Here is a 57462-nt window from a genome sequence, read left to right as displayed (position 1 = left end):
GATCAGCCAGTCCAGGCGGAAGCCTTCCCAGCCCCAGTCACGCAGGAGTTTGTCCAGGCCCATGCCCGGGTTGAGCAGCCATTTCCAGGCCGTACCGGTCACGATCATCGAGAGCGCCATCGGGTACAGGTAAATGGTGCGGATAAAGCCTTCGCGACGGATTTTCTGGTCGAGAAAGATCGCCAGCGTCACGCCAATCACCAGGGTGATGCCGATAAACATGCCGCCAAAAACAGCCAGGTTCTTGCTCGCTACCCACCAGCGGTCGTTGTCGAACAACCGCGCGTATTGCGCAAGGCCTGCCCATTTGTAGCTTGGCAGGAACGTGGACGTGGTGAACGACAGAACGAACGTCCACAGGATGTAGCCGTAGAAGCCCACCAGAACGATGAACATGCTGGGCGCCAGCACCAGTTTAGGGAGCCAGCGCTGCAGTGCATCGAACGGCGAGGCCTTGCTGAACACAGCAACAGAACTCATGGGAAAATCCAGTACAGGGAAAAGGACTACAGAAGCATGCCTTGTGAGGGGTCAGGGGGTTTCCCCTCACAAGGACCAGCCGTGCTAACCGTTACTTGGCGGACTTGATCGCAGCGCCCAGTTTCTTGGCGGTGTCGGCCGGGTCGGCTTTCGGGTCGTTGATGTAGTTGGTCACGACATCAAAGAACGCACCTTGTACCGCCAGCGTGGTGGCCATGTTGTGCGCCATGCTTGGCTGCAGGCCGCCAGTCTGGGCGTCGGCAAGGAAGTCCTTGGCCGCGGTCTGGGCGCAGGAGTCGAAGCCGAGCTTGTCCATTTCATGGAGCATGTCGTTTCGAACCGGGATCGAGCCTTTGTTGATGCTGAAGACTTTCTGGAAGTTTTCACCCAACACGACTTTGGCGATGTCCTGCTGGCCCGCCTGAGTGCCCTTGTCTTTGACCTTGAACACCGCCAGGGAGTCGATGTTGTAGGTGAAGGCTTTGTCGGTGCCCGGGAAGGCTACGCACTCGTAGTCTTTGCCGGCGACTTTCTTGGCCGCGGTCCATTCGGACTTGGCCCAGTCACCCATGATCTGCATACCGGCCTTGCCATTGATGACCTTGCCGGCTTCGAGGTTCCAGTCCTGGCCTTTGCCGTCGACGTCCATATAGGTCGCGACTTTCTTCAGCTCGGTCAGCGCCTTGACCATTTGCGGGCCGGTCAGCGCGTCATTATCCAGGTCGACCAGGGCTTTCTTGTAGCCATCGGCACCCATCACCGACAGGACGACGGCTTCAAATACGGTGCTGTCCTGCCAAGGCTGGCCACCGTGGGCAAGCGGAATAAAGCCCGCGGCCTTGAGCTTGTCGCCCGCTGCGTAGAATTCTTCGAGGGTGGTCGGGTTCTTGGTGATACCGGCTTTCTTGAAGACTTCCGGGTTGATCCACAGCCAGTTCACGCGGTGGATGTTGACCGGTACGGCAACGTAGTTACCTTCGTACTTCACGGTATCGGAGACTTTCTTGTCGAGCAGGGAGTCCCACTTTTCTTCTTTGGCGACGTCTTTGAGCACGTCGGTGTCGAGCAAGCCGGTGGACGCCCATTCCTGGATGTCCGGGCCTTTGATCTGGGCAACGCCTGGCGGGTTGCCGGCCACTGCGCGGCTTTTCAGCACAGTCATGGCAGTGGCGCCACCGCCACCTGCGACGGCACCGTCTTTCCAGGTGAAGCCGTCTTTCTCAACTTGGGCCTTCAGGACATCTACTGCCGCTTTCTCACCGCCAGAGGTCCACCAATGCACAACTTCAACCGTCCCTTTCGAGTCGGCGGCAAATGCACTGAGGGGAAACAACGAGGCAATGGAAATAGCAACGGCGAGGCGATTAATCGCGTTCATCTGAGTACCTTTTCTTGTTGTTATGCATGCAAGTCTAGAGCTTGCGCTGCACGGAGTTTAAACATGGATTTTTAAGGCGCAGGTAACAAAGGGACGCACAAATGTCACCAACTGGTGACATTCATGCCAGCTCCGATCGCACTGGCCATGCTTGGCGCCAAGGGTAGCGCAGGCAGCAATACCGCTTGCCAGGCATGGTACAGGTCCGGTTTGCCACCCCAGATCTTGCTGCTGGGCTGGTTATGCGAGCTGAGTTCGTGGTGCCAACTGCCGTGTATTCGGTCGATAAAGTGAGTTTCGCAAAACTCCCAAAAACACCGATACCAGGTCTCGTAATGCCGTTCGCCCGTGCGTTTGAGCAACGCCTGGGCAGCGGCGCTGGCTTCGGCGTGAGTCCAATGCAGGCGCTCGCGCACCACCGGGCGCTGGCTCCAATCGAGGGTGTACACGATGCCGGGAGCGCCATCCACAGCCCAGGCGTATTCACAGGCGCTGGCGAACAAGCCCTTGGCGTCGTTCAACAGCCACTCTGGCGTTGCCAGGCCGGCCTGCTGGCGCGCCGCTTCCAGATGCAGCACCAACCGCGCCCACTCAAAGCCGTGGCCCGGGGTGATGCCGTAGGGACGAAAGCCGTCGGCGGGGTTGTCCTCGTTGTAACCGAGCAAGGGTTTCCATTGCGCGTCAAAATGCTCGATCACCATGAACCGGTTGCCGGCGGCGTGCGTGTGGATGACGCGTTCGACGATGCGCAACGCGCGGTCCAGCCAGCGCGTGTCGCAGGTCACATCAGCCAGGGCCAGGAAAGCTTCGGTGGCGTGCATGTTGCTGTTGGCGCCGCGATAAGCCTCGACCGCGCTCCAGTCCTGGGCAAAGGACTCGAGCATCACGCCCTCCTCCTCGCTCCAGAAAAACTGGTCGATGATGTGCACGGCGTCATTCAACAGGCTCTGTGCACCGGGAGCACCGGCCACCACCGCAGAACTCGCGGCCAAGGCCACGAAAGCGTGCAGGTACGCGGCCTTGCCACGGTTGCCATCGACGGCGTTGGGGGTCGCGAACCAACCGCCATGCTCGCTATCGCACAACGGGCCACTGAGGGCCGCAACGCCGTGCGCGACCAGCTCGGCGTAACCGGGCAAGCCCATGGCGTGGGCCATGGCGAAGCTGTGGGTCATGCGGGCGGTGTTCATGGTTTCGGCGTGGGCGTCGGCCGGCAATTGGCCTTTGTCGTCCAGGTTGCCGAAGCCGTCCGGCAAGCGGGAGGCTTTGGCGAATGACAGCAGGCGCTGGCCTTCATTGGCGAGCCAAGCGTGATGGGCAGGTGCGTTCAGCCAACTGCTGGCAGGCAGTGGTTGCGTAGTCATGGGTAGCCCTTTTTATTTTTTGTGGGATGACCGGAGTCTAAACAAGGGCGAGGTAGGGGCAAGTAACGAAGGGGATGGGAAATGTCACCACCTGGTGACATTTCCCGCGCAGTGCTTACTGACCGAGCGGCGTAATGGCTGCCGGTGCATTCAGGCGCTGATTCAGGTTCTGCACCTGGCTCTGCAACGTGGTGATGTTGCGCGTGGTCTGGATACGGAACACGTCGAACTCTTTATTGGTCGGCGCATCGCTATTGGCAGACGGGTTGTCCTGCGCGCTCTTGAGGACTACAAGGTCCTGCTCCAGGCGCGCAATGGCTGCGCTCGGATTGCCCTGTTTCTTCAGCGCAGCCACGTCGGCGGACAACTCCTTGACGTCGCCTTGTGCCGCCTTGAGGCCAGCCACGGCGTCCGTCAGGGCCTGCACCTGGCCCTGTAGCTTGGCGTTCGCACTCGACAGTTCGGCGGTGCTGGCGCTCATTTGCGCCAGGCGCTGATCCAGTGCGGTCGCCTGGCCGGCGACGCCGACTTGTTGCTTGCCTTGCTCCAGCAACTGGGTCTCCAACTGCTTGATCTGCAGTTTGAGCGCTTCGCTGCCGTTGTTCACGTTGGCTTCGCTGGCCACGACCTTGCCGGAAATGTCCTGCAGGCGCCCTGCCGCTTCTTCGCTGATACGCGCAAAGCTTTCCTGGGTGGCAACCAACTGCTGCCCCATCAGGGAAATTTGCTGGAAGCTCCACCAGGCAAGGCCCGCGAAGGCGATCAGCAGTGCGCCGACCAATGCCCACAGTGGGCCGGTGCTGGCGCTCTTGACCTTGACCACCGGCGTATTGCGCGAGCGCACGGACGTGGCGGGAGACGGCTCGAAATCATCGTCGTCCCCAAGATCGGCCCGCAGGCTGGGAACATTGTCGAAATCGTCTTTAGCATCGTTACGCATGAATCAACCCTGAATCGGTGAGATGGCGACCTGAAAAGCCGAGCGACGTGAGTATAAACCGCGTTCGCGCCGCACTGATCGACCCGGAACCGCGAATTCGGTTCCCGATGTGTTGCCGGTTGTGAGCTTACTTAAGCCCGGGATCCTGCGCTTTCCACCAACTGCAAAACTCGTCGAGGGCAGCCCACAGACTGACCTTGGGCTCATAGTCGAGATAATGCCTCGCGCGGCTGATATCGAGGGTGAAATCTTTGTTCATCACTTGCATGCCCAGGCGCGACAAGGCCGGCTCCGGACGCCCCGGCCACATCGCACAGAATGCCTCGTTCAACGCGGCCACGCTGTAGGACAGGCCGTAGGACCGATAACGGGTAACCTGGGGCATGTCCATTTGGCGCATCACGTAGTTCACCACATCCCACACTGGCACCGGCTTGCCGTTGCTGATGTTGTAGGCCTTGCCCAGCGCCGAGCCGGTCGCCAGCAAACTGCTGAGTAACGCCTCATTGAGGTTATGCACACTGGTGAAGTCGACCTTGTTCAGGCCGTCGCCGACGATGGCCAGGCGGTTCTTGCGCTGCATTTTCAGCAACCGCGGGAAGATGCTCATGTCTCCGGCCCCGGTAACAAAACGCGGGCGCAGGGCCAGCACTTCAAGGCCGAATTCCTGGGCACCGAACACCTTCTGTTCCGCCAGGTATTTGGTGGCGGCGTAAGGATGTTTGAAGCGCTTGGGCACCTGTTCTTCGGTCAGCCCCAGGTGGTCGCGCCCGTCAAAGTAGATCGACGGCGACGACAGGTGCACCAGGCGCCCGACGCGCTGCTTAAGGCAGGCCTCGACGACGTTTTCGGTGACCAGCACGTTGCCCTGATGGAAGTCCTGATACTTGCCCCACAACCCGACGGCACCGGCGCAATGCACTACGGCTTCGACATCACGGCACAGTTCGCGCACCAGGTCGGCATCATTCAAATCACCCTGGATAAACTCCGCGCCGCGCCGTACCAGGTGTTCTACACCTTCGGCGCGTCGCCCGTTGACCCGCACGTCCAGGCCCTGCTCCAGGGCGAAACGCGCAAAGCGCCCGCCGATGAAGCCGCTTGCGCCGGTGACCAGAATCTTCATGTATTACTCCGTGTTCTTTCGTTTTTTCATCGCTGTTGCCTTGACGCCCGCCATCACTCCAACGGCACCAACCACTGGCCACACGCCTGGGCCAGATGGTCGGTCAACAGGCCCAACAATTGCCCGCCACTGCGCCAATGATGCCAGTACAGCGGCACATCGATGGGCTTATCTGGCAATAACTCCACCAATACGCCGGTTTGCAGTTGGTCGCGCACCTGTAATTCGGGCACGAGGCCCCAGCCCAGGCCGGCTTCGGTCAAACGAATAAAGCCTTCAGACGATGGGCATAAATGGTGCTCGAAACCGCCATCCACACCCAGAGAAGCCAAGTAACGGTGCTGCAGGAAATCATCCGGGCCGAACACCAACGCCGGCGTTCGGGCCAATTGATCGGCACGCACACCCTGCGGAAAATGCCGGGCAATAAAGGCCGGGCTGGCCAGCGCCCGATATCGCATGGCACCGAGCAACAGGCTACGCGCGCCGGCCACCGGGCGCTCGCTGGCGCAGATACAAGCGGCCACTTCCCCGGCGCGCATGCGTTTGAGGCCGACGGTCTGGTCTTCCACCACCAGGTCGAGCAACAAATGCTGCTCGGCGCAAAAGCCGCTGACGGCCTCGGCCCACCAGGTGGCGAGGCTGTCGGCATTCAAGGCGATGCGCAGGCGCTCGGGCATGCCCTCCTCGTCCAGCGCCGGCACCTGGCTTTGCAGGTCGCGCTCGAGCAAGCGTACTTGTTGCACATGGTTGAGCAGGCGCCGACCAATATCGGTGGGTGTCGGCGGAGTGGCCCGCACCAGCACCGGTTGGCCGATGCGCGCCTCGAGCAACTTGATGCGCTGGGAAATCGCCGACTGCGACAGGCCCAGCACCTGGGCACCTCGTTCGAAGCCGGCTTGTTCCACCACTGCGGCCAGGGCAGAAAGCAATTTATAGTCGAACATCAGTTTCTCTAATGAGCGATCAGCAATATTTGTTTTTCTTATACAGCGTAGCCCGAGAGAATGACCAGCATGGCTTCTCTCTTTATTAAGGATCTTTCACATGGCTGGCGAAACCGCCCTGGCAACCCTGCTGCGCAGCATGAGCCCGCAGCTCAATGACGGCGACTATGTGTTCTGCACCCTGCCCGACCACCGCATTCCGGCAGGTTGCGAGGTGGTTGGCAGCTTTCGCGAGCACGAAGGCCTGACGCTGATTCTGGAGCGTCAGCAGGCGGAGCAGGCCGGTCTGGCGTTCGAGTACGTTGCCGCATGGATCACTTTGAATGTGCATTCCGCCCTTGAAGCCGTAGGCCTGACGGCGGCGTTCGCCAGTGCATTGGGCAACGCCGGTATCAGTTGCAACGTAATTGCCGGCTATTACCACGACCACCTGTTTGTCGGCCGTGCCGATGCTGAGCGAGCCATGGACGTCTTGCGCCAACTGGCAGCGGACGCGGAGTAAATCCTATGTGGCAAAGCTATGTGAACGGACTGCTGGTGGCTTTGGGCCTGATCATGGCGATCGGCACCCAGAACGCCTTCGTACTGGCGCAAAGTCTGCGCCGTGAACATCACCTGCCGGTCGCGGCATTGTGCATCGTGTGCGATGCGATTCTGGTGGCTGCCGGGGTATTTGGCCTGGCGACGGTACTGGCGCAAAACCCGCTGTTGCTGGCGATTGCCCGCTGGGGCGGTGCGGCGTTCCTGTTGTGGTACGGCACCTTGGCGTTGCGTCGGGCGTTTTCCAGGCAAAGCCTGGGACAAGGGCAGCACCTCAAGGTGCGTTCATTGCGCGCCGTACTGCTCAGCGCCTTGGCGGTGACACTGCTCAACCCCCATGTCTATCTGGACACCGTGTTGTTGATCGGCTCGCTGGGCGCTCAACAAACCGAACCCGGCGCTTACGTGGCAGGCGCCGCCAGCGCTTCGTTCCTGTGGTTTGCCACGCTGGCACTCGGCGCGGCGTGGTTGGCGCCCTGGCTGGCACGCCCCGCGACATGGCGCCTGCTGGACCTTTTAGTGGCGGTGATGATGTTCAGCGTGGCCTATCAACTGATCAGTGCTTGATGAATATTCCAAAACGCTCTGGAACCTCTATCCCACACAGTTGTTGCGTGGTTTTGCCGCACCCCCGGTGCTATGATCCGGACCCTGCGCCGCAAAGAGTACAAACTCCCCGGCGCTTGTTTGGCCGCCCGTGATCGGCCTTGCGCTCACCGCAACTGACCTGATTAGGAGAATCATCATGGCTTTCGAATTGCCGCCGCTGCCCTACGCACACGATGCCCTGCAGCCGCACATCTCCAAGGAAACCCTGGAGTATCACCACGACAAGCACCACAACACCTATGTCGTGAACCTGAACAACCTGGTGCCAGGCACCGAGTTCGAAGGCAAGACCCTGGAAGAGATCGTCAAGTCTTCTTCGGGCGGCATCTTCAACAACGCCGCTCAGGTCTGGAACCACACTTTCTACTGGAACTGCCTGGCGCCAAACGCCGGCGGTCAACCTACCGGCGCACTGGCTGAGGCGATCAACGCTGCATTCGGTTCGTTCGACAAGTTCAAAGAAGAATTCACCAAGACTTCCGTCGGCACCTTCGGTTCCGGTTGGGGCTGGCTGGTGAAAAAAGCTGACGGTTCCCTGGCCCTGGCCAGCACCATCGGCGCCGGCAACCCGCTGACCAGCGGCGATACCCCGCTGCTGACCTGCGACGTCTGGGAACACGCTTACTACATCGACTACCGCAACGTGCGTCCAAAGTATGTGGAAGCGTTCTGGAACCTGGTCAACTGGAAGTTCGTGGCTGAGCAGTTCGAAGGCAAGACCTTCACTGCCTAAGTAGCACTTGCAGTAGAAAGAGCCCGGCGATTGCCGGGCTTTTTTTATGGGAAATTTCCGGTAACCGCTGAGGACACATGGAACTGCCCAGCAGGCTTCGCCACTCAGGTGTCGAGAGGCTTGTTGCCTCTTTTCCATCCACCTCGGAGATTTCAGCATGATCGAATTAGCAGCATTGGGTGCCATGGCCCCCGTCGCCGCAGTAGCCCTGCCACTGGCCGCAAAAGCCGCAGAGGCCGGTATTAAGGCCGCAAGCGACGTAGCGAGTAAAACAGTGGAATTTGCCAAGGAAGCAGTAAATCAGGGCTCGCAGATAACGTTTTAAGCAGTAAGCCCCCATCGGTCCCAGAGCGGCGGACACCAATCCGTCGCCCTTCCAACAACGCCCGCCAACGCCCTCGCCCCCTTCGCCATCAATGTCCCTTTGACTGCCATCACGAGATTGCCAATACTCATGGCATATTGAGGCCACCCGCATGGAACAAGGAATGACCCTTTGAAGCTGGAACTCAAAAACAGCTTGTCGGTGAAGTTGCTACGGGTTGTGCTGCTGTCGGCATTGATTGTGGGCGTTGCGTTGAGCGTGGCGCAGATCGTGTTTGATGCCTACAAGACGCGCCAGGCCGTGGCCGGTGATGCCCAGCGCATCCTCGACATGTTTCGCGACCCGTCTACCCAGGCCGTCTATAGCCTGGATCGCGAAATGGGCATGCAGGTGATCGAAGGCCTGTTTCAGGACGACGCCGTGCGCATGGCGTCCATCGGCCATCCCAACGAAACCATGCTCGCAGAAAAAAGCCGCGCGTTGCAGCAATCGCCCACCCGCTGGTTGACCGACCTGATACTTGGCCAGGAACGTACATTTACCACGGCGCTGGTCGGCAAGGGCCCCTACAGCGAATATTACGGCGACCTGAGCATTACCCTGGACACCGCCACCTACGGCAAAAGCTTTATTGTCAGCTCGGTGATCATTTTTATTTCCGGCGTGCTGCGCGCCCTGGCCATGGGCCTGGTGCTGTACCTGGTCTACCACTGGCTGCTGACCAAACCGTTGTCGCGGATTATCGAGCACTTGACCTCGATCAACCCGGACCGGCCCAGCGAACACAAAATCCCCCAGATCAAAGGTCACGAACGCAACGAACTGGGGCTGTGGATCAACACGGCCAACCAGTTGCTCGAATCCATCGAACGCAATACCCACCTGCGCCATGAGGCTGAATCCAGCCTGCTGCGCATGGCCCAGTACGACTTTCTCACCGGCCTGCCCAATCGTCAGAAGTTGCAGGAGCAATTGGACAAGATCCTGATCGACGCCGGGCGCCGGCAACGTCGTGTGGCAGTGTTATGCGTAGGGTTGGACGACTTCAAAAGCGTCAATGAACAGTTCACTTACCAGGCCGGCGACAAGTTATTGCTGGCCTTGGCCGACCGTCTGCGCGCTCACAGCGGTCGTCTCGGCGCCCTCGCCCGCCTCGGCGGCGACCAGTTCGCCCTGGTGCAGGCCGATATCGAACAGCCCTACGAAGCGGCCGAACTGGCACAAAGCATCCTGGACGACCTGGAAGCGGAATTCGCCCTCGATCAGGATCACATTCGCCTGCGCGCCACCATTGGCATCACCTTGTTCCCGGAAGACGGCGACAGCACCGAAAAGCTGCTGCAAAAAGCCGAACAAACCATGACCCTGGCCAAGAGCCGCTCCCGCAACCGCTATCAGTTCTACATCGCCAGCGTCGACAGTGAAATGCGCCGACGCCGCGAATTGGAAAAAGACCTGCGCGATGCCCTTAGCCGTGACCAGTTCCACCTGGTGTATCAGCCGCAAATCAGCTACCGCGACCACCGCGTGGTCGGTGTGGAAGCGCTGATTCGCTGGCAGCACCCGGAACATGGCCTGGTGCCGCCGGACTTGTTTATCCCGCTGGCGGAACAGAACGGCACCATTATCCCTATTGGCGAATGGGTGCTGGATCAGGCCTGCCGACAGTTGCGCGAATGGCATGACCTGGGCTTTACCGGGTTGCGCATGGCGGTCAACCTGTCCACCGTGCAGTTGCACCACACCGAGTTGCCGCGGGTGGTCAACAACCTGATGCAGATCTACCGCTTGCCACCACGCAGCCTGGAGCTGGAAGTGACCGAGACCGGCCTGATGGAAGACATCAGCACCGCCGCCCAGCACTTGCTCAGCCTGCGTCGTTCCGGGGCGCTGATCGCCATTGATGACTTCGGTACCGGCTACTCATCCCTGAGCTACCTGAAAAGCCTGCCTCTGGACAAGATCAAGATCGACAAGAGCTTCGTTCAGGACCTGCTGGATGATGACGACGACGCAACTATCGTGCGCGCCATCATCCAACTGGGCAAAAGCCTGGGCATGCAAGTGATTGCCGAAGGCGTGGAAACTGCCGAGCAGGAGGCTTACATCATTTCCGAGGGCTGCCATGAGGGCCAGGGTTACCACTACAGCAAACCGCTGCAGGCACGCGAGTTAGCGGCTTATTTGAAACAGTCCGAACGCGACAACGCGGCGATTCTCTGACCTGACAAAACGATACTAAATATTTCCCTCGTATAAACCTTTACACAAAATGCAAATCTTTCGCATTATGTCGCAGTTTTTGCGCTCCCCCGCGCGCCCTATCAACAACCGAAGCAGGATGTTCGCCATGATTCGTATGCCCCTGGCCACCGCCAGTCTGCTGGCCATTGCCATTTCTCTCGCCGGTTGCGGCGAAGGTAAAGACAAGGCCGCCGCGCCGACCCCGGCTGCCAGCACCACCGCTCCAGCGGCTGCCACGCCTGCAGGCCAGGTCGACGAAGCTGCCGCCAAGGCCGTGGTCGCGCATTACGCTGACATGGTGTTCGCGGTGTACAGCGACGCGGAATCGACGGCGAAAACCCTGCAAACCGCAATCGACACCTTCCTCGCCAACCCGAACGACCAAACCCTGAAAGCGGCCCGTACCGCCTGGATCGCCGCTCGCGTGCCGTACCTGCAGAGCGAAGTGTTCCGTTTCGGTAACACCATCATCGACGACTGGGAAGGCCAGGTGAACGCCTGGCCCCTGGACGAAGGCCTGATCGACTACGTCGACAAATCCTACGAGCACGCGCTGGGCAACCCCGGTGCCAACGCCAACATCATCGCCAACAACGAGATCCAGGTCGGCGAAGACAAGGTCGACGTCAAGGAAATCACCCCGGAAAAACTCGCCAGCCTCAATGAGCTGGGCGGTTCCGAAGCCAACGTCGCCACCGGCTACCACGCCATTGAATTCCTGCTCTGGGGCCAGGACCTCAACGGCACCGGCCCTGGCGCGGGCAACCGCCCGGCGTCGGACTACATGACCGGCGACGGCGCAACCGGCGGTCACAACGAGCGCCGTCGCACCTACCTGCGTGCCGTGACTCAGTTGCTAGTCAGCGACCTGGAAGAAATGGTCGGCAACTGGAAGCCCAACGTCGAAGACAACTACCGCGCCACCCTGGAGGCAGAACCTGCCACCGACGGCCTGCGCAAAATGTTGTTCGGCATGGGCAGCCTGTCCCTGGGCGAGCTGGCCGGTGAGCGCATGAAGGTGTCCCTGGAAGCCAACTCGCCGGAAGACGAGCAGGATTGCTTCAGCGATAACACCCACAACTCGCACTTCTACGACGCCAAGGGCATTCGCAACGTCTACCTGGGCGAGTACACCCGCACCGACGGCACCAAGATGACCGGCGCCAGCCTGTCGTCCCTGGTGGCCAAGGCTGACCCGGCGGCCGACGCGGCGCTGAAGGCTGACCTTGCGGCCACTGAAGCGAAGATTCAGGTCATGGTGGACCACGCCAACAACGGCGAGCATTACGACCAGCTGATTGCTGCGGGTAACGATGCAGGCAACCAGATCGTGCGTGACGCGATTGCGGCCTTGGTCAAGCAGACCGGGGCGATTGAAACAGCTGCGGGCAAGCTGGGCATCAGCGACTTGAACCCGGATAACGCTGATCACGAGTTCTGATCAGTGCTGGATTAAATGAGGCGGCCTTCGGGTCGCCTTTTTTGTGCCTGCCTTCCAGGCCTCGTCAAACGCCACAGAGCTTGTGTGGGAGCGGGCTTGCTCGCGAATACGGCGTGTCAGCCAATTGATTTCTCACTGAACCACCGCCTTCGCGAGCAAGCCCGCTCCCACATTTTACCGCGTCGCCTTTGAGCCCTCGGTTTACGCAGGTAGAATGGCGCCTTTAACCGTCACTCCGAGCAAATTTCATGGCGTTGCCGACCCTACGTATCATCGGTTTCATCCTCGGCATCTTCCTGATCACACTCGCGATCGCCATGGTCGTCCCGATGGCCACCCTGGTGATATTCGAACGCACCAGCGACCTGCCCTCATTCCTCTGGGCCAGCCTGATTACCTTCCTCGCCGGCCTGGCCCTGGTCCTCCCCGGCCGCCCCGAGCACATACACCTGCGCCCCCGGGACATGTACCTGCTGACCGTCAGCAGTTGGCTGGTGGTATGCATCTTCGCCGCGCTGCCGTTTTTGCTGACCCAGCACATCAGCTACACCGACTCGTTCTTTGAAAGCATGTCGGGCATCACCGCCACCGGCTCCACCGTGTTGAGCGGGCTGGACAGCATGTCTCCCGGCATTCTGATATGGCGCTCGCTGCTGCACTGGCTTGGCGGCATCGGCTTTATCGGCATGGCGGTGGCGATCCTGCCGCTGCTGCGCATTGGTGGCATGCGCCTGTTCCAGACCGAATCCTCGGACCGCTCGGAAAAGGTCATGCCACGCTCGCACATGGTGGCGCGGCTGATTGTGGCGGCGTATGTGGGCATCACCATCCTCGGCAGCCTCGCATTCTGGTGGGCCGGGATGGGCCTGTTCGATGCGATCAACCACGCGATGTCAGCAATTTCCACCGGTGGTTTTTCCACCTCCGATGAATCCCTGGCCCACTGGAAACAACCGGCGGTGCACTGGGTAGCGGTGGTTGTGATGATCCTCGGCAGCTTACCGTTCACCTTGTATGTCGCGACATTGCGCGGCAATCGCCGAGCGCTGATCAAGGATCAGCAGGTGCAAGGCTTGCTCGGGCTGTTGGTCGTGACCTGGCTGGTACTCGGTACCTGGTACTGGTGGACCACCGATTTGCATTGGCTCGACGCGCTGCGCCATGTAGCGGTTAACGTTACCTCAGTGGTCACCACCACCGGCTTCGCGCTGGGGGACTACAGCATCTGGGGCAACTTCTCACTGATGTTGTTCTTCTACTTGGGCTTTGTCGGCGGCTGCTCGGGCTCTACGGCAGGCGGTATCAAGATCTTCCGTTTCCAGGTCGCTTATATCCTGCTCAAGGCCAACTTGAACCAGTTGATTCATCCGCGTGCCGTGATCAAGCAGAAGTACAACGGCCACCGTCTCGACGAAGAGATCGTGCGGTCGATTCTGACTTTCTCGTTTTTCTTCGCCATCACCATTTGTGCAATCGCACTGGCCCTTTCGCTGCTGGGGCTGGACTGGATGACCGCGTTGACCGGCGCCGCCAGTACCGTATCGGGTGTAGGCCCGGGCCTGGGCGAAACCATCGGCCCGGCCGGTAACTTCGCCAGCCTGCCGGATGCAGCCAAGTGGATCTTGTCGCTCGGCATGCTGCTGGGGCGACTGGAGATTATTACAGTCTTTGTTCTGTGCATTCCGGCGTTTTGGCGCCACTGACAGTCGGCGCTCGCAGCAGGCGCGTACGGTATTCGCCGGGCGTGGCGTCGAACCAACGGCGAAAGGCGCGGAAGAAATTGCTCGGGTCGGCAAAGCCCAACAGGTAGGCAATTTCCAGCAAGGTCATACTCGGCTGCGCGAGGTATTGCTCGGCGAGTTCGCGGCGCGTGTCGTCGAGCAACGTCTGGAAACTGGTGCCCTCTTCCTGCAAACGCCGCTGCAAGGTGCGCTGGGACAGGTGCAAGGTCTGGGCGACCACTTCGCGCTTGGGTTCGCCCTGGGGTAGCAGGCGGCACAACACCTGGCGCGCCTTGTGGGTCACGCGGCTCTCGGAAAACCGTGCCAGGTATTCACCGGCAAACCGATCGTGCAACAGCGCCATGGCCTCGTTGGCCGTGGGCAGCGGTTCATCCATGTCAGCCTGCTCGAAAATCAGCGCGTCATAGGGCGCATTGAACTCCAGGGGGGCGTGGAAGGCTTGCTTATAGGGCGCGAGGTCTGCCGGTTGCTCACCTTGTAACATCACCTTGCGTGGTTGCAGGGTGCGGCCGGTCAACCAGCCGCACAGCGCCAGTGCACTGGCCAGCGAGGCTTCGGCACTTTGTCGGGTGGGCGGGAGGTGATCGCCGTGCACCGTCAGAATCAGCGCATAGCCTTCAGGTAACAGTCGGAAACTCAGGTCGGCGCTTTCGGCAATGATCCGCTGATAGCGCACCAGGCGCATAAAGCCTTCGGCCAGGGTGTTGCTGGACATCAAGGCATAACCGGCTACATGAAACGACGCCGGGCGCACCACCTTGCCCATGTTCAGGCCAATCGCCGGGTTGCCCGACAGCTCCACCGCGCGTTGCCAGAGGCGAGTCATGGAGTCCTGGGGGAAACGTGCATCGGGGTCACTGAGGGCGGCGTAGTCCAGGCCGAGTTGCTTGAACAAGACGCGGCAATCCAGCCCGTCCATTTCCAACGCCTTGACTATCCCCAGCGCCCAGCTTGCAGAAGTTGTTCGTTCGCTCATGGCGTCTTCTTAAAAAAGCAGGCTTAAACGGCAGCCAGGAAGCCAAGGATACTAAAGTGGCATCTATTGTCACTGGCTGTTACCAGTGCTCACTCTAGACTCAAATAAGCTCCCCGCCGAACATCTGTTGGGCGGCACACCACCCAAGGGCCGGCCACCGTGGAAAACCTCAAACAATTCAATAGCTTCGCCGAGTTCTACCCTTATTACCTGAGCGAACATGGCAACAGCACCTGCCGGCGCCTGCATTTTATCGGCACTACCCTGGTGATCGGCATTCTGGCGTATGCCATCGGCCGCGGCTCATTGGGCCTGCTGCTGGCGTTGCCAATCGCGGGTTACAGCTTTGCCTGGGTCGGCCACTTCTTCTTTGAAAAGAACCGCCCGGCCACGTTTCAACACCCGTTCTACAGCTTGCTGGGCGATTTTGTGATGTACCGCGACATGATTGTGGGCAAGGTGCCTTTCTAACCGCTAAAGGTGCCTTTCTTGAGGAAGGTGCCGTTTCAGGGTGTGACCTCTTGTCACTTGTGTAAAAGCATGAAAATTCGTACATAAGCTGACATAAAATTCTTTTTGTCATTTTCAGTGCTGTATCCTGCCAAGGCTTTTTGAGAGCGCGGAATCACCTGCGATTGAAAAAACAGATCTTGCGAGGAGCGACGACGATGCACGAGATACCTAATCTCCCCTTCCCAAGCCTGCACCCAACTGAGCAGCCAACACCGCAGCAGGCCAGCAACAAACAGCCTGAGGCCAAAGAAGCAAAACCAGTCGACAGCAAAAGCCAGGACTGACGCCGTACCAGACCGTGTGGAAAGCGCCCCTTCAAGCGCTTTCCACACTGCCTGAATGATGAGATACCCGCCATGACCGATGACTCCCCCAACACCCCTTCCGATACCCCGGATGCTGCTGTTCTTGACGCTGCCTTGCAGATGATCGAAGTCTGGAACCGCCTCAGCGCCGACAAACAAGCCCTGCTGCTCAAGCGCTTCGGCACCCAGGAAAATGCCTTGGCCGCCCTGGTGACCACGCAAATGCTGGCGCCCGCCAAATCCTGATGGTTGTGATCTGAAGTTTTTGACGTTTTGCCGCCCTGCCCGGCCCCAGCGCCGGTATCATTAGCAGCCTATCTTTTACCTGCTGCGACAGTGGACCTCTCCCATGCCAGATACCCAGCGCCCCATGGCGGTCACGCTGCAAGTCGTTTCCATCGTGCTGTTCACCTTTATTGGCTACCTGAACATCGGCATTCCCCTGGCCGTTTTGCCGGGCTATGTCCATAGCCAACTGGGCTATGGCGCAGTGATCGCCGGGCTGGTGATCAGCGTGCAATACCTGGCCACGCTGCTGAGCCGTCCGTACGCCGGCAAAATCATCGACAACCTGGGCAGCAAGCGCGCAGTGCTGATCGGCTTGGTCGGTTGCGGCCTGAGTGGCGTGTTCATGTTGCTGGCGGCGTGGTTTTCCAGCTTGCCGGCCTTCAGCCTGGTCAGCCTGCTGATCGGGCGACTGGTACTCGGCAGCGCGGAAAGCCTGGTGGGCTCGGGCGCCATCGGCTGGGGGATCGGCCGCGTCGGCGCCGCCAATACGGCCAAGGTTATCTCGTGGAACGGCATCGCCAGTTATGGCGCGCTGGCCGTCGGCGCACCGCTGGGGGTGCTGCTGGTCAGTCACTTCGGGCTGTGGAGCATGGGCGTGAGCATCATCCTGCTGGCGGTCGTCGGCGTGCTGCTGGCCTGGAACAAGGAAGCGGCGCCCATCGTGGCCGGCGTACGCCTGCCGTTCATGAACGTGCTGGGCCGGGTGCTGCCCCACGGCTGCGCGTTGGCGCTGGGCTCGATCGGCTTTGGCACCATCGCCACGTTTATCACCCTGTATTACACCACCCAACATTGGGACAACGCGGTGTGGGCACTGAGCCTGTTCGGCGCCAGTTTTATCGGTGCACGCCTGCTGTTCGGCAATTTGATCAACCGTATCGGCGGCTTTCGCGTGGCGATTGCCTGCCTGTCGGTGGAAATCTTCGGCCTACTGCTGCTGTGGCTCGCGCCGGACGCCCACCTGGCCTTGGCCGGTGCGGCGTTGAGCGGCTTTGGTTTTTCCCTGGTATTTCCGGCGCTGGGGGTGGAGGCCGTCAACCTGGTGCCAGCCTCCAGCCGCGGTGCGGCGGTAGGGGCTTATTCACTGTTTATCGACTTGTCGCTGGGTATCACCGGCCCGCTGGCGGGAGCGGTGGCGGCAGGCTTTGGTTTTGCGTCGATCTTCCTGTTCGCTGCCCTCGCCGCCTTGGGCGGTTTGCTGCTGAGTGTGTATTTGTACCGGCAAGCGCCCAAGGCCCGCGAAGCACGCGACGCTTAGAAATCCACCTTGCCGCGCCCGGCCTTGATGCTGCCGCGCTTGGTCTTGGATTCCAGGCGACGCTTTTTCGAGCCCAGGGTGGGCTTGGTCGGGCGGCGCTTCTTCTCGACCTTGGTAGCGCTGAGGATCAATTCCACCAGGCGCTCCAGCGCATCCGCGCGATTCTGTTCCTGAGTCCGGTATTGCTGGGCCTTGAGCACCAGCACGCCGTCACTGGTGATACGGCTGTCACGCAGCGCCAGCAGCCGCTCCTTGTAGAACTCCGGCAACGATGACGCCGGAATATCAAACCGCAGGTGCACCGCGCTCGACACCTTGTTGACGTTTTGCCCACCGGCGCCCTGGGCGCGAATAGCGGTCAGCTCGATCTCGGCATCGGGCAGGTGCACGTTGTTGGAAATTACCAGCATCACTCAAAAACCTTAGGCAACGGATAAGCCCAACTCGGACAACAACATCGACGCCTGGGCTTTGGAAATCACGGCGCCTTTGAACAGTTTGGCATCATTGAGGCGAAAGCCGCTCAAATCCGCACCGCGCAAGTCGGCGCCAGCGAAATTGGCGCCGTTGATACGGGCGTGAGCGAGGCTGCATTCGATCAATTGCGCCTTGCGAAAGTCTGCATCCGACAAGTCGCTGTCGGAGAAATCCAGGTTATTCAGCACGGTTCGCGCAAACGACAAACCGGACAAAAATGCACTGTTGAGCCGGGTTTCGCTGAAGCTCAGCCCCAGCGACGCACAGTGAGTGAAGTTTGCGCCGGTCAGCTTGCAGTGGGCAAAACTCGCTTGGGACAATTTGCTGCGCTGCCAGCGGGTGTTGTTCAGGTCGCAGCTGTTGAACTGCGCTTCCAGCAGGTTCGCCGCTTCGAATACCGCATGGGCCGCGCGGCAACTGGTCCACTGAGTGCCTTCAAGGCGCGAGCCGAGAAAAGAAGTCTGGACCAGAATGCAGCGTTCGAACACCCAGTGGTCCAGCACCATTCGCGACAGATCGGCACCACTCAAGTCGACGCCCATCAGCCGCAACGGGCCGTTGTGCTGGTCGATCAGGTCTTCCAGATCAGAGCGCTGCAAGGTGCCGCCGTCGATATCTGTGTGCTGCATGGGGCCTCCGGGCAAGGGTCTGTTTAAAACGAGGGGGCGAGTCTAACCCGCCCACGCCAACAAAAAACCCGGCAAAGTGCCGGGTTTTCTATTTACGCGAAACGCCCTACTCCAGAACCGTCCGCACTGTGTTCTGAACCGTTTGCGCCTTGCGCTTGTTCTTGATCCAGTAGCACAGCCCCATGAACGCTACCCACACCGGGATGGCGTACACCGACACCTGAATCCCCGGGATCATCAGCATGATCACCAGGATAAACACGACGAATGCCAGGCAGATATAGTTACCGTAGGGGTACCACAGTGCCTTGAACAGCGGCACTTGGCCCGTGCGGTTCATATGCTGGCGGAACTTGAAGTGGGAGAAGCTGATCATCGCCCAGTTGATCACCAGCGTAGCCACTACCAGCGACATCAGCAGTTCCAGCGCATGCTGCGGGATCAGGTAGTTCATCAGCACCGCCACCAGGGTGATCGCCGCCGAGGCCAGGATCGAACGCACCGGCACACCGCGCTTGTCGATCTTCGCCAATGCCTTGGGCGCATCGCCCTGCTCAGCCATGCCCAGCAACATGCGGCTGTTGCAGTAGGTGCCGCTGTTGTACACCGACAGCGCTGCGGTCAGCACCACGAAGTTGAGGATGTGCGCGGCCGTGTTGCTGCCCAGCATCGAGAACACCTGCACAAACGGGCTGCCACTGTAGGCATCGCCGGACGCGTTGAGGCTTGCCAGCAGGCTGTCCCAAGGCGTGAGCGACAACAGCACCACCAGAGCGCCGATGTAGAAAATCAGGATGCGATAGATGACCTGATTGATCGCCTTGGGGATCACAGTGCGTGGCTGGTCGGCTTCGGCGGCGGTAAAACCGAGCATTTCCAGACCGCCGAACGAGAACATGATGATCGCCATGGCCATCACCAATCCGCCCACACCGTGCGGGAAGAACCCACCGTGGTCCCACAGGTTACTCACCGAGGCTTGCGGGCCGCCGGTGCCGCTGACCAGCAAATAGCTGCCCAGGGCGATCATGCCGACGATGGCCACTACCTTGATAATGGCGAACCAGAATTCGGCCTCACCAAAGACTTTGACGTTGGCCAGGTTAATCAAGTTGATCAACACGAAAAACGCCGCTGCTGAAACCCAGGTCGGGATCTCCGGCCACCAGTAGTGCACGTACTTGCCGACAGCGGTCAGCTCCGACATGCCGACCAGAATGTACAGAATCCAGCAGTTCCAGCCCGACAGGAAGCCGGCGAAACCGCCCCAGTACTTGTGGGCAAAATGGCTGAAGGAGCCGGCGACCGGCTCTTCGACAATCATTTCGCCGAGCTGGCGCATGATCATGAAGGCGATAAAGCCGCAGATGGCATAGCCCAGGATCATCGACGGGCCGGCGGATTTGAGCACCCCGGCCGAGCCCAGGAACAGGCCGGTGCCGATGGCGCCCCCGAGGGCGATCAACTGGATATGCCGATTTTTCAGGCCGCGTTTCAGCTCGCCTGAAGAGGAATGGGGTCCACTCATGAAAAGGGTCTCACGCAAGGTTTGATGATGTTGAATGCACGTTGCTGCCTTGAGTCTCGACTCAAGCAGCGCTGCTCAAACCCCAGCGCAGGCACCAGGAGTACAGCGTCTTTCTAACGGTCATGCGTCACCTGTTTGTTTTTATCTGTGACGAAATCGAACCCGTCCGGCTCGTGGCCAGGCGGAGTGATCAGGGTGGGTAAACCCTGAGGTCTTGGCCTTTTGCGTAGGTACGCAAGGGGGTCACAGTAAAACGCGGCGCATTGTACACCGCTCGACAGCTTCGGGCCGACCCCGGAAGACGCCTGTGACAATCTGTCAGGCATTCCTTACAGCCTCTTACGCCTCAATCATTGCGCGCCTTTCTCGTAAATTAATCGTTACAGCACGGAAAATAAGCGTTACAGCCAAGCTTCAACTGTCTGAAAACGGAAAAATGTCAGTCGGAAATTTCCGGTCGGTTATCCGCTCCAGTCCGTTGTTTTTTCTGAATAAAAGACAGCGTCAAAAAAACAGAAGAAAAAATCCAAATGAGACCGTGTCAATAAATATTTTGCATTCCGAAACACACTCTCCTAGGTTCTTTCACTTGCCAGCGAAGCCCGTTGGCAAGCCGTTCTCAAACAACGTCCTCTAGGAGATACACCATGCAAGCACTGGAAAACGACCTGGAAACCGAACTGCAACTCGACGATTGGTTTGAAGCGCCGACCCATGAGGCCGCCGTTGAAATGATGCAAGCCGATGCCGTTGTGCCGTTTGGCACTGCGATGTGGCCTTTCTAACACCCGGCAGGCATCCGGCAGGTGCTGTGCACGGCACCTGCCCCCTTACCCAAGGCACAGAAGGACACCCGTCATGGACAAGGCCCGCGCCGTCGAACACTTTCTCTACTACCTCGCGCACCACCCGGCCCTCAACGGCCTGAGCCGCCCTACCGTGCTACTGGGCCATACCGAACGCTACGACGCCATCGCCCAGGCAATTACCCACGGCAGTGCCGCCCGATTCAATTTCCAGGTGCAGCGCCTGGACCTGGCCGCCAGCGACACCCTGGCCCAGGCCATCGAAGCCTGCGACCTGTACCTGTTTCTCTACGATTCCTCGACCCTGCCCAACCCACGCGCCGAAGGCCCGGACTTTATCCGCGCCCTGCAAGGCGTGATGGCGGAGCACTGGAAGAAATCCCTGCTGTTCAAGGATTACGGCGACTACTTCTACGACACCTTCAGCGTCGAGCCGCAGCGCATTGCCGACCTCAACGCCACGCTGATCCGCCGCATGTCCCAAGCCAACGTGCTGAGCTTCACCGACAAACACGGCTCACGCCTTGAAGCGCCGATGAGCAGCATCAAGAAGTGGACCAACATCAACGGCGTCGGCAACCACGACCTGGCGCCGGGCGAAATTGCCACCCACAGCGAAGCCATCAATGGCCAGGTGCGGTTTGTCGGCACCTTCCTCAGCACCATCCCGTTTGCGCGCAAATACGGCGTGCTGCAATCACCGTTGGAACTGTGGATCGAGAATTCGACGATTTGCAGCGTGGCCAGCGACGTGCCGGGGCTGGCAGAGGATTTCAACAAATACCTGAACGCCAACCCGTCCAACCGGCGTGTGGAGGAGTTGGGAATTGGCACCAATGAAGGGGTCAAGGATTTGTATGCGCGCAATGCAGGCTTCGAGGAGCGCCATTGCGGTTTGCACCTGGGGTTGGGCGGCGGGCAGAAAGGCAGCCATCACTTGGACCTGATCTTTGCCAGCGGGGTGTTGGCGCTGGATGACAAGCCGGTGTTTGATGGCACTTTTGCGTTCTGAAAGCCGATTTCGAAGTCAACTGAGATCTAAATGTGGGAGCGGGCTTGCTCGCGAATGCGGTGTATCAGCTTGCACATGCATCAACTGACACACCGTATTCGCGAGCAAGCCCGCTCCCACAGTGGACTGCATTGCAAATTCAGAGCAAAAAAAAACGCCAACCCTAAGGTTGGCGTTTTTGTGCAGCACTTACATCACTGCGGCTTCTTGCGACCAAAACCCGGGCGCTGGCCGGAACCGGCCGGGGCGCCACGGCGCTTGCCCGACGGCTCGTCCGCAACCAGTTTCAGGCCTGGGCGCTTTTTCGGCGCTGGCTTGGCTGGGCGCTTGGTGTTGGCGCTGTCGGCTGGGCGATCGGATGCCGGAGCACCACGGCCTTCGCCACGGTTACCGCGACCGCCGGTTGGCGCTTCGCCACGGCCCGCTGGACGCGGTGCGCGTGGAGCACGCTCGCCTTCCTGACGGGACGGCGCGGTTGGGCGACGCTCGCCTTCGATCTGCGGCTCACGGGAGATACGACCGCCGGTGGCCGGTGCATTCAGCGCCGGGCGCAGAGTACGGGCAACGCGTTCGGTACGGGCCACAGGGCGCGACGATTTACGCTGCATACGCTCAAGTTTGTCTTTGCTCTTGGCGTTCATCTGCGGCATCGCGACCGGCGTCAGGCCAACTTCAGCGCTGAGGATGTCAACTTCGTACTGGCTCATTTCGCGCCAGCGGCCCATCGGCAGGTCGGAGTTCAAGAACACCGGGCCGAAACGCACGCGCTTCAGGCGGCTGACCACCAGGCCCTGGGATTCCCACAGGCGACGTACTTCACGGTTACGGCCTTCCATCACCACGCAGTGGTACCAGTGGTTGAAACCTTCGCCACCTGGCGCCTGCTTGATGTCGGTGAACTTGGCCGGGCCGTCTTCAAGGACTACGCCGGCTTTCAAGCGCTCGATCATCTCGTCATCGACTTCGCCACGCACACGCACCGCGTATTCACGGTCCATCTCGTAGGAAGGGTGCATCAGGCGGTTAGCCAGTTCACCGTCAGTGGTGAACATCAGCAAGCCGGTGGTGTTGATGTCCAGACGACCGATGTTGATCCAGCGGCCTTCTTTGGGCTTAGGCATCTTGTCGAACACGGTCGGACGGCCTTCCGGGTCGTCACGGGTGCAGATCTCGCCATCGGGCTTGTTGTACATGATGACGCGGCGCACCGATTCGGCGGCCTCTTCACGCTTGATGACCTTGCCATCAATGGTGATTGCATCGTGCAGGTCGACGCGCTGGCCAAGGGTGGCTTCAACGCCGTTGACCTTGATGCGCTTCTGGGTGATCCAGGCTTCGACGTCGCGGCGTGAGCCCACGCCGATACGTGCCAGCACCTTTTGCAGTTTTTCACCTGCTGGGCCGATTTCCTGGCTGTCGTTCTGGTCTTGGTCGTTCATCTTAAGCACCTCCCGGTGGGTCGATTCAGGCGTGGCCTGAAGAGTGTTGAAAGCGGGGCTTTGGGCGAATACCTCGCCAAAGGGTCGCGAATCATACGCGCATGGCGCGCGTTGCGCATCAGAGACTAGTCGATTAGGGCGCAGTCATTTGCTTTTCCGCCGACCGGTGGCGGCCAGCGCCAGCAGGCGCAGCTCGGCTTCGGCCAGAACCGTGCGTTTGTCGACCTTGTCGAGTTTCTTCCAGGCGCGGATCTCGCGCTTGCTGCGGCCGCAGCCGACGCAGATGTCATCGCTGAACTTGCAGATGCTGATGCAGGGGTCTTTGGTTGAACTCATTTGAATCCTCCCAGGCAACGGGTTTTCTGTGGGAGCTGCTCGCCTGCGATGGCGCCACCTCGGTGAAACACAAAGACCGAGTCGCCTGTATCGCAGGCACGCCAGCTCCCACATTTTGAAGCGGCGTCAGTCTTCGAACTGACGCCGCTCGGCCTCGATGGCCTCAGCCAGCGCCCGGGCTTCGTCTTCCTCGTCGCTCAACGGCGGTTGTTCGAGGGCGGCGACGGCAGCCAGGAGTTTCTCACGGGCCTCGGCGACACCGAGGATATCTTCCTCGGGCTCAGGCTCAGGCTCAACTTCAATGTCGACCTCAGGCCTGGGCTCAGACTCAACTTCAATGTCGACCTCAGGCCTGGGCTCAGACTCAACTTCAATGTCGACCTCAGGCACCGTTTCAACGTTCACCTGGGTTTCAGGCTCGGCAGCCCCATCCCGCAACAAGTCGTCGAAGTCGGTCTTGATTCCCTGCTCCATGTCGTCCAATTCCAGCAACAAGGTGTGGAAACTGGTTTCGTCCTTCGGCTCTTCCGGCTCGGCCGTGGCGTCGGCCAGCTCTTGCAGGCTGGCGGGGACCGGCGCGTCGTCGAAGTCCAGCACCGGGTCCGGCTCCATCTCGCGCAGCTCGGCCAGCGGCGGCAGGTCGTCGAGGTTTTTCAGGTTGAAATGGTCGAGGAACACTTTGGTGGTGGCGAACATCGCCGGTTTGCCGGGCACATCGCGGTAACCGACGATACGAATCCACTCGCGCTCCAGCAACGTCTTGACGATATGGCTGTTGACCGCCACGCCGCGCACATCTTCGATTTCGCCGCGCGTGATCGGCTGGCGATAGGCGATCAGCGCCATGGTCTCGAGCATCGCCCGCGAATAACGCTGCGGGCGCTCTTCCCACAAGCGGCCGACCCACGGGGAAAACTTCTCACGGATCTGCAGGCGATAACCCGACGCTACTTCGCGCAGCTCAAAGGCGCGGCCGTCGCAGGACTTGCGCAAAATCTCCAGCGCCTTCTTGAACACCGGCGGCTCAGGACGTTCAGCCTCTTCAAAGAGTTCGAACAAGCGCTCCAGGGATTGCGGTTTACCCGAGGCCAGGAGAAAGGCTTCCAGCAACGGGGCCAGTTCGCGGGGTTCAGTCAAATTCATCGATTCAGCTCTTTATTCGGCTCGCGCCCGCACGTGGATAGCCGCAAAAGGCTCATTCTGGACCAGCTCGACCAAGGACTCCTTGACCAGTTCAAGGATCGCCATAAAGGTCACCACCACCCCCAGGCGCCCTTCTTCTTTGGTAAACAGCTCAACAAACGGCACAAAGCCGCCGCCCTTGAGGCGTTCGAGCACATCACTCATACGCTCACGGGTCGACAAGGCCTCGCGGCTGACCTGGTGGCTTTCAAACATGTCGCCACGGCGCAGCACCTCGGCCATGGACATCAACAACTCCTCCAGGCTGACGTCCGGCAACAACTTGCGCGCCCGGGCTTCCGGGGCGTCGAGCTTGGGCACCACCACATCACGGCCAACGCGGCTCAAGCCGTCGATGCCTTCGGCGGCCGCCTTGAAGCGTTCGTACTCCTGCAGGCGACGGATCAGTTCGGCGCGCGGGTCGTCTTCTTCCGCTTCGATGGTTTCCGAGCGCGGCAACAGCATGCGCGACTTGATCTCGGCCAGCATGGCGGCCATCACCAGGTATTCAGCGGCCAGCTCCAGGCGCACCGACTGCATCAGCTCGACATAGCCCATGTATTGGCGAGTGATTTCCGCCACCGGGATGTCGAGGATGTTGATGTTCTGCTTGCGGATCAGGTACAGCAGCAAGTCCAGCGGGCCTTCGAAGGCTTCAAGGAAGACCTCCAGTGCGTCGGGCGGGATATACAAGTCCAGCGGCATTTCCATGACCGCCTGGCCGTAGACCATGGCAAATGGCAGTTCCTGCTGGGCACCGGCCTGGCTGTCGACGGTTTCCACGACCGACATTCAGGCCTCGACCATGAATGGCGTTGGGTCGCCACAGCCCACTCGTACCACTTCCGGTTCACCGTCAGCGAGGTTGATCACGGTGGAGGCCTTGTTGCCGCCGTAGCCGCCGTCGATGATCAGGTCGACGTGTTTTTCCAGCAGGCGGCGCATTTCGTGCGGGTCGTACAGCGGCTCGGTTTCACCGGGCAAGATCAACGACACACTCATCAACGGCTCGCCCAGTTCAGCGAGCAATGCCAGGGCAATCGGGTGTTCCGGCACCCGCAAGCCGATGGTGCGCTTCTTCGGGTGCAGCAACAGGCGCGGCACTTCGCGGGTGGCATTCAGAATGAACGTGTAGGGCCCCGGCGTGTGGGCCTTGAGCAGGCGGAACGTGCCGGTGTCGACCTTGGCGAACAGGCCCAACTGGGACAGGTCGCTGCAGATCAACGCGAAGTTGTGGTTCTTGTCGAGGTCACGCAGGCGTCTTACACGCTCTACCGCGCTCTTGTCGCCGATCTGGCAGCCAATGGCGTAGGACGAATCCGTTGGGTAGATCACCACGCCACCGGCGCGAATGATCTCCACGGCCTGTTTGATCAGGCGCGCTTGAGGGTTTTCCGGATGAATCTGGAAGAATTGACTCACGTGTTCTACCTGTTCAGACGGTGGCAATAATGGGGTCATGCTTGAATCGCCCCCACAAAAGCGGCAGGTCGTCCGGGACCTGGCGATACTCGCCAATCTCGGACCAGCCGCCTGGGCCATGAAAATCACTGCCGGCGCTGACCAGCAGACCAAATTCGCGCGCAAGAATCGCCAGGCTACCCACCTGTTCGGCGGGTTGATGCCCGTTGACCACTTCAATTGCGTGGCCGCCCGCTCCAATATAGTCGGCAATCAGCTTGCGGCGCTTGCTGCGGGTGAAATCGTAATGCCAGGGATGCGCCAGGCTGACCCAGGCCCCGGAGGCTCGCAGGGTCCCGACGGTATCTTCCAGGGTCGGCCAGTGTTGCTTGACGTCGCCCAACTTGCCGGCCCCCAGCCATTTACGAAAGGCTTCGGCGCGATCTTTGACAAAACCTTCACGCACCATCCAATCGGCAAAGTGCGGACGGGCCGGTGCGTTGCCGCTGTCACCCAGTTCTTGCTGGATGGCGCGGGCGCCGTCCAGCGCATTGGGCATGCCTTTGAGGCTGAGCTTGCGGCTTATTTCTTCGGACCGCAGCCAGCGGCCATCGTGCAATTGAGCAATGGCTGCCACTAAAGCCGGGGCGTTTTGATCGAAGCCGTAGCCGAGCACATGAATGGTGGCGCCGCCCCAGGTGCAGGACAATTCCACGCCGTTAACCAATTGCATACCCAGGCCATGGGCCGCTTCGCGGGCTTCATCGAGCCCTTCGAGGGTGTCGTGGTCGGTCAACGAAAGGACTCGCACGCCTTTTTCAAACGCACGCGCAACCAGTACCGCGGGCGCCAGGGCGCCGTCGGAGGCCGTGCTGTGGCAGTGCAAATCAACATTCACGGAAGTGTGTAACCTCAAGTCAGCTGGCGCTTTCGCTACCAAGGATGTTTGTTATTATGCCGCCACATCCAGCTTCTGGCTCTTACTGTGAAACAATTCATCGACTTCATCCCGCTGTTGCTGTTTTTCATCGTTTACAAACTCGACCCCAGGGTCATCGATCTCGCCGGCCATGAGCTGACAATCGGGGGCATCTACAGTGCCACCGCCGTGCTGATCATCAGCTCGGTAGTGGTCTACGGCGCCATCTTCATCTCCCAGCGCAAACTCGAGAAAAGCCAATGGCTGACCCTGGTCGCCTGCCTGGTCTTCGGCAGCCTGACCCTGGCCTTCCACAGCGAAACCTTCCTTAAATGGAAAGCCCCGGTGGTGAACTGGCTGTTCGCCCTGGCGTTTATCGGCAGCCATTTCATCGGTGACCGCCTGTTGATCAAGCGGATCATGGGCCATGCCCTGACCCTGCCGGAACCGGTATGGACGCGTTTGAACGTGGCCTGGATCGTGTTTTTCCTGTTCTGCGGCGCCGCCAACCTGTTCGTGGCCTTTACCTTCCAGGACTACTGGGTCGACTTCAAGGTGTTCGGCAGCCTGGGCATGACCGTCTTGTTCCTGGTCGGCCAGGGTATCTACCTGTCGCGCCACCTGCATGACACTGACCCTACTACGCCAAAAACCGAGGACTGACATGCTCTACGCCATCATTGCTACCGACGTTGCCAACTCGCTGGAAAAACGCCTGTCTGTACGCCCGGCTCACGTCGAGCGTCTGAAACAGCTGCAAGCCGAAGGCCGCATCGTATTGGCTGGCCCACATCCGGCAGTGGACAGCAATGACCCGGGCGACGCCGGTTTCACCGGCAGCCTGATCGTCGCCGAATTTGCCTCCCTCGCCGACGCCCAGGCCTGGGCCAAAGCCGACCCGTATGTGGCGGCGGGCGTCTACGCTGACGTGGTGATAAAGCCGTTCAAGCAAGTCCTGCCTTGACCTACCGTTCGTGAGCTGGAGCGCGCCGAACCAATTGCGTTCGGCGCGCTCCTAATTGCTCATTATTCTCGGTAACCTGCCGACAACGTTCTGAATATTCGTGTGGAATCAGGAGTTCCGATGCGCTTACGTCAGTTGTGTTTGTTGGCAGTGTTAATGATCGGGGCTACCGCCCACGCTGAAGAAACCTCGAACACCGGCAGCTCCACGCCCCTGTCCTTGAGTGCCGGCAGCCAGATCACCGAGTTGCAGCAACGCTTGAAAGAAAGCGAACGGCTGCGTGAAGAACTGAGCAAACAACTGCAAAGCGCAGATACTGCGCGTGAAAGCGCCCAACTGAGTCGCTTGCGTCAGGAGAACCAACGCCTGGCCCAGCAACTCAAAGAAACACAGGGCGGCACCTTGACCCGATGGCTGACCGAGCAACAGCAGTGGTTTGTCACCGGCGGTGCCGTCGCACTGATCGCGTTGCTGTGCGGGATCTTCGCCAGCGGTGGGCACCGTCGCCGTCGACAATGGCTAAATTGAGTGAGTCATGAGCGAGCTGTTACTGATAGATGATGACCAGGAGCTCTGCGAGCTGCTGACCAGTTGGCTAAGCCAGGAAGGTTTCCAGGTGCGCGCCTGCCACGACGGCTTGAGTGCCCGCAAAGCCTTGGCCGACAGCGCCCCCGCGGCGGTGGTACTCGATGTGATGCTGCCCGATGGCAGTGGCCTGGAGTTGCTCAAACAATTGCGCAACGACCACCCGGAATTGCCGGTGTTGATGCTCTCGGCCCGAGGCGAGCCACTGGACCGGATTCTCGGCCTGGAACTGGGCGCGGACGATTACCTGGCCAAACCCTGCGACCCACGCGAGCTCACCGCCCGCCTGCGCGCCGTGCTGCGCCGCAGCCACCCGGCTGCCGTGTCGAGCCAGCTGGAACTGGGTGATCTGTGCTTCAGCCCGGTGCGTGGCGTGGTCACCATCGATGAGCAGGAATTTGCCCTTACCGTCTCCGAAAGCCGCCTGCTGGAAGCCTTGCTGCGCCAGCCCGGCGAACCGCTGGACAAGCAGGAACTGGCGCAAATTGCCCTCGGCCGCAAGCTGACCCTTTACGATCGCAGCCTGGACATGCACGTCAGCAACCTGCGCAAGAAAATCGGCCCGCACCCGGATGGCCGGCCACGGATCGTGGCACTGCGTAGCCGTGGCTATTACTACAGCCTCTGAAATCGGGAGCCTGTGGCTCCCGGTTTTGTCAGTTCACCCCAAACCCCTCTTTACCCAAGCTTTACCGTCCCCTGACCGCCGCTGACCTTGATCTCCGTAATCTACTCACATCCGGACTCACCGGAATAGAGACAGGAGAATCACCATGCGCAAGACCCTTATCGCTCTGATGTTCGCCGCTGCCCTGCCGACCGTTGCCATGGCCGCAATGCCAGAAGGCCCAGGCCCGATGGGCGGCCCAGAAGGCCACATGATGGGTGGCCCGGGCCACGGCGGTGAACACGGTCCGCGTGGCAAAGGCGGCCCCTTCAGCCAGTTGGACCTGACCAAGGAACAGCGCCAGCAAATCGGCAAATTGATGGGTGACCAATGGCACGCCCGCAAAGACCTGGTCAAAAAGTACCTGGACAAACTGCCGGCCGCTGACCAGAAAGCCATGCAGGATGAAATCGCCGCCGGCAAACAGAAAACCCAGGCTGACATCCGTGCCGTGCTGAAACCCGATCAACAGAAGAAATTCGACGAGATCGTCAAGAAACAGGCCGAGCGCCGCGCCGAGTGGAAGGAATTCCAGGCCTGGAAAGCGCAACAGCCGCAAAAAGCGCAATAATGCTCTAGCGTTACCTACCCAGCCCAGTGGCCCTCGCCGCTGGGCTTTTCCTGTTTGAGGGTTTCCTGTGCGTTCATTGTTCTGGCGCATCCTGGCCAGTTTCTGGCTGGCCATCGCCTTGGTTGCCGGGTTGTCGATCCTGCTTGGGCATATGCTCAACCAGGACGCCTGGATTCTCAGCCGCCACCCCGGCCTCAACAACCTGGCGCAAGAGTGGACCCAACTCTACGAAGCGCAAGGCGAAGACGCCGCCCAGGACTTACTGCAACAGCGCAAGCGCCAGTATCACATCGACGTGCAAGTGCTGAATGAAAGCGGCGAGCCGGTAGTGCGTGGCACCTTCCCGAAGCGCGCCGCCGCCTTCGAAGCTCGGCAGAATGACAGCAAGGACGGCCACCTGCCCTGGCGCCGGCTGACCGCCGAGTACACCAGTGAAAAAACCGGCGACACCTACCTGCTGATCTATCGCATTCCGCACCCGGAACTCGACGAATGGCACCGCAGCAGCCTGACCTGGCCCTTGAGCGCGCTGGCGATTGCGCTGGTGGTGCTGACACTGTTCAGTTTGCTGGTGACGCTGTCCATTACCCGCCCGCTCAGCCGACTGCGCGGCGCGGTGCATGACCTTGGCCAAGCCACCTACCAGCAGAACAGCCTGGCGCAGCTGGCTAACCGGCGCGATGAGTTCGGCGTGCTGGCCACTGACTTCAACCGCATGGGCGCGCGCCTGCAAAGCCTGATCGGCAGCCAGCGCCAGTTGCTGCGGGACGTGTCCCACGAACTGCGCTCGCCCCTGGCCCGCTTGCGCATCGCCCTGGCCCTGGCCGAACGCGCCAGCCCCGAAGAACGGGAAAGACTCTGGCCGCGCCTGACCCGCGAATGCGACCGCCTGGAAGCGCTGATCAGCGAAATTCTGGTATTGGCCCGCGTCGATGCCGACAACGCCAGTGCGGAAGAGGTGGACCTCAACCCGCTGCTCAAAACCCTGCAAAAAGACGCCCAACTCGGTGCCCCGGACCAAGTGGTGCAGCTGTCGGCTGACAACGAGCTGCACCTTAAGGGCTGGCCGACCATGATCGAACGCGCAGTGGATAACTTGCTGCGCAACGCCCAACGTTTCAACCCGCCAGGCCAGCCGATTGAGTTGAAGGCCCAACGCCAGGGCGAGCGCATTCTGATCAGCGTGCGCGACCATGGCCAAGGTGTTGACGCCGAACACCTGAGCCAACTCGGCGAACCGTTCTACCGCGCGCCCGGCCAGACGGCCCAAGGCCACGGCCTGGGCCTGGCGATTGCGCGGCGCGCAGCAGAGCGCCATGGTGGCAGCCTGATCCTGGCCAATCACCCCGACGGCGGTTTTATCGCCAGCATCGACCTGCCACTGGTGCCCGGAGTTGTCACACCCGTGTGAGGATCTTCTATAGTGGCCCTTCTCTTACGGAGGGCCTTTGATGACTGACCTGCTGACTCCCATCCAAGCCGCACTCGATTTACCGCAAGTCGCGCTGACCTTTACCGAAGCCGGCGCCCTGCCCTCGACTTTCGCCGTGACCGAACTGGCGGCCGCCAGTCTCGGTGCCGCCGGCCAAGCCGTCGCCCAACTTATTCAGCAGCAGACCGGGCGCTTGCCCAGCGTCAGCGTGGACCGGCGCCTAGCCTCCTTCTGGTTCTCGTCCTCGATTCGCCCGGTGGGTTGGCAAGTACCGCCGCTGTGGGACCCGGTCGCCGGCGACTATGCCTGCGCCGATGGCTGGATTCGTTTACACACCAATGCGCCCCATCACCGCGCGGCCGCCGAGCGCGTACTCGGCAAGGTCAATGACCGTGCCGAGATGGCCAGCCACGTCGCGACGTGGAACGCAGCAGAACTGGAACAGGCGATTGTCGATGAAGGCGGCTGCGCAGCGCAGATGCGTTCGTGGCAAGCCTGGCAAACCCATCCGCAGGGGTTGGCGGTCAATGCGCAGGACCTGGTGCAGCGCAGGACCTTCGATGCCACGGCCGACAAACCCTGGCTCGGTTCCGTGGCGCGGCCGTTGGCCGGCATCAAGGTGCTGGACCTGACCCGCGTACTGGCCGGCCCCGTGGCCAGTCGTTTCCTCGCCGGCCTTGGCGCCGATGTCCTGCGCATCGACTCACCCAGCTGGAACGAGCCGGGCGTGGTGCCGGAAATGACCTTGGGCAAACGCTGCGCTCGCCTGGACCTGAAAAGCCCCCAGGACCGGCAGATTTTCGAAAGCCTGCTCAAAGAGGCCGACATCCTGTTCCACGGCTACCGCGCCGATGCCCTCGAGCAACTCGGCTACTGCGCCGATGACCTGCAAACCCTCGCCCCCGGCTTGATCGACGTAAGCCTCAATGCCTACGGCTGGAGCGGCCCGTGGCGTAATCGTCGCGGCTTCGACAGCCTGGTGCAGATGAGCAGCGGGATTGCTGACGCAGGCATGGCCTGGAAACAGTCGGATAAACCGGTACCGCTGCCGTTGCAGGCGCTGGATCACGCCACCGGGTATTTGATGGCGGCCAGTGCGATTCAGGCGCTAAGCGAGCGCTTGAAAACCGGGCGTGGCGGTTCGGCGCGGTTGTCGTTGGCACGCACCGCGAAGCTGTTGGTGGAGGCCGGGCAAGTGCCGGAGCAACCGGCGTTACGGGCTGAAGACGCGGGCGATCAGGGTGTGTTGGTGGAGCAAACGGCCTGGGGCCAGGCCCATCGTTTGCTCGCGCCGGTGACCATCAGTGGCACGCCTTTGCAGTGGGATTTGCCAGCGGGGGAATTGGGGTCGCACCGGCCGCAGTGGTGATTTGAAAACCGCTTTCGCGAGCAAGCCCGCTCCCACACTTTACCGAGTACATCCTTTGGAATACGGTCAAAATGTGGGAGCGGGCTTGCTCGCGAAGAGGCCCTGGCAGACGCTATCAATCCGCCCGACTCAACGACGTCCACAAATGCTGCGCGGCATACGCCCGCAAAGGCCGCCACGCCTCAGCCCGCGCCAACAACGCGCGCGCGGTTACCGGCCCACCTTCCAACGCCGCCAGCGCATTGATCAATCCGATATCCCCCGAGGCAAACGCATCCGGCTCGCGCAACTGGCGCATGGCGATGTACTGCGCAGTCCAGTCGCCGATTCCCGGCAACGCCACCAGCCGCGCCACGCCCTCCTTGAGGCTGGCTTTGGGCTCAAATAACTGCGGGTCATCCAATAAAGCCTGGACGACACCCGATAAGGTGCGACCCCGAGCCTTGGGCATGCCCAACGTCGCCAGGTCCGCCGCTGCCAAGACGTCGGGCGTCGGGAAAACATGGGTGATACCGGCGTGTGGCGTGTGCAACGGCTGGCCATACTGCGCCACCAATTTACCCGCCAGGCGAATGGCCGCCACCACCGTGATCTGTTGCCCCAGCACGGCACGAATCGCCAGTTCCAGACCGTCCCACGCACCCGGCACGCGCAGGCCAGGACGGCCAGCAACAAGCTGCGCCATTAACGGGTCGGCGGCCAGTTGCGCATTGATCAACTGCGGCTGGGCATCCACATCGAACATCGCCCTCACGCGCCGCTCGATCTCGGGAAGCGCGGCGGTGTCAGGAAACTCGACGCCGACCTCCAGCCAATCCCCGGCCCCCGGCGCAACACTGATCCAGCCGTGGGAACCTGCGACGCTGATGCTGCGCCGATACACACCGGCCTCGACAATCTCCAACCCGCTGATTGCCCGCAAGGATAAAAAGTCCACCATCGCCGCCCAGTCATAGGGTGGCTGATAAGCCAGTCTCACAACGACAATACCCCGCTGTACAGCCCATACGCCGCCAGCCCCGCGCCCGCGACCACGCAACTGAAAATGCATTTTTCCATGTGGGTAAACAAGGGCTGGCCCTGCTCGCGCTTGGCCAGGGCAAATAGAATCACACCGGGCGCATACAGCAGTGCCGAGAGCAGCAGGTACTTCAAGCCGCCTGCGTACAGCAGCCATACCGCGTAGCCGAGGGCAATCAGGCTGACCAGCAAATCCTTGCAGCGTTGGCGCGGGGCGCCGTCATAGGTTTCGCCACGCCCGCTCAACAGCACTGCATAGGCTGCCGACCACAGGTAGGGCACCAGAATCATTGACGAGGCCAGGTAGATGAGGTTGGTGTAAGTGCTGTGGGAAAACAGCGTGATGACCAGGAAAACCTGGATCATTACGTTCGTCAGCCACAACGCGTTGGCCGGCACCTGGTTGGCGTTTTCCTTTTTCAGGAAGGCCGGCATGGTCTTGTCATGGGCCGTGGCGTAAAGAATTTCTGCGCACAGCAGCGCCCAGGACAGCAAAGCCCCCAGCAACGACAACGCCAGGCCGATGCTGATCGCCACCGCGCCCCAAGGTCCGACAATATGTTCCAGCACACCTGCCAAGGATGGGTTCTGCAATTGCGCCAGTTCCGGCTGGCTCATGATCCCCAGCGACAACACATTCACCAGTACCAGCAGCGCCAGCACCCCAAGAAACCCGATCAGCGTGGCCCGGCCTACATCCGAGCGTTTCTCGGCCCGCGCCGAATACACACTGGCGCCCTCAATGCCGATGAAGACGAACACGGTGACCAGCATCATGTTGCGCACCTGATCAACCACGCTGCCGAATTGCGGATTGCCCAAGCCCCAGATATCGCGGGTGAAGATATCGGCCTTGAACGCGACGGCGCTGATGACCACAAACATCACCAGCGGCACGATTTTCGCCACGGTGGTGATCTGGTTGATGAACGCCGCCTCCTTGATGCCGCGCAGCACCAGAAAATGCACGGCCCACAACAACAGCGACGCGCAGCCAATAGCGACCGGCGTATTGCCCTGGCCGAACACCGGGAAGAAGTAACCCAGGGTGCTGAACAGCAACACGAAATAACCGACGTTGCCCATCCAGGCACTGATCCAGTACCCCCAGGCGGACGAGAAACCCATGTAATCGCCAAAACCGGCTTTGGCGTAGGCATACACCCCGGCATCCAGTTCAGGTTTGCGATTTGCCAGCGTCTGGAACACGAAGGCCAGGGTCAACATGCCGACGGCAGTGATCGCCCAGCCGATCAACACGGCGCCCACTCCGGCGCGCGCGGCCATGTTTTGTGGCAAGGAGAAAATCCCACCGCCGATCATTGAGCCCACCACCAGGGCGATCAGCGCGCTGAGACGGAGTTTCTCGACCGATTCAGACATAACAACTCCTATAGAAACAATAATTGAGCGGACAACCGTGTACTCAACTAATTCATTCAGCGAGTGCAACGTTTATTTAAGACGGTAATAAAACCCACAGGCTCATAACATAACGGCATGAAAGTTTGTAAAGTTTAGGTTTATTAACAATTTAAAGACGCAGGCCTTTGGCCGCTATCTAGCGAGCTTCTCGGCGCGTTGTTTAAAAGTTTGCATATTCTGCAAAACGGACTAGTTTCAAACGTCCATCACTCGGACTAAATCATTAGTCATCACGCAGAGACCGCTCTAGAAAGCGTCTTCCCGAGAAAAGTGCCCCTCAAGTGTTCCCCCCCTAAGTCATTAATTCACAATGAAATGTGCCAATGACGTGATCTAAGTCAGCTGTTTGATCAGCGCACAGAATTATTCTGTGGTCTCTCTTCTCCTGCATTGGAGTCATGCAATGTCTGAATCTCCCGGAAAACTTCGACTGGGCGCACTGGTTGCCTTGGTCGTGGGTTCAATGATTGGCGGCGGGATCTTCTCACTTCCGCAAAATATGGCGGCCAGTGCCGATGTCGGCGCGGTGCTGATCGGTTGGGTGATTACCGCCATCGGCATGCTGACCCTCGCTTTCGTGTTCCAGACCCTGGCCAATCGCAAGCCTGACCTCGACGGCGGGGTGTATGCCTATGCCAAGGCCGGCTTCGGCGACTACATGGGCTTCTCGTCCGCCTGGGGGTACTGGATCAGTGCCTGGCTGGGCAACGTCGGGTACTTCGTGTTGCTGTTCAGCACCCTCGGTTACTTCTTTCCGATCTTCGGCGAAGGCAACACGCCTGCGGCGGTGATTGGCGCCTCGGTGTTGCTGTGGGCCGTGCACTTTCTGGTGCTGCGCGGGATCAAGGAAGCCGCGTTCATCAACCTGGTGACCACCGTCGCCAAGGTGGTGCCGCTGGTGCTGTTCGTGTTGATCGCCGTGTTCGCGTTCAAACTGGACATTTTCACCGCCGATATCTGGGGCGTGAAAAACCCGGACCTGGGCAGTGTGATGAACCAGGTGCGCAACATGATGCTGGTTACCGTGTGGGTATTCATCGGCATCGAAGGTGCGAGCATCTTCTCGTCCCGTGCGGAAAAACGCTCCGACGTGGGCAAGGCTACCGTCATCGGTTTTATCACCGTGCTGCTGTTCCTGATGCTGGTGAACGTGCTGTCCCTGGGGATCATGACCCAACCGGAATTGGCCAAATTGCAGAACCCGTCGATGGCCGCCGTGCTGGAGCATGTAGTCGGTCACTGGGGCGCGGTGCTGATCAGCGTCGGCTTGATCATCTCCCTGCTGGGGGCGCTGCTGTCGTGGGTGTTGCTGTGCGCGGAAATCATGTTCGCCGCCGCCAAGGACCACACCATGCCGGAGTTCCTGCGTAAGGAAAATGCCAACCATGTGCCGGTCAACGCCCTGTGGCTGACCAACGCGATGGTGCAGGTGTTCCTGGTGATCACGCTGTTTTCCGCCAGCACTTACCTGTCGCTGATTTACCTCGCCACGTCGATGATCCTGGTGCCCTACCTGTGGTCGGCAGCCTACGCCTTGCTGCTGGCGGTGCGCGGTGAGACCTACGAAAACGCGCTGCGCGAACGCAAGAAAGACCTGTTCATCGGCGCCGTCGCCCTGATCTACGCGATCTGGCTGCTCTACGCCGGTGGCACCAAGTACCTGCTGCTGTCCGCCCTGCTCTACGCGCCTGGCGCGATCCTGTTCGCCAAGGCCAAGCATGAACTGGGCAAACCGATTTTCACCAACGTCGAGAAGCTGATATTCGCCGCGGTAGTCGTGGGCGCCCTGGTGGCGGCCTACGGGCTCTACGCCGGCTTCCTGACACTGTAATTGTTCTCACTGGAGGATCTGTAATGACCACGGAAAAAGTGAAGTACGGCGTACATTCCGAAGCCGGCAAACTGCGTAAAGTCATGGTGTGCTCCCCAGGTTTGGCCCACCAGCGGCTGACCCCCAACAACTGCGATGAACTGCTGTTCGATGACGTGCTGTGGGTCGCCCAGGCCAAGCGCGATCATTTCGACTTCGTCACCAAGATGCGCGAGCGGGACATTGATGTGCTGGAAATGCACAACCTGCTGACCGATATCGTCACCATCCCCGAAGCCCTGGACTGGATCCTGCAACGCAAGATCACCGCGAATACGGTTGGCCTGGGTCTGATCGATGAAGTCAGCTCCTGGCTGCGCAGCCTGGAGCCGCGCAAAATCAGCGAATTCCTGATTGGCGGCGTGTCGGCCGATGACCTGCCGAGCAGTTTCGGTGGCAAGACCATCGAGATGTTCCGCGACTTCCTCGGCCACGCAAGCTTCATTCTGCCGCCGCTGCCGAACACGCAGTTCACTCGCGACACTACCTGCTGGATCTACGGCGGCGTGACGCTGAACCCGATGTACTGGCCGGCGCGACGCCAGGAAACCCTGCTGGCCTCGGCCATCTACAAATTCCACCCCGAGTTCACTAACGCAGACTTCCAGATCTGGTACGGCGACCCCGACCAGGAACACGGTGCCGCCACGCTGGAAGGCGGCGACGTCATGCCAATTGGCAATGGTGTCGTGCTGATCGGCATGGGCGAACGTTCGTCCCACCAGGCGATTGGTCAACTGGCACGCAACCTGTTCAAAAACAAAGCCGTGGAACGCGTGATCGTTGCCGGCCTGCCGAAGTCCCGCGCCGCGATGCACCTGGACACCGTGTTCAGCTTCTGCGACCGCGACCTGGTCACTATCTTCCCCGAAGTGGTCAACCAGATCATTCCCTTCACCCTGCGCCCTGATGACAGCAAGCCACACGGCATCGATATCCAACGGGAAAAAACCAACTTCCTCGAAACCGTGGCCGCAGCGCTCAACCTCAAAGCGCTGCGTGTGGTCGAGACCGGCGGCAACAGCTTCGCCGCCGAGCGCGAGCAATGGGATGACGGCAACAACGTGGTGGCCCTGGAGCCTGGCGTGGTGATCGGTTACGACCGCAACACCTACACCAACACCCTGCTGCGCAAGGCCGGTGTGGAAGTCATCACCATCAGCGCCGGTGAACTCGGCCGCGGCCGTGGCGGCGGCCACTGCATGACCTGCCCGATCATCCGCGATCCAATCGACTACTAAACCTAACTTTTAACTTATTACGACCCGGCGCTGTGAAAGCGTAGCGAGCGTAGGAATGACAAGGCAAAAACAGGCGAGGAAGCGGAGTTTACTGGTTGTAAATGAGTATTCCGAGCCTGTTTTTAACGCAGGATTTCCAAGCGCAGTAGCTTTCACAGTGTCGGGGAAGGAGATCCATCATGGCTTTTAATATGCGCAACCGCAGCCTGCTCTCGCTGATGCACCACACCACTCGCGAGCTCAACTACCTGCTGGACCTGTCCCGCGACCTCAAACGCGCCAAATACACTGGCACCGAGCGTCCGCACCTGCAGGGCAAAAACATCGCGCTGATCTTCGAAAAAACCTCGACTCGCACCCGCTGCGCGTTCGAAGTGGCGGCCCATGACCAGGGCGCCCACGTCACCTATATCGACCCGGTGTCGTCGCAAATCGGCCACAAAGAAAGCATGAAAGACACTGCCCGCGTATTGGGCCGGATGTTCGACGCCATCGAGTACCGTGGCTTTGAGCAGGAAATCGTCGAAGAGTTGGCCAAGTTCGCCGGCGTGCCGGTGTTCAACGGCCTCACCGCCGAATTCCACCCGACGCAAATGATCGCCGACACCCTGACCATGCGCGAACACAGCGACAAGCCACTGCATGACATCAGCTACGCCTACCTGGGCGACGCGCGTTACAACATGGGCAATTCGCTGCTGATGATCGGCGCCAAGCTGGGCATGGACGTGCGCATCGGCGCGCCGAAAGCGTTGTGGCCGCATGAAGATTTCATCAAGCAGTGCCAGGCGTTTGCCGACGAAAGCGGCGCACGCATCACCATCACCGAAGACCCGAAAGAGGCGGTCAAAGGCGTCGACTTCATCCACACCGATATCTGGGTGTCGATGGGCGAGCCGGTGGAAGCGTGGGACGAGCGTATCGAGCAACTGCTGCCGTACCAGGTCAACGCCAAGATGATGAAGGCCTCGGGCAACCCTCGCGTGAAGTTCATGCACTGCCTGCCGGCGTTCCATAACAGCGAAACCAAAGTCGGCAAGGACATTGCTGCGCGCTACCCAAACCTGGCCAATGGTGTGGAAGTGACCGAGGACGTGTTCGAGTCGCCGGCCAACATCGCGTTTGAGCAAGCGGAAAACCGCATGCACACCATCAAGGCGATCCTGGTGTCGGCGCTCGCGGATATCTAACCCAACACCGCTCCCACAGTCGGAACACAGTCAATGTGGGAGCGGGCTTGCTCGCGAAAGCGCAGTGTCAGGCAGCACCTGTATCAACTGATCCACCGTCTTCGCGAGCAAGCCCGCTCCCACATTTTGTCCTGTGTTCACAACGATGATTTTCAGAAGGACATTTATTATGCGTATCGTCGTTGCACTGGGCGGTAACGCCCTGCTCCGCCGTGGTGAACCCATGACCGCGGACAACCAACGCGCCAATATCCGAATCGCCACTGAACAGATCGCCAAGATCCACCCCGGCAACGAGCTGGTGATCGCCCACGGCAATGGCCCGCAAGTCGGCCTGCTGTCGTTGCAGGCAGCGGCCTACACCCAGGTTTCGCCTTACCCGCTGGACGTGCTGGGCGCTGAAACCGAAGGCATGATCGGCTACATCATCGAACAGGAACTGGGCAACCTGCTGGACTTCGAAGTGCCGTTTGCGACCCTGCTCACCCAAGTGGAAGTGGACCCCAAAGACCCGGCCTTCAAGAACCCCACCAAGCCTATCGGCCCGGTGTACACCAAAGCCGAAGCCGAAAAGCTCGCTGCCGAAAAAGGCTGGGCCATCGCCCCCGATGGCGATAAATACCGCCGCGTGGTGGCGAGCCCGCGCCCGAAACGTATCTTCGAAATTCGCCCGATCAAGTGGTTGCTGGAAAAAAGCGCCATCGTGATCTGCGCCGGTGGCGGCGGGATTCCAACGATGTATGGCGAAGACGGCACACTGCGCGGCATTGAGGCGGTCATCGACAAAGACCTGTGTTCCTCGCTGTTAGCCGCGCAACTGGACGCCGATCTGCTGGTGATCGCCACCGACGTCAACGCGGCCTTTATCGACTTCGGCAAGCCAACCCAGAAGGCCATCGCCCAGGCTCACCCCGACGCAATGGAAAAACTCGGCTTCGCCGCCGGCTCCATGGGGCCGAAGGTGCAAGCGGCGTGTGAGTTCGCCCGCCAGACTGGCAAAACCGCCGTCATCGGTTCACTCTCGGACATCGAAGCCATCGTCCAGGGCAGCGCCGGCACACGCATCAGCACGGCCAAACCCGGGATCAGTTACCTGTGAAGTAGAGGAGAAATGCCTATGGCCACCTTTGAACCTGGTCACCTGCACATCGAACGCCACGCGCTCAACAAGGACGACTACAGCTACAACCTGTGTATCGACTACGAAGTCAGCCAGGATCCAGAGGAAGGCAAGGGAATGCTCTTCAAGATGCACGGCTCGGTGCAGGGCAAGGAGCTCAAGGAGGAGTTCTTCTTGCCCAAGGATCAATCCTTCGACTTCGCCAGGCACGCAATGAAAATCGCGCAGAACTATGGGATGCCGAAGGTTGCGACGCTCAATGGCACGATGCATAAACAGTACGATTTGATGTTTGAAGATGTGCGGCATCAGTTGGATGTGAAGGCGGGAGACCCCATCAAACCGGAACACCTGGGGTAACCTGCTTACACTGACACAACACCCTCAATGTGGGAGCGGGCTTGCTCGCGAATACGGTGTATCAGCCATCTATGTGCCGACTGACACACCGTATTCGCGAGCAAGCCCGCTCCCACATTTTGATCTCCATCAGCGCCAAGGCATACTGGCCACCCTCCGCACTCCAGAATCAAGATCCGCCCCATGCGTATCCACGTCAGCTTCATCGACCGCGTCGGCATTACCCAGGAAGTCCTGGCCTTGCTCGGTGGGCGCAATCTCAACCTGGATGCAGTGGAGATGGTGCCGCCCAACGTCTACATCGACGCGCCGACCCTCAGCGCAGAGGTGCTGGAGGAACTGCGCGACGCGTTGTTCAGCGTGCACGGCGTGCAAGCGGTCACCGTGGTGGATATCCTCCCCGGCCAACGCCGCCACCTGCAACTCGATGCCCTGCTGGCCGCCATGACCGACCCGGTGCTGGCCGTGGACAGCGCGGGCAAGATCCTGCTGGCCAACCCGGCGCTGATCGCCCTGTACGGCCGCGAGCCGGCCGGGGAAAGCATCAGCGAACTGTTCAACGACCCGGCGCTGTTGGACACCTTGCTGGAGCAAGGCTTTCGCCTGCCTCTGCGCGAGATCAGCGTCAATGGCCAGACCCTGCTGCTCGACGCCACGCCGATCACCGACGCCGGCGCCCTGCTCACCCTGTACCCACCCAACCGGATCGGCGAACAACTGTCGGCGCTGCACCACGACCACGCCGAAGGGTTTGACGCGCTGTTGGGCGAGTCGCCAGCAATTCGCACCCTGAAGGCGCGTGCGCAACGGGTGGCGGCGTTGGATGCCCCGCTGTTGATCCAGGGCGAAACCGGCACCGGCAAAGAGCTGGTGGCGCGTGCCTGTCATGCCATCAGCGCACGCCACAGTGCGCCGTTCCTGGCCCTGAACTGCGCGGCATTGCCGGAAAACCTCGCCGAAAGCGAGCTGTTCGGTTATGCCCCGGGCGCCTTTACCGGTGCGCAACGCGGTGGCAAACCTGGGCTGATGGAACTGGCCAACCAGGGCACCGTGTTCCTGGATGAAATCGGCGAAATGTCGCCGTACTTGCAGGCCAAGCTGTTGCGGTTTCTCAATGACGGCAGCTTCCGCCGCGTGGGCGGTGACCGCGAAGTGAAGGTCAATGTGCGCATTCTCAGCGCCACCCACCGCGACCTGGAAAAGATGGTCAGCGAGGGCACCTTTCGCGAAGACCTGTTCTACCGACTCAATGTGCTCAACGTCGAAGTCCCGCCGCTGCGTGAACGCGGCCAGGACATTCTGCTGCTCGCCCGCTACTTCATGCAGCAGGCCTGTGCACAAATCCAGCGCCCCGTGTGCCGCCTGGCACCGGGCACTTACCCGGCGCTGTTGGGCAACCGCTGGCCGGGCAATGTGCGCCAGTTGCAGAACGTGATCTTCCGCGCCGCCGCCATCTGCGAAAGCAGCCTGGTGGACATCGGCGACCTGGACATCGCCGGCACCTCGGTAGCCCGCCAAAACGACGGCGAGGTCGACAGCCTGGAACAGGCGGTGGAAGACTTCGAGCGTAGCCTGCTGGAAAAGCTCTACGCCAGCTACCCCTCGACCCGCCAACTGGCGAGCCGCTTGCAAACCTCTCATACTGCCATTGCCCATCGGCTGCGCAAATACGGCATCCCCAACAAGCCCTGAACGCACCCGATCTAAATGTGGGAGCTGGCTTGCTCGCGAATGCGCTGTGTCAGCTGACACATCGGGTGACTGAACCACCGCAATCGGGAGCAAGCCCCCTCCCACATTGGATTGCATTCAAAGTTTGGTCTGAGAACGACATCCGCTGTACTGAAAGCGCTACAGCGTAACGATATCGCTACAACCCTGTTTTTTGCGCGCCATGCAAGGCTTTGATCCACATAGGCTTTTTTTCGCTCGCCCAGCTGTAGCGAAATCGCTACAGCCAGAACGCATAACCTCATAACCAATTTCATTAACTAGTTGATTTATAACGATTTAATGAGATTGGCCGCGATATTGCTAAGCAACTCCCCATTATTCCAATCCCGTCCACCAGACGAATCTGGCCCTGAGGAGTTTCCATGAGCGAGTTGCGTTTCACTGAAGATCACGAATGGCTGCGCGCCGAAGCCGATGGCAGCGTCACCGTGGGTATCACCGCTTTCGCGCAGAACGCGTTGGGTGATGTGGTTTTCGTGCAACTGCCGGAGTTGCAGTCCTACGAGAAGGGCGCAGAAGCCTCCACCGTTGAATCGGTCAAGGCCGCGAGTGGCGTCTACATGCCGCTGGACGGCGAAGTCCTCGAAGTCAACGTCCAACTCGATGGCAGCCCCGAGCTGGTCAACGAAGACCCGATGGGCGAAGGTTGGTTCTTCCGCTTTAAACCCGCCGATGCCGATGCAGTGGCTAAGCTGTTGGATCAGGATGCGTACGACCGCCTGATCAAAGCCAACGCTGAAGCCTGAGGAGCGCGCCATGACTATCAACTTGAGCACCGCCAACGAATTCATCGCCCGTCATATCGGCCCGCGCCAGGAAGACGAGCAGCACATGCTTGCCAGCCTGGGCTTTGACTCCCTGGAAGCCCTGAGCGCCAGCGTGATCCCGGAAAGCATCAAGGGCACCAGCGTGCTCGGCCTGGAAGACGGCCTGAGCGAAGCCGAGGCCCTGGCCAAGATCAAGGCCATCGCCGGCAAGAACCAGCTGTTCAAGACTTACATCGGCCAGGGCTACTACAACTGCCACACGCCTTCGCCGATCCTGCGTAACCTGCTGGAAAACCCGGCCTGGTACACCGCCTACACCCCGTACCAGCCAGAGATTTCCCAAGGCCGCTTGGAATCGCTGCTGAACTTCCAGACCCTGATCAGCGACCTCACCGGCCTGCCGATCGCCAACGCCTCCCTGCTCGATGAAGCCACCGCCGCCGCCGAAGCCATGACCTTCTGCAAGCGCCTGAGCAAGAACAAAGGCAGCAACGCGTTCTTCGCCTCCGTGCACAGCCACCCACAAACCCTAGACGTACTGCGCACCCGTGCCGAGCCGCTGGGGATTGACGTGGTGGTGGGCGATGAGCGCGAACTGACCGACGTCAGCCCGTTCTTCGGCGCCCTGCTGCAATACCCGGCCAGCAACGGTGACGTGTTTGATTACCGCGAGCTGACCGAACGCTTCCACGCCGCCAACGCGCTGGTGGCCGTGGCTGCCGACCTGCTGGCCCTGACCCTGCTGACCCCGCCGGGTGAGTTCGGCGCCGATGTGGCCATCGGCAGCGCGCAACGCTTCGGCGTGCCGCTGGGCTTTGGTGGCCCGCACGCGGCCTACTTCTCCACCAAGGATGCGTTCAAGCGCGACATGCCGGGCCGTCTGGTCGGTGTGTCCGTCGACCGTTTCGGCAAGCCGGCCCTGCGCCTGGCCATGCAGACTCGCGAGCAACATATCCGCCGCGAGAAAGCCACCAGCAACATCTGCACCGCCCAGGTATTGCTGGCCAACATCGCCAGCATGTACGCCGTATACCACGGCCCTAAAGGCCTGACCCAGATCGCCCAGCGCATTCACCAGCTGACTGCGATCCTGGCCAAAGGCTTGACCGCCCTGGGCTTGAAGGTCGAGCAGGAACACTTCTTCGACACCCTGACCCTCAACACTGGCGCCCACACGGCCGCCCTGCACGACAAGGCCCGCGCCCAGCGCATCAACCTGCGTGTGGTCGATGCTCAGCGCCTGGGCCTGTCGGTCGACGAAACCACCACCCAGGCCGATATCGAAACCCTGTGGACCCTCTTTGCCGACGGCAAAACACTGCCGGACTTCAATGCCAAGGTCGACAGCACCCTGCCGGCCGCGCTGCTGCGCCAATCGCCGATCCTCAGCCACCCGGTGTTCAACCGTTATCACTCGGAAACCGAGCTGATGCGCTACCTGCGCAAGCTGGCCGACAAGGACCTGGCACTGGACCGCACCATGATCCCGCTGGGCTCGTGCACCATGAAGCTCAACGCCGCCAGCGAAATGATTCCGGTGACCTGGGCCGAGTTCGGTGCCCTGCACCCGTTCGCCCCGGCCGAGCAAAGCGCCGGCTACCTGCAACTGACGTCCGAGCTGGAAGCCATGCTCTGCGCAGCCACCGGTTATGACGCAATCTCGCTGCAACCGAACGCCGGTTCCCAGGGCGAGTACGCCGGCCTTTTGGCCATCCGTGCCTACCACCAGAGCCGTGGCGAAGAACGCCGTGACATCTGCCTGATCCCATCGTCGGCCCACGGCACCAACCCCGCTACCGCCAACATGGCCGGCATGCGTGTGGTCGTGACCGCGTGCGACGCACGTGGCAACGTGGACATCGAAGACCTGCGCGCCAAGGCCATCGAGCACCGCGAACACCTCGCCGCACTGATGATCACCTACCCGTCCACCCACGGCGTGTTCGAAGAAGGCATCCGCGAAATCTGCGGCGTCATTCACGACAACGGCGGCCAGGTGTACATCGACGGCGCCAACATGAACGCGATGGTCGGCCTGTGCGCACCGGGCAAGTTCGGCGGCGACGTGTCCCACCTGAACCTGCACAAGACCTTCTGCATTCCTCACGGCGGTGGCGGCCCGGGTGTTGGCCCGATTGGCGTCAAATCCCACCTCACGCCATTCCTGCCCGGCCACGCGGCCATGGAACGCAAGGAAGGCGCGGTGTGCGCGGCGCCATTCGGCAGCGCGAGCATCCTGCCGATCACCTGGATGTACATCAGCATGATGGGCGGCGCGGGCCTCAAGCGTGCTTCGCAGCTGGCGATCCTGAATGCCAACTACATTTCCCGTCGCCTCGAAGAGCACTACCCAGTGCTGTACACAGGCAGCAACGGCCTGGTGGCGCACGAGTGCATCCTGGACCTGCGCCCATTGAAAGACAGCAGCGGCATCAGCGTGGACGACGTGGCCAAGCGCCTGATCGACTTCGGCTTCCATGCGCCGACCATGTCGTTCCCGGTAGCGGGCACGCTGATGATCGAGCCGACCGAAAGCGAATCCAAGGAAGAGCTGGACCGCTTCTGTGACGCGATGATTGCCATCCGCGAGGAAATTCGCGCGGTGGAAAACGGCACCCTGGACAAGGAAGACAACCCACTGAAAAACGCCCCGCACACGGCGGCCGAACTGGTGGGCGAATGGAGCCACCCGTACAGCCGTGAACAAGCGGTGTACCCGGTTGCGTCGTTGATCGAAGGCAAGTACTGGCCGCCGGTTGGCCGGGTCGACAACGTGTTTGGCGATCGCAACCTGGTGTGTGCGTGCCCGTCGATCGAGAGCTACGCCTGATCTGACTGGAGGGATGCGGTCAAAAATGTGGGAGCGGGCTTGCTCGCGAATGCGGTGGATCAGTCACTGGATGTATCAACTGACACTCCGCTTTCGCGAGCAAGCCCGCTTCCACTTTTGACCGCGTTCATCCGATAAATAATAAGAAACCGGAGAACAACCATGTCCCTTAGCGTGTTCGACCTGTTCAAGATTGGCATCGGCCCCTCCAGTTCCCACACTGTTGGCCCGATGCGCGCTGCCGCCCGATTCGTCGAAGGCCTCAAGCGCGATAACCTGCTGAGCGCCACCACCGGCATCAAGGTGGAACTCTATGGATCGCTGGGCGCCACCGGCAAAGGCCACGGCAGTGACAAGGCCGTGCTACTGGGCCTGGAAGGCGAACACCCGGACACCGTCAATACTGAAACCGTGGCTGCACGCCTCGCGCAAATGCGCAGCGACGGTCGCTTGAACCTGCTCGGCGAACACAGCATTGCGTTCAATGAGAAAGAACACCTGGCGATGATTCGCAAACCCCTTGCCTACCATCCCAACGGCATGATTTTTCGTGCCTTCGATGCGGCGGGTATCCAGATTCGCAGCCGTGAGTACTACTCGGTCGGCGGCGGGTTTGTGGTGGATGAAGATGCCGCCGGCGCCGACCGCATTGTCGAAGACACCACGCCGCTGACCTTTCCCTTCAAGCACGCCAAGGACTTGCTGGGGCATTGCGCCACCTACGGGCTGTCGATCAGCCAGGTGATGCTGACCAATGAAAGTGCCTGGCGCCCGGAAGCGGAAACCCGCGCCGGTCTATTGAAAATCTGGCAAGTGATGCAGGACTGCGTCGACGCCGGCTGTCGCAACGAAGGGATTTTGCCCGGCGGCTTGAAGGTCAAGCGCCGCGCCGCCGCCCTGCATCGCCAGCTGTGCAAGAACCCGGAATCGGCGCTGCGCGATCCGCTGTCGGTGCTCGACTGGGTCAACCTGTACGCACTGGCGGTCAACGAAGAAAACGCCAATGGCGGCCGCGTGGTGACCGCGCCCACCAACGGCGCAGCCGGGATTGTGCCGGCCGTGTTGCATTACTACATGCGGTTTATCCCCGGCGCGAATGAGGACGGCGTGGTGCGCTTTCTGCTCACCGCCGCCGCCATCGGCATTTTGTACAAGGAAAACGCGTCGATCTCCGGGGCCGAAGTCGGCTGCCAGGGTGAAGTCGGCGTGGCCTGCTCGATGGCGGCCGGCGCGTTGTGCGAAGTGTTGGGCGGCAGCGTGTCCCAAGTGGAAAACGCCGCCGAGATCGGCATGGAGCACAACCTCGGCCTGACCTGCGACCCGATTGGCGGGCTGGTGCAGGTGCCGTGCATCGAGCGCAATGCAATGGGCTCGGTCAAGGCGATCAATGCGGTGCGGATGGCTTTGCGCGGTGACGGGCAGCACTTCGTCTCGCTGGATAAAGTCATCCGCACCATGCGCCAGACCGGCGCCGATATGAAAAGCAAATACAAGGAAACCGCCCGTGGCGGTTTGGCGGTCAACATTATCGAGTGCTGACGCCTACAAGCGCGTCCGCACGTTTTTCAGGAGCTGAACATGTCCACCGAAACCCTGTTGAAAACCCCATTGCACGCCCTGCACCTCGAACTGGGCGCGCGCATGGTGCCCTTCGCCGGCTACGACATGCCGGTGCAATACCCGCTGGGCGTGATGAAAGAACACCTGCACACCCGTGAACACGCCGGGTTGTTCGATGTGTCCCACATGGGCCAAATCCGCCTGACCGGCGCCAATGCCGCCAAAGCCCTGGAAACGCTGGTGCCCGTCGACATCATCGACCTGCCGGTCGGCATGCAGCGCTACGCCATGTTCACCAACGACCAGGGCGGCATTCTCGACGACCTGATGGTGGCCAACCTGGGTAACGACGAACTGTTCCTGGTGGTCAACGCCGCCTGCAAGGACCAGGACCTGGCGCACCTGCGCAAACATATCGGCGACCAGTGCACCATTGAGCCGCTGTTCGAAGAGCGCGCCTTGCTGGCCCTGCAAGGCCCGGCGGCCGTGAAGGTCCTGGCGCGCCTGGCCCCTGAAGTGACCAAGATGACATTCATGCAGTTCGCCAGCCTGCGCCTGTTGGGTGTGGACTGCTACGTCAGCCGCTCCGGTTACACGGGCGAAGACGGTTTTGAAATCTCGGTGCCGGCCGCCAACGCCGAAAGCCTTGCGCGCAGCCTGCTGGCCGAAGCCGAAGTGCAAGCCATCGGCCTGGGCGCCCGCGACTCGCTGCGCCTGGAAGCGGGCCTGTGCCTGTACGGCCACGACATGAACACCGAGACCACCCCCATCGAAGCCAGCCTGCTGTGGGCGATCTCCAAGGCCCGCCGTGCCGACGGCGCACGTGCCGGTGGTTTCCCGGGTGCCGAGCGCATTTTCAGCCAACAGCAAGCCGGTGTGAGCCGCAAGCGTGTCGGCCTGCTGCCACAGGAACGCACTCCTGTGCGTGAAGGCGCTGAAATCGTCGATGAACACGGCACCGTGATCGGTAGCGTGTGCAGCGGTGGCTTCGGCCCGACGTTGGGCGGCCCGCTTGCCATGGGTTACCTGGACAGTGCGTTTATTGCACTCGACACCGAAGTGTCTGCGTTGGTACGTGGGAAAAAGGTGCCACTGCGTGTAAGTAAAATGCCATTTGTACCGCAGCGTTACTATCGTGGCTGATTGACTGTTCCTATAAGTAACGCGGTTGCGTTAACGTGCACTAAACTGTAACGCAACCGCCATAAAACAGTGCATCCGCGATAGTCAATCTAATAGGGGCCCACCGATAACAAGTGATCAACTCTATCGAATAAGCAGGTTCCATATTGTTGATCAAACAGCCATGAAGCCAAGCAAACGCTGGGCTTTTGCCAGGGCTTGTTTTTTCTCCATTAGTTGGCGTAGAGTTTGCTCACTGTGTTTGCATGGGTCGCTTTGAACCTGGACCTGGGCAGTAGCCAAAGTTTGCTACAACCCGTTCGACGTCTCTTACTTTCCTGCAACCCAGCCCAGTACTCTTTCATGTGAAAGGGGCTGTCATTAATTTTTAGCGTCAAGGAAATAAGAAAATGGCTGATCGTCAGAGCGGTACCGTCAAGTGGTTTAACGACGAGAAAGGGTTTGGTTTTATCACTCCAGAAAGCGGTCCGGATCTGTTCGTCCATTTCCGCGCTATTCAGGGCAACGGCTTCAAGAGCCTCAAAGAAGGCCAGAAGGTGACTTTCATCGCAGTGCAGGGCCAGAAAGGCATGCAGGCTGACGAAGTACAAGCAGAAGGCTGATCCCTGCTGCGACAAAAAGCCCCTGATGGTGACATCAGGGGCTTTTTTATAAGCGTTTATCCGTAAAATGGCTTTTTTCTCAAGAGAAACTGCCATGTCCAAACCCCTGCTGAGCCCCCAAGGCGAGTTTCCCGCCGTCGGCCTGGGCCGTCGTCTGGCAGCGATGTTCTATGACTTTCTGTTGTGCACGGCCCTGCTGATCGTCACGGCGTTTATCTACAAGATGGTGTGGATGGCGTTTATCGGCGAAGCCAAGATGCGCACGCTCACCGAATCCGGCGCGCTGGACGGCGACCCGCTGCTGTCGACGATTTTGTTTTTTGTATTGTTTGGTTTTTTTGCCAAATTCTGGACCCATTCCGGGCAGACGCTGGGCATGCAGGTGTGGGGCGTGCGCGTACAGAACGCCGACGGCTCACGCATCAGCCTGTGGCAGGCGCTGTTGCGGTTTGTGGTGTCGATTGCGTCGTGGTTGTGCGTGGGGCTGGGGTTTATCTGGTCGCTGTTTGATAAACAGAAACGCAGCTGGCATGACATTTATTCGGATACCCAACTGGTGCGGATTCCGAAGCAGAAGAAATAAACGCTGAATAGTGGAGATTCAAATGTGGGAGCGGGCTTGCTCGCGAATGCGCAGTGTCAGTTGATATATCTGGTGGCTGAACCACCGCATTCGCGAGCAAGCCCGCTCCCACAATTTTGACCGTATTTACAGCTTGGGTCAGGCGTTGCCGGCGAGCTTCAAGCGCGCAGCCTGGGTGAAGTCCAGCATGCGCTTTAACGGGCGCACGGCGTGTGGAATCACCGACGGCTCGACGAAGATCTCATTACTGCCCTCACGCAGGCACTGCAGCGTGCGCTCCAGCGTGTTCATCGCCATCCACGGGCAGTGCGCGCAACTGCGGCACGCCGCGCCGTTGCCGGCAGTAGGCGCTTCGATGAAGACTTTATCCGGGCACAACTGCTGCATCTTGTAGAAAATGCCGCGGTCGGTCGCCACGATAAACGTCTTGTTCGGCAAACGCTGTGCGGCGGCAATCAGCTGGCTGGTGGAGCCCACCGCGTCCGCCAGCTCGATCACCGCGGTCGGCGACTCCGGGTGTACCAGAATCGCCGCGTCCGGATACAGCGCCTTCATGTCTTCAAGCTGCTTGGACTTGAACTCCTCGTGGACGATGCACGCCCCGTCCCACAGCAACATATCCGCGCCGGTCTGGCGCTGGATGTAGGTGCCCAAGTGCTTGTCCGGGCCCCAGATAATTGTCTCGCCGTTGTCCATCAGGCTTTCGACGATTTCCAGTGCGCAGCTGGAGGTCACGACCCAATCCGCCCGGGCTTTGACCGCCGCCGAGGTGTTGGCGTAGACCACCACGGTGCGCTCGGGATGCTGGTCGCAAAATGCCGAAAACTCATCCACCGGGCAGCCCAGGTCCAGGGAACACGTGGCTTCCAGGGTGGGCATGAGGATGCGTTTTTCGGGGGTGAGGATTTTGGCGGTCTCGCCCATGAACCGCACACCGGCAACCAATACGGTCTTGGCCGGGTGGGCAGCGCCGAAGCGCGCCATTTCCAGGGAATCGGAGACACAGCCGCCGGTTTCTTCGGCCAGGGCCTGAATCACCGGGTCGCAATAAAAGTGGGCAACCAGCACCGCGTCTTGAGCCTTGAGCTCGGCGGCGATGGCGACACGCAGGCTCGCCTCTTCTTCGGCGCTGAGGGCCTTGGGCTGCTTGGCGTCGAGGTGAGCTTGAACCAGTAGGCGTTCGGAAATTTGCGTCATGTTCGCAAGACCTGCAGGCGCAGTTGCGCGAAAGTCGAGTGTACCACCGGCTCTGGAGCCCTTCGGGCGCCGCCGGACGAAGTGATTGTGTTCATCAAGCACGGGTGAAGCTGCGCAAGGCTACAGAATATCGAATGGATTCAAAAGCCTAATCTGGCATTCACAGGTGCATCGGTCGGGCAAAAAAAAACGGGAAACCCGACGCAGGGGTTTCCCGTTTTCCAACCGGTGTCAGCGCTGCAGTACGGAAGGGTCTTCCTGCAGCATCACCGAGTCATGCAGGCTCGCCAACGCATCCTTTAGCGTTGACTGCTCCAGCGCATCCTTGGATTTTTTGCTTTCCTGGGCCGCGTGCTCAAGCAACGCCAGGTAGTCGCGCCTGGATGAGCCCTCCTTCGGCACCACGGTGTCCTCTACCAGCTTGGCCATCACATATTTCTGCGTATGGGTGTTCTGTACAGCCGTTTGCGAGACAGACGCGCTGGCCAGTTGGCCATCTTTGTAGGCGAAGCTCGCCGTACTGCTGGCCTTGTCCTGCACTTGCACATACAGGTAGTTCTGCGATTCACGGTTGCCGTCAAAAACCGGCGGTTTGCCACCGTTGAGGCTGGTGTGGAAGTTCGCAGAAAGCGCCGACTGCTGGTGCTGGGTAACGCTACGATCTGCGGTACTGCGCCCGTTGACCTGGGTTTTCTGCGACACGTTGTAGGAAAAGCTATCGACTTCCGACGGGCGCATTGGGTTGGTAGCGTCAACAGCCTGCTGGATCGAGGCTTTGAAGTCAGCCAGGCCAGTCAACAGGCCTTTGTCGCTTGAGTTGTTGCTCAAGGCGGCGGGAGCGGTCGTGCCTTGTGGATAGTTGCTGTTCATGGCGCTGAATGCGTCCTTGAATATTGCCATCAAGTCCGCATTGGCACTGCCGCGCTGTTGCACCCGGTCAAATTGGGCAAGGTAGGTTTTCAGCGCCTTGGCTTGTTGTTTGGCATCGCCAAGGATCGTCGCGTTTTTGAGGTCCACTGCCAGATCAATGTTACCGGCCGGGCCACTCATTCGTGTGGTACGGCTCTGACTGTCGGCATGAAAAGCCAGGCTCAGGTCCTTGCCGTCCAGGGCCTTCAGGTTGGCATTGAGGTCGACGGAAGCCAGCACCTGGGTATCGAACTGGGTCAACTTGCTCAGATCGAGTTTTGGCGGCACGGCGGTCAGCCCGTCCACCGAGGCCTGGAAGGCACTGCCCAATTGACCGACGGCCTTGAGCTCATCAGCCGTCAAGTCGCCGCCCTCTACCGTGGCCTGCACACCCAGGCCATCTTTCTGGCTGGACAGGCTGAAGGTGACTGTCTTGCCGCTGGCGGTCTTGATGCTGAGGCTGACCTGATTGTCGGCCTTGTTGTGCAGTACCGTCTGGTCGGTCTTGATCGCGCCGGCGTCCCCGGCCCGGGCAGCCGTGGTGTTGAGCACGGACTGTGAAATACCGACACCGCCGCCCTGGGTGAATTGATCCACCAACGCCGCGCCCAGGCCGCTGTAGCGACTGGCCGTGGAGATCGAATTAAAGCTGCTGTTGATGGCCCTGGTCACTCCATCCTGGCTGCTGTTTTCCCAGGCCCGCACCGTTTCCTGGCCGGGCATCTGCCCGTCTCGAGAGTAGATATCGACGACATCAGCCGCTGGATTGCCGAGGCTGACCACCGCAGAGGGCCGAACCGGTGAGACATCGACAGTGTTCGCCACGGTGGCCGGCGACGGCGTGGTGGCCGCGCGAACGATGAGGGGATTGGTAGCGATGATAGGCGTTAGCGTAGTCATGACAGTCCGTGTCTTGAAAGCTGAGTAGTATTCAATTTAACCAAGACGCATCGGCATTGACAGCATTGAAGCCGAAATAAATAGCAAAGAGCCATGCCAAAAAACCGGCTCTTTGCCGTGTTGCGCAGAACAGAACCGGTAAGTCACCGAACCGCCAAGATCATTGGCGCTGTTTTCATACCTGGTGTCGCAGGTCAGGCCACATGCTGGTGGGGTCTGGCGAACCTTGATCGGTTCTTCTTTCAAGTCTGCCCGCGGTTTATTGAGCACACGCCCGTGTAATCACGCTCAAGTCGCTGGTGGGATAGGTATCGTAATGACATGATGAAGGCCATTTAACGCATTCGGCCAAACTCAAATGAATAGCACCGTCGGGATGGGCCCCGATGCAAGTCACGCGCCCAATCCCATCAAAGGCGGCGCAAGCGAGCTGGCCACCACTGGCTTGGGTAGAAACGAAGCGTTCACCGAGCGCGTGCTGGCCAGCATCAACGATTGCATCAAAGTCCTGGACCTGGACGCCCGCCTCACCTTCATGAGTGAAGGTGGCCAGAAAATCATGGAAGTCAGCGACTTCAACAGCATCCGCGGCTGCCCCTGGCCCGACTTCTGGCAGGACCAGGGAAACCTGGATGCCAAGGCCGCCGTGCAGGCTGCCCAAAACGGTGACAGCGCGAGCTTTATCGGCCCCGCCCAAACCTTGGCCGGCAACCTGAAATGGTGGCATGTGCAGGTCAGTCCGATCCTGGACAGCGACGGCCGGCCGGAGCAGATCCTCTGCGTCTCCCGTGATATCACCGCCCTGCGTGAAGCCGAAGAGTCACTGCGTAAACTCAATGAATCCCTGGAGCAGCGGGTGGTGGAGCGTACCCGTGATCGCGACCGTATCTGGCGTCTGTCGCCGGACCTGATGCTGGTCGCTCAGCTCGACGGTGTTATCTCTGCCGTCAACCCGGCCTGGACACGCATGCTCGGTCACACCGAACACGACCTGGTGGGCAGTCAATTGCTGGCCCTGGTGCACCCGGACGACCTGGCCGTCTCGTCATCGGCGGTCAGCCGCCTGGGAGATGGCAAGAACTTTCCCAACTTCAAGAATCGTTACCGCCACCAGGATGGCAGCTACCGCATGATCGCCTGGACCGCTGTGCCCGACAGCGACTACATCCACGCGGTGGGCCGTGATATCCAGGCCGAGGAAGAGGCCAAGGAAGCCTTGCGCTTGTCGGAAGACGCCCTGCGTCAATCACAGAAACTGGAAGCGATTGGCCAACTCACCGGCGGCGTCGCACACGATTTCAATAACCTGCTGACAGTGATCAAGTCCTGTGCCGACTTGCTCAAAACGCCTTCGCTGAGCGAAGTACGGCGCATCAAGTATGTGGAAGCCATCGCCAATACCGTGGACCGTGCCGCCCGCCTGACGGCGCAGCTGCTGACATTCGCCCGCCGCCAGGCCCTGCGCCCGGAAGTCTTCAACGTCGGCGACAGCGTATTACGGGTGGGCGAAATGATGGACAGCCTGACCGGTTCACGCATCAAGGTCACTATCGAGGTGCCGCAGAAACCGCGCTTTATCAACGCCGATGAAAGCCAGTTCGAGACCGCCCTGGTGAATATGGTGGTCAACGCACGCGATGCCATGGCTGGCAATGGCCAATTGTCGATCAACGTGGCGACGGCCAACTGGCTCCCTTCGGTGCGTGCCCATCCGGTACGTGTCGCCGACTACGTGACCATTGAGCTAAGCGATACCGGTTCAGGCATCGCGCCGGAAAAGCTCGACGCAATCTTCGAACCGTTCTACACCACCAAGGGCATCGGCCAGGGCACCGGCTTGGGGTTGTCACAGGTGTACGGTTTTGCCAAACAATCGGGGGGTGAAATCCTGGTGCAGAGCGAATGCGGCAAAGGCAGCCAGTTTGTTTTGTACTTGCCTGAAGTCGAGGCGGGCGTGACGTCAGCCACCCCGGAAAACCAGTGCGCCCCGATTGCTTGCGACTTGTGCGTGCTGATGGTCGAGGACAACGCCGACGTCGGCCTCTACACCTCGCAGACTCTGGAGCAAATGGGTTTTAAAGTGCTGTGGGTGCCCGATGCCAACAGTGCACTCGACGCCCTGGCGCCCAACCCGGAGAGCTTCCAAGTGGTGTTCTCCGACATCTCGATGCCAGGCATGAGCGGGCTGGAGTTGCTCGACGCGATCGAAGCCCTCTACCCGTGGCTCCCCGTGGTACTGACCACAGGCTACAACGATGAATACGCACGCATCGCCCAGGAAGAAGCGCAACGCTTTGTGCTGCTGCAAAAACCCTATTCCACCGAGGCGTTGGCAGTGCAGCTGCACAAAGTGGTCAAGAGCCGCCTGAACCTGATTCCACAAGACTGAGCCTGAGCCGCTTGTATAAACACGCCGATTAAACCGTTATTTCGCAACAATCAAAAACCTCGCACCACTCCGTTAATACGAAAGAACCCGCAAAACCAACCCCATCAGGTGCCCACAGGGCACCTGCGCACCACCTTTGTGCATTTTTTTGCTGAATAACGCGGCATTCCTCACGTTTTACGTAATAAATCCTACAGACGATGTAACAAACCGTTTATTGATAACTCAAGTGCGGCAAGTCCCCGAGTTGATGGTTTGGCTCGATGGGCATGAATCGAGTGTATTTCTACGTTAAGGATGTCGAGTGCCGAATCAGCCCTCAACCAATCGCCCGTGTTGTATCCAGAAAATAGGCGCCGCCCTGCTCTGCCTGTGTGCGCTGCCGGTGGCCGCCGCCGAGGGACCGCAGCTCGGTCAGGAAGCCCTGCGCCTGCAGCAACAACAGCAGCGCGACTTGCAACAACTGCAACTCGAGCAACGCCAGCGGCAGATACAAAGAGGCAGTTTCGGCGCGCAACCAGCCACACCGGCCTTGCCTGAGGGGGTCGCCAAAGACCAACGCTGTTGGTCCTTGCGCGGTACACGCGTGGCCGGTGTGACCTTGTTCAGTAACGCTGAGCTGAACAAACACGTCGAACCCTATGTGGCCGCCTGCATGGGCGTCACCCAGATCAACCGCCTGTTGGCCGAGATTACCCGCCTGTACGCTGAGGCCGGCTACATCGCCAGCCGCCCGTACCTGATCAGCACGCCGGCCGCTGGGCACCCGCTGGATATTCACGTCGAAGAAGGCTACGTCGAAGCCGTCGAATTGACTGACCAGAGCCTGCCCGTGTCGTTACGCGGAGCGTTTCCCGGGATGCTCGGCAAGCCGCTGAACCTGCGCGACCTGGAACAAGGCCTGGACCAGCTCAATCGCCTGCGCTCGGTGGACCTCACCGCCGACATCGCCCCTGGCAGCGAACCTGGCGCATCGCGAATCATCCTGCACTCGCGCAGCACGGCCTCGCGTTGGGGGCTCGGACTGGGTGTGGATAACCTCGGCAGCGCCGGCACCGGCCGTGATCGCAATGCCATCAGCCTGAGCCTGGACAGCCCGTTGGAACTCAACGATTCGCTCAACCTGAGCTTCAGCGACACGCTCAATCACGGCCCGCGCTACAGCCGCAGCAACAGCCTGTTTTATTCCATCCCTTACGGCTACTGGACCTACAGCCTGTTCGCCAGCCATGCCGAATACCGCTCGCCCTTCAAGCTCAGCAGCGCCACGTTTTATAACAGCGGCCGCACCGATCAGGTCAGCTTGCGCACCGACCGGGTGTTGTGGCGCGACCAGGGCCATCAACTCAGCGCCAACCTGCAACTGGCCTACAAGGACGTCGACAGCTACCTGCAAAAGGTTCGCCTGGGCATCCAGAGCCCAACGCTGACCGTGGCCGAGGCCGGCGTGAATCTGTTCTGGCTCAACAGCGCGGTGTGGAACCTCGACGTCAATTACGCCCAAGGCCTGACCTGGTTCGGCGCCGATCGCGATGCCGACCACGTGCAGAAAAACCTGCCCCAGGCGCAATTCCACAAGTACCGCGCCAACCTGACTCAATGGCGCAACGGCCAATGGCTGGGCCAACCGTGGCAGTGGCAGAGCCAGCTGTCGGCGCAATACAGCCCGGACACGCTGCCCGCCATTGAACAACTGCTGGGCACCGACGACTCGGCCGTGCGTGGCTACCGCGAAAACAGCGCGTCGGGAGCCATCGGCGCGGTATGGCGCAACACCTTGCGCCTGCCGCTCAACAGCGACCTGGCGGTCAAGATCACGCCACGCCTGGGCCTGGACAACGGCTGGGTCAAACGCGAACACGGCGCCCAAGGCCAACGCCTGAGCGCTGCCAGTGCCGGGCTCAACCTGAGCTGGAAGAACGTGCAGCTCGACCTCGATTACCAACACAACCTCAACACCCCCGCAGGTTTTGCCCAGGAGCCGGATGTGTGGCTGACGCGCCTGAGCCTGCAAATATGAGCCGATATCTGTTTAGCCTGAAATAACCGTAATCCCTGACCACCACAGCAGCGTTGCAACGAACAACGCACGTCGC

At 60.3% G+C, this 57462-nt stretch carries 54 protein-coding genes (1 of these 54 running past the window's edge); 33 read left to right on the top strand and 21 right to left on the bottom strand.

All coding sequences use genetic code 11. The annotated features are described in order from the left end of the window. The 6 genes from ACLBW8_RS21870 to ACLBW8_RS21845 all read right to left on the bottom strand — a co-directional run. Positions 1 to 480, bottom strand: the 5' portion of a protein-coding gene (locus ACLBW8_RS21870; RefSeq protein ID WP_053257700.1) for a carbohydrate ABC transporter permease. It extends 429 nt beyond the left edge of the window; 480 of the gene's 909 nt are visible here — the first part of the coding sequence; the start codon lies at positions 478 to 480; its stop codon lies beyond the left edge, outside the window. A gap of 91 nt (positions 481 to 571) precedes the next feature. Beyond that, positions 572 to 1858 (bottom strand): ABC transporter substrate-binding protein, encoded by a 1287-nt coding sequence (locus ACLBW8_RS21865; RefSeq protein ID WP_221295545.1) that lies wholly within the window; start codon positions 1856 to 1858, stop codon positions 572 to 574. 104 nt (positions 1859 to 1962) lie between these two features. Further along, the gene (locus tag ACLBW8_RS21860; RefSeq protein WP_447806274.1) at positions 1963 to 3222 is read right to left on the bottom strand and encodes a D-mannose isomerase; all 1260 of its coding nucleotides are present in this window, start codon (positions 3220 to 3222) and stop codon (positions 1963 to 1965) included. 115 nt (positions 3223 to 3337) lie between these two features. Continuing rightward, entirely contained in the window at positions 3338 to 4162 is an 825-nt protein-coding gene (locus ACLBW8_RS21855; protein WP_064453876.1) for a hypothetical protein, read from the bottom strand. A 127-nt stretch (positions 4163 to 4289) separates the two neighbouring features. Next, positions 4290 to 5288: an NAD-dependent epimerase/dehydratase family protein gene (locus tag ACLBW8_RS21850; RefSeq protein ID WP_447806273.1), complete on the bottom strand. Its 999-nt coding sequence runs from the start codon at positions 5286 to 5288 to the stop codon at positions 4290 to 4292. Between the two features lie 53 nt (positions 5289 to 5341). Then, positions 5342 to 6235, bottom strand: a complete 894-nt coding sequence (locus tag ACLBW8_RS21845; protein WP_447806272.1) for a LysR family transcriptional regulator ArgP — start codon at positions 6233 to 6235, stop codon at positions 5342 to 5344. A gap of 100 nt (positions 6236 to 6335) precedes the next feature. Between ACLBW8_RS21845 and ACLBW8_RS21840 the strand changes: the two genes are divergently transcribed. The 7 genes from ACLBW8_RS21840 to ACLBW8_RS21810 all read left to right on the top strand — a co-directional run bounded on the left by ACLBW8_RS21840 (position 6336) and on the right by ACLBW8_RS21810 (position 13830). Continuing rightward, complete coding sequence (locus tag ACLBW8_RS21840; RefSeq protein ID WP_447806271.1) at positions 6336 to 6737, top strand: ACT domain-containing protein; 402 nt, start codon at positions 6336 to 6338, stop codon at positions 6735 to 6737. Between the two features lie 5 nt (positions 6738 to 6742). Beyond that, positions 6743 to 7342: a LysE/ArgO family amino acid transporter gene (locus ACLBW8_RS21835; RefSeq protein ID WP_064453880.1), complete on the top strand. Its 600-nt coding sequence runs from the start codon at positions 6743 to 6745 to the stop codon at positions 7340 to 7342. Between the two features lie 178 nt (positions 7343 to 7520). Then, positions 7521 to 8117 (top strand): superoxide dismutase, encoded by a 597-nt coding sequence (locus ACLBW8_RS21830; protein WP_003212997.1) that lies wholly within the window; start codon positions 7521 to 7523, stop codon positions 8115 to 8117. 157 nt (positions 8118 to 8274) lie between these two features. Then, entirely contained in the window at positions 8275 to 8442 is a 168-nt protein-coding gene (locus tag ACLBW8_RS21825; protein ID WP_447806270.1) for a hypothetical protein, read from the top strand. Between the two features lie 171 nt (positions 8443 to 8613). Beyond that, positions 8614 to 10665, top strand: coding sequence for a putative bifunctional diguanylate cyclase/phosphodiesterase (locus ACLBW8_RS21820; RefSeq protein WP_447806269.1), 2052 nt, complete (start codon positions 8614 to 8616; stop codon positions 10663 to 10665). Positions 10666 to 10792: 127 nt separating this feature from the next. Then, entirely contained in the window at positions 10793 to 12127 is a 1335-nt protein-coding gene (locus tag ACLBW8_RS21815; protein ID WP_064453882.1) for an imelysin family protein, read from the top strand. Positions 12128 to 12375: 248 nt separating this feature from the next. Next, positions 12376 to 13830 (top strand): TrkH family potassium uptake protein, encoded by a 1455-nt coding sequence (locus ACLBW8_RS21810; protein WP_064453883.1) that lies wholly within the window; start codon positions 12376 to 12378, stop codon positions 13828 to 13830. Here ACLBW8_RS21810 and ACLBW8_RS21805 read toward each other — a convergent pair. Then, positions 13787 to 14845 carry an AraC family transcriptional regulator gene (locus tag ACLBW8_RS21805; RefSeq protein WP_064453884.1) on the bottom strand — a complete coding sequence of 353 codons (1059 nt, stop codon included), beginning with the start codon at positions 14843 to 14845 and terminating at the stop codon, positions 13787 to 13789. The genes ACLBW8_RS21810 and ACLBW8_RS21805 overlap by 44 nt on opposite strands. A 159-nt stretch (positions 14846 to 15004) precedes the next feature. Here ACLBW8_RS21805 and ACLBW8_RS21800 point away from each other — a divergent pair, with 159 nt between their 5' ends. The 3 genes from ACLBW8_RS21800 to ACLBW8_RS21790 all read left to right on the top strand — a co-directional run bounded on the left by ACLBW8_RS21800 (position 15005) and on the right by ACLBW8_RS21790 (position 17209). Next, positions 15005 to 15316 carry a DUF962 domain-containing protein gene (locus ACLBW8_RS21800; RefSeq protein ID WP_064455004.1) on the top strand — a complete coding sequence of 104 codons (312 nt, stop codon included), beginning with the start codon at positions 15005 to 15007 and terminating at the stop codon, positions 15314 to 15316. Between the two features lie 398 nt (positions 15317 to 15714). Further along, a complete protein-coding gene (locus ACLBW8_RS21795) occupies positions 15715 to 15909 on the top strand; it encodes a hypothetical protein (RefSeq protein WP_064453885.1) in 195 nt (64 codons plus the stop codon). A 103-nt stretch (positions 15910 to 16012) separates the two neighbouring features. Then, positions 16013 to 17209: an MFS transporter gene (locus tag ACLBW8_RS21790; RefSeq protein ID WP_128589816.1), complete on the top strand. Its 1197-nt coding sequence runs from the start codon at positions 16013 to 16015 to the stop codon at positions 17207 to 17209. Here the strand turns inward: ACLBW8_RS21790 and arfB are convergent. The 3 genes from arfB to ACLBW8_RS21775 form a co-directional block, all read right to left on the bottom strand. Beyond that, entirely contained in the window at positions 17206 to 17619 is a 414-nt protein-coding gene (gene arfB / locus ACLBW8_RS21785; RefSeq protein ID WP_017847165.1) for an alternative ribosome rescue aminoacyl-tRNA hydrolase ArfB, read from the bottom strand. The two genes, ACLBW8_RS21790 and arfB, sit on opposite strands and share 4 nt — an antisense overlap. Positions 17620 to 17631: 12 nt before the next feature. Continuing rightward, positions 17632 to 18315 carry a pentapeptide repeat-containing protein gene (locus tag ACLBW8_RS21780; RefSeq protein ID WP_064453887.1) on the bottom strand — a complete coding sequence of 228 codons (684 nt, stop codon included), beginning with the start codon at positions 18313 to 18315 and terminating at the stop codon, positions 17632 to 17634. Between the two features lie 106 nt (positions 18316 to 18421). Next, positions 18422 to 19843, bottom strand: a complete 1422-nt coding sequence (locus ACLBW8_RS21775) for an amino acid permease (RefSeq protein WP_447806268.1) — start codon at positions 19841 to 19843, stop codon at positions 18422 to 18424. Between the two features lie 647 nt (positions 19844 to 20490). On the opposite strand from ACLBW8_RS21775, the gene ACLBW8_RS21770 reads away from it, so the two are divergent. Beyond that, complete coding sequence (locus tag ACLBW8_RS21770; RefSeq protein ID WP_003175756.1) at positions 20491 to 20628, top strand: hypothetical protein; 138 nt, start codon at positions 20491 to 20493, stop codon at positions 20626 to 20628. Between the two features lie 73 nt (positions 20629 to 20701). Further along, entirely contained in the window at positions 20702 to 21661 is a 960-nt protein-coding gene (locus tag ACLBW8_RS21765; RefSeq protein ID WP_064453889.1) for a hypothetical protein, read from the top strand. Positions 21662 to 21855: 194 nt separating this feature from the next. On the opposite strand, the gene rluB is transcribed toward ACLBW8_RS21765, so the two are convergent. From rluB to ACLBW8_RS21735, 6 genes are all read right to left on the bottom strand, one after another. After that, positions 21856 to 23100: a 23S rRNA pseudouridine(2605) synthase RluB gene (gene rluB, locus ACLBW8_RS21760; RefSeq protein ID WP_262666156.1), complete on the bottom strand. Its 1245-nt coding sequence runs from the start codon at positions 23098 to 23100 to the stop codon at positions 21856 to 21858. A gap of 144 nt (positions 23101 to 23244) precedes the next feature. Then, on the bottom strand, positions 23245 to 23436 hold the full coding sequence (locus ACLBW8_RS21755) for a DUF1289 domain-containing protein (RefSeq protein WP_447806267.1): 192 nt from the start codon (positions 23434 to 23436) through the stop codon (positions 23245 to 23247). A 126-nt stretch (positions 23437 to 23562) separates the two neighbouring features. Then, positions 23563 to 24579, bottom strand: coding sequence for an SMC-Scp complex subunit ScpB (gene scpB, locus ACLBW8_RS21750; protein ID WP_447806266.1), 1017 nt, complete (start codon positions 24577 to 24579; stop codon positions 23563 to 23565). A gap of 12 nt (positions 24580 to 24591) precedes the next feature. Next, positions 24592 to 25290, bottom strand: a complete 699-nt coding sequence (locus ACLBW8_RS21745; protein ID WP_169875663.1) for a segregation and condensation protein A — start codon at positions 25288 to 25290, stop codon at positions 24592 to 24594. Between the two features lie 120 nt (positions 25291 to 25410). Further along, positions 25411 to 26040 carry an L-threonylcarbamoyladenylate synthase gene (locus ACLBW8_RS21740; protein ID WP_064453893.1) on the bottom strand — a complete coding sequence of 210 codons (630 nt, stop codon included), beginning with the start codon at positions 26038 to 26040 and terminating at the stop codon, positions 25411 to 25413. Between the two features lie 13 nt (positions 26041 to 26053). Further along, positions 26054 to 26917, bottom strand: coding sequence for a PHP domain-containing protein (locus ACLBW8_RS21735; RefSeq protein ID WP_064453894.1), 864 nt, complete (start codon positions 26915 to 26917; stop codon positions 26054 to 26056). An 87-nt stretch (positions 26918 to 27004) separates the two neighbouring features. Here ACLBW8_RS21735 and ACLBW8_RS21730 point away from each other — a divergent pair, with 87 nt between their 5' ends. From ACLBW8_RS21730 to ACLBW8_RS21700, 7 genes are all read left to right on the top strand, one after another. After that, positions 27005 to 27601 (top strand): septation protein A, encoded by a 597-nt coding sequence (locus ACLBW8_RS21730; protein WP_128589827.1) that lies wholly within the window; start codon positions 27005 to 27007, stop codon positions 27599 to 27601. 1 nt (position 27602) lies between these two features. After that, the gene (locus tag ACLBW8_RS21725; RefSeq protein ID WP_015885584.1) at positions 27603 to 27902 is read left to right on the top strand and encodes a YciI family protein; all 300 of its coding nucleotides are present in this window, start codon (positions 27603 to 27605) and stop codon (positions 27900 to 27902) included. Between the two features lie 120 nt (positions 27903 to 28022). Beyond that, positions 28023 to 28430 (top strand): hypothetical protein, encoded by a 408-nt coding sequence (locus tag ACLBW8_RS21720; RefSeq protein ID WP_064453896.1) that lies wholly within the window; start codon positions 28023 to 28025, stop codon positions 28428 to 28430. A 7-nt stretch (positions 28431 to 28437) separates the two neighbouring features. Then, on the top strand, positions 28438 to 29115 hold the full coding sequence (locus tag ACLBW8_RS21715) for a response regulator transcription factor (protein WP_447806265.1): 678 nt from the start codon (positions 28438 to 28440) through the stop codon (positions 29113 to 29115). A gap of 145 nt (positions 29116 to 29260) precedes the next feature. Continuing rightward, positions 29261 to 29725: an LTXXQ domain-containing protein gene (locus ACLBW8_RS21710; protein ID WP_017139156.1), complete on the top strand. Its 465-nt coding sequence runs from the start codon at positions 29261 to 29263 to the stop codon at positions 29723 to 29725. A 67-nt stretch (positions 29726 to 29792) separates the two neighbouring features. After that, on the top strand, positions 29793 to 31136 hold the full coding sequence (locus ACLBW8_RS21705) for a sensor histidine kinase (RefSeq protein ID WP_447806264.1): 1344 nt from the start codon (positions 29793 to 29795) through the stop codon (positions 31134 to 31136). 40 nt (positions 31137 to 31176) lie between these two features. After that, the gene (locus tag ACLBW8_RS21700) at positions 31177 to 32526 is read left to right on the top strand and encodes a CoA transferase (RefSeq protein WP_447806263.1); all 1350 of its coding nucleotides are present in this window, start codon (positions 31177 to 31179) and stop codon (positions 32524 to 32526) included. Positions 32527 to 32641: 115 nt separating this feature from the next. Here the strand turns inward: ACLBW8_RS21700 and ACLBW8_RS21695 are convergent, their stop codons facing one another. Beyond that, on the bottom strand, positions 32642 to 33505 hold the full coding sequence (locus ACLBW8_RS21695) for a DNA-3-methyladenine glycosylase family protein (RefSeq protein ID WP_447806262.1): 864 nt from the start codon (positions 33503 to 33505) through the stop codon (positions 32642 to 32644). Beyond that, positions 33502 to 34929, bottom strand: a complete 1428-nt coding sequence (gene arcD, locus ACLBW8_RS21690) for an arginine-ornithine antiporter (protein ID WP_447806261.1) — start codon at positions 34927 to 34929, stop codon at positions 33502 to 33504. Before arcD (ACLBW8_RS21690) ends, ACLBW8_RS21695 begins: the two co-directional genes overlap by 4 nt. 445 nt (positions 34930 to 35374) lie before the next feature. On the opposite strand from arcD (ACLBW8_RS21690), the gene arcD (ACLBW8_RS21685) reads away from it, so the two are divergent. From arcD (ACLBW8_RS21685) to ACLBW8_RS21630, 12 genes are all read left to right on the top strand, one after another. Beyond that, positions 35375 to 36802 carry an arginine-ornithine antiporter gene (gene arcD / locus ACLBW8_RS21685; RefSeq protein WP_064453902.1) on the top strand — a complete coding sequence of 476 codons (1428 nt, stop codon included), beginning with the start codon at positions 35375 to 35377 and terminating at the stop codon, positions 36800 to 36802. A gap of 23 nt (positions 36803 to 36825) precedes the next feature. Then, positions 36826 to 38082 (top strand): arginine deiminase, encoded by a 1257-nt coding sequence (gene arcA / locus ACLBW8_RS21680; protein ID WP_064453903.1) that lies wholly within the window; start codon positions 36826 to 36828, stop codon positions 38080 to 38082. Between the two features lie 179 nt (positions 38083 to 38261). After that, positions 38262 to 39272, top strand: a complete 1011-nt coding sequence (locus ACLBW8_RS21675) for an ornithine carbamoyltransferase (protein ID WP_447806260.1) — start codon at positions 38262 to 38264, stop codon at positions 39270 to 39272. Positions 39273 to 39441: 169 nt separating this feature from the next. After that, positions 39442 to 40371 (top strand): carbamate kinase, encoded by a 930-nt coding sequence (arcC, locus tag ACLBW8_RS21670; protein ID WP_064453905.1) that lies wholly within the window; start codon positions 39442 to 39444, stop codon positions 40369 to 40371. An 18-nt stretch (positions 40372 to 40389) separates the two neighbouring features. Then, positions 40390 to 40752 (top strand): DUF5064 family protein, encoded by a 363-nt coding sequence (locus ACLBW8_RS21665; protein ID WP_064453906.1) that lies wholly within the window; start codon positions 40390 to 40392, stop codon positions 40750 to 40752. Positions 40753 to 40935: 183 nt separating this feature from the next. Continuing rightward, positions 40936 to 42444: a sigma-54-dependent transcriptional regulator gene (locus ACLBW8_RS21660; RefSeq protein ID WP_432750992.1), complete on the top strand. Its 1509-nt coding sequence runs from the start codon at positions 40936 to 40938 to the stop codon at positions 42442 to 42444. Positions 42445 to 42848: 404 nt separating this feature from the next. Further along, on the top strand, positions 42849 to 43232 hold the full coding sequence (gcvH, locus tag ACLBW8_RS21655; protein WP_407016256.1) for a glycine cleavage system protein GcvH: 384 nt from the start codon (positions 42849 to 42851) through the stop codon (positions 43230 to 43232). 10 nt (positions 43233 to 43242) lie between these two features. Continuing rightward, entirely contained in the window at positions 43243 to 46083 is a 2841-nt protein-coding gene (gene gcvP / locus ACLBW8_RS21650) for an aminomethyl-transferring glycine dehydrogenase (protein ID WP_447806259.1), read from the top strand. A 162-nt stretch (positions 46084 to 46245) separates the two neighbouring features. After that, positions 46246 to 47622, top strand: a complete 1377-nt coding sequence (locus ACLBW8_RS21645) for an L-serine ammonia-lyase (protein ID WP_064453910.1) — start codon at positions 46246 to 46248, stop codon at positions 47620 to 47622. 39 nt (positions 47623 to 47661) lie between these two features. Beyond that, entirely contained in the window at positions 47662 to 48786 is a 1125-nt protein-coding gene (gene gcvT / locus ACLBW8_RS21640; protein ID WP_064453911.1) for a glycine cleavage system aminomethyltransferase GcvT, read from the top strand. A gap of 389 nt (positions 48787 to 49175) precedes the next feature. Beyond that, positions 49176 to 49388: a cold-shock protein gene (locus tag ACLBW8_RS21635; protein ID WP_003220045.1), complete on the top strand. Its 213-nt coding sequence runs from the start codon at positions 49176 to 49178 to the stop codon at positions 49386 to 49388. Positions 49389 to 49482: 94 nt separating this feature from the next. Then, on the top strand, positions 49483 to 49971 hold the full coding sequence (locus ACLBW8_RS21630) for an RDD family protein (RefSeq protein WP_064453912.1): 489 nt from the start codon (positions 49483 to 49485) through the stop codon (positions 49969 to 49971). A gap of 138 nt (positions 49972 to 50109) precedes the next feature. On the opposite strand, the gene nadA is transcribed toward ACLBW8_RS21630, so the two are convergent. The 3 genes from nadA to ACLBW8_RS21615 form a co-directional block, all read right to left on the bottom strand. Continuing rightward, entirely contained in the window at positions 50110 to 51168 is a 1059-nt protein-coding gene (gene nadA / locus ACLBW8_RS21625) for a quinolinate synthase NadA (protein ID WP_064453913.1), read from the bottom strand. Positions 51169 to 51399: 231 nt separating this feature from the next. Then, on the bottom strand, positions 51400 to 52800 hold the full coding sequence (locus tag ACLBW8_RS21620) for a lactate dehydrogenase (RefSeq protein ID WP_447806291.1): 1401 nt from the start codon (positions 52798 to 52800) through the stop codon (positions 51400 to 51402). 213 nt (positions 52801 to 53013) lie between these two features. Beyond that, on the bottom strand, positions 53014 to 53223 hold the full coding sequence (locus ACLBW8_RS21615) for a hypothetical protein (protein ID WP_447806258.1): 210 nt from the start codon (positions 53221 to 53223) through the stop codon (positions 53014 to 53016). Between the two features lie 112 nt (positions 53224 to 53335). Here ACLBW8_RS21615 and ACLBW8_RS21610 point away from each other — a divergent pair, with 112 nt between their 5' ends. Further along, entirely contained in the window at positions 53336 to 55366 is a 2031-nt protein-coding gene (locus ACLBW8_RS21610) for a PAS domain-containing protein (protein ID WP_447806257.1), read from the top strand. A gap of 304 nt (positions 55367 to 55670) precedes the next feature. Further along, positions 55671 to 57386: a ShlB/FhaC/HecB family hemolysin secretion/activation protein gene (locus ACLBW8_RS21605; RefSeq protein WP_447806256.1), complete on the top strand. Its 1716-nt coding sequence runs from the start codon at positions 55671 to 55673 to the stop codon at positions 57384 to 57386. The last annotated feature ends 76 nt before the right edge of the window (positions 57387 to 57462 follow it).

Source organism: Pseudomonas sp. M5A4_2d (genome assembly GCF_053345295.1).
This window is presented reverse-complemented; position numbering and strand designations above follow the sequence as displayed.

What these genes read in the sequence shown, in the direction of transcription:
- ACLBW8_RS21865 (WP_221295545.1), bottom strand. Translation starts at nt 1,858, where the DNA reads ATGAACGCGATTAATCGCCTCGCCGTTGCTATTTCCATTGCCTCGTTG.
- ACLBW8_RS21860 (WP_447806274.1), bottom strand. Translation starts at nt 3,222, where the DNA reads ATGACTACGCAACCACTGCCTGCCAGCAGTTGGCTGAACGCACCTGCC.
- ACLBW8_RS21855 (WP_064453876.1), bottom strand. Translation starts at nt 4,162, where the DNA reads ATGCGTAACGATGCTAAAGACGATTTCGACAATGTTCCCAGCCTGCGG.
- ACLBW8_RS21850 (WP_447806273.1), bottom strand. Translation starts at nt 5,288, where the DNA reads ATGAAGATTCTGGTCACCGGCGCAAGCGGCTTCATCGGCGGGCGCTTT.
- ACLBW8_RS21845 (WP_447806272.1), bottom strand. Translation starts at nt 6,235, where the DNA reads ATGTTCGACTATAAATTGCTTTCTGCCCTGGCCGCAGTGGTGGAACAA.
- ACLBW8_RS21840 (WP_447806271.1), top strand. Translation starts at nt 6,336, where the DNA reads ATGGCTGGCGAAACCGCCCTGGCAACCCTGCTGCGCAGCATGAGCCCG.
- ACLBW8_RS21835 (WP_064453880.1), top strand. Translation starts at nt 6,743, where the DNA reads ATGTGGCAAAGCTATGTGAACGGACTGCTGGTGGCTTTGGGCCTGATC.
- ACLBW8_RS21830 (WP_003212997.1), top strand. Translation starts at nt 7,521, where the DNA reads ATGGCTTTCGAATTGCCGCCGCTGCCCTACGCACACGATGCCCTGCAG.
- ACLBW8_RS21825 (WP_447806270.1), top strand. Translation starts at nt 8,275, where the DNA reads ATGATCGAATTAGCAGCATTGGGTGCCATGGCCCCCGTCGCCGCAGTA.
- ACLBW8_RS21815 (WP_064453882.1), top strand. Translation starts at nt 10,793, where the DNA reads ATGATTCGTATGCCCCTGGCCACCGCCAGTCTGCTGGCCATTGCCATT.
- ACLBW8_RS21810 (WP_064453883.1), top strand. Translation starts at nt 12,376, where the DNA reads ATGGCGTTGCCGACCCTACGTATCATCGGTTTCATCCTCGGCATCTTC.
- ACLBW8_RS21805 (WP_064453884.1), bottom strand. Translation starts at nt 14,845, where the DNA reads ATGAGCGAACGAACAACTTCTGCAAGCTGGGCGCTGGGGATAGTCAAG.
- ACLBW8_RS21795 (WP_064453885.1), top strand. Translation starts at nt 15,715, where the DNA reads ATGACCGATGACTCCCCCAACACCCCTTCCGATACCCCGGATGCTGCT.
- ACLBW8_RS21790 (WP_128589816.1), top strand. Translation starts at nt 16,013, where the DNA reads ATGCCAGATACCCAGCGCCCCATGGCGGTCACGCTGCAAGTCGTTTCC.
- arfB (WP_017847165.1), bottom strand. Translation starts at nt 17,619, where the DNA reads ATGCTGGTAATTTCCAACAACGTGCACCTGCCCGATGCCGAGATCGAG.
- ACLBW8_RS21780 (WP_064453887.1), bottom strand. Translation starts at nt 18,315, where the DNA reads ATGCAGCACACAGATATCGACGGCGGCACCTTGCAGCGCTCTGATCTG.
- ACLBW8_RS21775 (WP_447806268.1), bottom strand. Translation starts at nt 19,843, where the DNA reads ATGAGTGGACCCCATTCCTCTTCAGGCGAGCTGAAACGCGGCCTGAAA.
- ACLBW8_RS21770 (WP_003175756.1), top strand. Translation starts at nt 20,491, where the DNA reads ATGCAAGCACTGGAAAACGACCTGGAAACCGAACTGCAACTCGACGAT.
- ACLBW8_RS21765 (WP_064453889.1), top strand. Translation starts at nt 20,702, where the DNA reads ATGGACAAGGCCCGCGCCGTCGAACACTTTCTCTACTACCTCGCGCAC.
- rluB (WP_262666156.1), bottom strand. Translation starts at nt 23,100, where the DNA reads ATGAACGACCAAGACCAGAACGACAGCCAGGAAATCGGCCCAGCAGGT.
- ACLBW8_RS21755 (WP_447806267.1), bottom strand. Translation starts at nt 23,436, where the DNA reads ATGAGTTCAACCAAAGACCCCTGCATCAGCATCTGCAAGTTCAGCGAT.
- scpB (WP_447806266.1), bottom strand. Translation starts at nt 24,579, where the DNA reads ATGAATTTGACTGAACCCCGCGAACTGGCCCCGTTGCTGGAAGCCTTT.
- ACLBW8_RS21725 (WP_015885584.1), top strand. Translation starts at nt 27,603, where the DNA reads ATGCTCTACGCCATCATTGCTACCGACGTTGCCAACTCGCTGGAAAAA.
- ACLBW8_RS21720 (WP_064453896.1), top strand. Translation starts at nt 28,023, where the DNA reads ATGCGCTTACGTCAGTTGTGTTTGTTGGCAGTGTTAATGATCGGGGCT.
- ACLBW8_RS21715 (WP_447806265.1), top strand. Translation starts at nt 28,438, where the DNA reads ATGAGCGAGCTGTTACTGATAGATGATGACCAGGAGCTCTGCGAGCTG.
- ACLBW8_RS21710 (WP_017139156.1), top strand. Translation starts at nt 29,261, where the DNA reads ATGCGCAAGACCCTTATCGCTCTGATGTTCGCCGCTGCCCTGCCGACC.
- ACLBW8_RS21700 (WP_447806263.1), top strand. Translation starts at nt 31,177, where the DNA reads ATGACTGACCTGCTGACTCCCATCCAAGCCGCACTCGATTTACCGCAA.
- arcD (WP_447806261.1), bottom strand. Translation starts at nt 34,929, where the DNA reads ATGTCTGAATCGGTCGAGAAACTCCGTCTCAGCGCGCTGATCGCCCTG.
- arcD (WP_064453902.1), top strand. Translation starts at nt 35,375, where the DNA reads ATGTCTGAATCTCCCGGAAAACTTCGACTGGGCGCACTGGTTGCCTTG.
- arcA (WP_064453903.1), top strand. Translation starts at nt 36,826, where the DNA reads ATGACCACGGAAAAAGTGAAGTACGGCGTACATTCCGAAGCCGGCAAA.
- ACLBW8_RS21675 (WP_447806260.1), top strand. Translation starts at nt 38,262, where the DNA reads ATGGCTTTTAATATGCGCAACCGCAGCCTGCTCTCGCTGATGCACCAC.
- arcC (WP_064453905.1), top strand. Translation starts at nt 39,442, where the DNA reads ATGCGTATCGTCGTTGCACTGGGCGGTAACGCCCTGCTCCGCCGTGGT.
- ACLBW8_RS21665 (WP_064453906.1), top strand. Translation starts at nt 40,390, where the DNA reads ATGGCCACCTTTGAACCTGGTCACCTGCACATCGAACGCCACGCGCTC.
- ACLBW8_RS21660 (WP_432750992.1), top strand. Translation starts at nt 40,936, where the DNA reads ATGCGTATCCACGTCAGCTTCATCGACCGCGTCGGCATTACCCAGGAA.
- gcvH (WP_407016256.1), top strand. Translation starts at nt 42,849, where the DNA reads ATGAGCGAGTTGCGTTTCACTGAAGATCACGAATGGCTGCGCGCCGAA.
- gcvP (WP_447806259.1), top strand. Translation starts at nt 43,243, where the DNA reads ATGACTATCAACTTGAGCACCGCCAACGAATTCATCGCCCGTCATATC.
- ACLBW8_RS21645 (WP_064453910.1), top strand. Translation starts at nt 46,246, where the DNA reads ATGTCCCTTAGCGTGTTCGACCTGTTCAAGATTGGCATCGGCCCCTCC.
- gcvT (WP_064453911.1), top strand. Translation starts at nt 47,662, where the DNA reads ATGTCCACCGAAACCCTGTTGAAAACCCCATTGCACGCCCTGCACCTC.
- ACLBW8_RS21635 (WP_003220045.1), top strand. Translation starts at nt 49,176, where the DNA reads ATGGCTGATCGTCAGAGCGGTACCGTCAAGTGGTTTAACGACGAGAAA.
- ACLBW8_RS21630 (WP_064453912.1), top strand. Translation starts at nt 49,483, where the DNA reads ATGTCCAAACCCCTGCTGAGCCCCCAAGGCGAGTTTCCCGCCGTCGGC.
- nadA (WP_064453913.1), bottom strand. Translation starts at nt 51,168, where the DNA reads ATGACGCAAATTTCCGAACGCCTACTGGTTCAAGCTCACCTCGACGCC.
- ACLBW8_RS21620 (WP_447806291.1), bottom strand. Translation starts at nt 52,800, where the DNA reads ATGCCCGGCCAGGAAACGGTGCGGGCCTGGGAAAACAGCAGCCAGGAT.
- ACLBW8_RS21610 (WP_447806257.1), top strand. Translation starts at nt 53,336, where the DNA reads ATGAATAGCACCGTCGGGATGGGCCCCGATGCAAGTCACGCGCCCAAT.